Annotated in this window: 53 protein-coding genes and 1 riboswitch (1 of these 54 cut by a window edge); of the genes, 20 read left to right on the top strand and 33 right to left on the bottom strand. The window is 42.5% G+C overall.

The window, feature by feature from the left end; genetic code table 11:
- On the bottom strand, nucleotides 1-681 hold the 5' portion of the coding sequence (locus MHH41_RS01585; protein ID WP_340865452.1) for an aldo/keto reductase. 249 nt of this gene lie to the left of the window's left edge; 681 of the gene's 930 nt are visible here — the first part of the coding sequence; the start codon lies at nucleotides 679-681; the stop codon falls past the left edge of the window.
- Nucleotides 682-1,077: 396 nt separating this feature from the next.
- On the opposite strand from MHH41_RS01585, the gene MHH41_RS01580 reads away from it, so the two are divergent.
- Nucleotides 1,078-2,118, top strand: coding sequence for a DUF4352 domain-containing protein (locus MHH41_RS01580; RefSeq protein ID WP_339161105.1), 1,041 nt, complete (start codon nucleotides 1,078-1,080; stop codon nucleotides 2,116-2,118).
- Between the two features lie 54 nt (nucleotides 2,119-2,172).
- Here MHH41_RS01580 and MHH41_RS01575 read toward each other — a convergent pair whose 3' ends face one another.
- From MHH41_RS01575 to MHH41_RS01565, 3 genes are all read right to left on the bottom strand, one after another.
- Entirely contained in the window at nucleotides 2,173-3,258 is a 1,086-nt protein-coding gene (locus MHH41_RS01575) for an SEC-C metal-binding domain-containing protein (RefSeq protein WP_340865451.1), read from the bottom strand.
- A 191-nt stretch (nucleotides 3,259-3,449) separates the two neighbouring features.
- The gene (locus MHH41_RS01570) at nucleotides 3,450-4,391 is read right to left on the bottom strand and encodes a response regulator (RefSeq protein ID WP_310025879.1); all 942 of its coding nucleotides are present in this window, start codon (nucleotides 4,389-4,391) and stop codon (nucleotides 3,450-3,452) included.
- A 4-nt stretch (nucleotides 4,392-4,395) separates the two neighbouring features.
- Nucleotides 4,396-5,682: an ATP-binding protein gene (locus tag MHH41_RS01565; protein ID WP_277553275.1), complete on the bottom strand. Its 1,287-nt coding sequence runs from the start codon at nucleotides 5,680-5,682 to the stop codon at nucleotides 4,396-4,398.
- Nucleotides 5,683-6,199: 517 nt separating this feature from the next.
- On the opposite strand from MHH41_RS01565, the gene MHH41_RS01560 reads away from it, so the two are divergent.
- Together MHH41_RS01560 and MHH41_RS01555 are read left to right on the top strand one after the other, a co-directional pair.
- A complete protein-coding gene (locus tag MHH41_RS01560) occupies nucleotides 6,200-7,180 on the top strand; it encodes a glutaminase (protein WP_008342152.1) in 981 nt (326 codons plus the stop codon).
- 33 nt (nucleotides 7,181-7,213) lie between these two features.
- Entirely contained in the window at nucleotides 7,214-8,641 is a 1,428-nt protein-coding gene (locus tag MHH41_RS01555) for an alanine/glycine:cation symporter family protein (protein WP_003216901.1), read from the top strand.
- 163 nt (nucleotides 8,642-8,804) lie between these two features.
- Here MHH41_RS01555 and MHH41_RS01550 read toward each other — a convergent pair whose 3' ends face one another.
- From MHH41_RS01550 to MHH41_RS01535, 4 genes are all read right to left on the bottom strand, one after another.
- Nucleotides 8,805-9,665: an alpha/beta fold hydrolase gene (locus tag MHH41_RS01550; RefSeq protein ID WP_106029660.1), complete on the bottom strand. Its 861-nt coding sequence runs from the start codon at nucleotides 9,663-9,665 to the stop codon at nucleotides 8,805-8,807.
- A 309-nt stretch (nucleotides 9,666-9,974) separates the two neighbouring features.
- Nucleotides 9,975-10,340, bottom strand: a complete 366-nt coding sequence (locus MHH41_RS01545; RefSeq protein WP_003217104.1) for a VOC family protein — start codon at nucleotides 10,338-10,340, stop codon at nucleotides 9,975-9,977.
- 100 nt (nucleotides 10,341-10,440) lie between these two features.
- Entirely contained in the window at nucleotides 10,441-11,823 is a 1,383-nt protein-coding gene (locus tag MHH41_RS01540) for an amino acid permease (RefSeq protein WP_339206556.1), read from the bottom strand.
- A gap of 66 nt (nucleotides 11,824-11,889) precedes the next feature.
- The gene (locus MHH41_RS01535) at nucleotides 11,890-13,398 is read right to left on the bottom strand and encodes a class I adenylate-forming enzyme family protein (protein WP_106032908.1); all 1,509 of its coding nucleotides are present in this window, start codon (nucleotides 13,396-13,398) and stop codon (nucleotides 11,890-11,892) included.
- A gap of 261 nt (nucleotides 13,399-13,659) precedes the next feature.
- On the opposite strand from MHH41_RS01535, the gene MHH41_RS01530 reads away from it, so the two are divergent.
- Nucleotides 13,660-14,094, top strand: coding sequence for a MarR family winged helix-turn-helix transcriptional regulator (locus MHH41_RS01530; protein ID WP_050943332.1), 435 nt, complete (start codon nucleotides 13,660-13,662; stop codon nucleotides 14,092-14,094).
- A 165-nt stretch (nucleotides 14,095-14,259) separates the two neighbouring features.
- Here MHH41_RS01530 and MHH41_RS01525 read toward each other — a convergent pair whose 3' ends face one another.
- The 4 genes from MHH41_RS01525 to MHH41_RS01510 all read right to left on the bottom strand — a co-directional run bounded on the left by MHH41_RS01525 (nucleotide 14,260) and on the right by MHH41_RS01510 (nucleotide 18,728).
- Nucleotides 14,260-15,393, bottom strand: coding sequence for a zinc-dependent alcohol dehydrogenase (locus MHH41_RS01525; protein WP_050943334.1), 1,134 nt, complete (start codon nucleotides 15,391-15,393; stop codon nucleotides 14,260-14,262).
- 149 nt (nucleotides 15,394-15,542) lie between these two features.
- Complete coding sequence (locus tag MHH41_RS01520) at nucleotides 15,543-16,565, bottom strand: quercetin 2,3-dioxygenase (RefSeq protein ID WP_137055198.1); 1,023 nt, start codon at nucleotides 16,563-16,565, stop codon at nucleotides 15,543-15,545.
- Nucleotides 16,566-16,645: 80 nt separating this feature from the next.
- Nucleotides 16,646-17,209, bottom strand: coding sequence for a TetR/AcrR family transcriptional regulator (locus MHH41_RS01515; protein WP_268459753.1), 564 nt, complete (start codon nucleotides 17,207-17,209; stop codon nucleotides 16,646-16,648).
- 37 nt (nucleotides 17,210-17,246) lie between these two features.
- Nucleotides 17,247-18,728 (bottom strand): amidase, encoded by a 1,482-nt coding sequence (locus MHH41_RS01510; protein WP_340865446.1) that lies wholly within the window; start codon nucleotides 18,726-18,728, stop codon nucleotides 17,247-17,249.
- 169 nt (nucleotides 18,729-18,897) lie between these two features.
- Between MHH41_RS01510 and MHH41_RS01505 the strand changes: the two genes are divergently transcribed.
- On the top strand, nucleotides 18,898-20,529 hold the full coding sequence (locus MHH41_RS01505; protein ID WP_445661601.1) for a S8 family serine peptidase: 1,632 nt from the start codon (nucleotides 18,898-18,900) through the stop codon (nucleotides 20,527-20,529).
- Between the two features lie 39 nt (nucleotides 20,530-20,568).
- Here MHH41_RS01505 and MHH41_RS01500 read toward each other — a convergent pair whose 3' ends face one another.
- Nucleotides 20,569-21,108: a DUF402 domain-containing protein gene (locus MHH41_RS01500; protein WP_340865445.1), complete on the bottom strand. Its 540-nt coding sequence runs from the start codon at nucleotides 21,106-21,108 to the stop codon at nucleotides 20,569-20,571.
- 115 nt (nucleotides 21,109-21,223) lie between these two features.
- Between MHH41_RS01500 and MHH41_RS01495 the strand changes: the two genes are divergently transcribed.
- Entirely contained in the window at nucleotides 21,224-21,427 is a 204-nt protein-coding gene (locus MHH41_RS01495) for a hypothetical protein (RefSeq protein ID WP_106035979.1), read from the top strand.
- Nucleotides 21,428-21,472: 45 nt separating this feature from the next.
- On the opposite strand, the gene MHH41_RS01490 is transcribed toward MHH41_RS01495, so the two are convergent.
- A complete protein-coding gene (locus MHH41_RS01490; RefSeq protein ID WP_050943341.1) occupies nucleotides 21,473-22,021 on the bottom strand; it encodes a GNAT family N-acetyltransferase in 549 nt (182 codons plus the stop codon).
- Nucleotides 22,022-22,234: 213 nt separating this feature from the next.
- Between MHH41_RS01490 and MHH41_RS01485 the strand changes: the two genes are divergently transcribed.
- Nucleotides 22,235-23,449 carry a multidrug effflux MFS transporter gene (locus tag MHH41_RS01485; RefSeq protein WP_253621894.1) on the top strand — a complete coding sequence of 405 codons (1,215 nt, stop codon included), beginning with the start codon at nucleotides 22,235-22,237 and terminating at the stop codon, nucleotides 23,447-23,449.
- Between the two features lie 209 nt (nucleotides 23,450-23,658).
- On the opposite strand, the gene MHH41_RS01480 is transcribed toward MHH41_RS01485, so the two are convergent.
- From MHH41_RS01480 to MHH41_RS01465, 4 genes are all read right to left on the bottom strand, one after another.
- Nucleotides 23,659-23,829, bottom strand: coding sequence for a hypothetical protein (locus MHH41_RS01480; protein ID WP_170966021.1), 171 nt, complete (start codon nucleotides 23,827-23,829; stop codon nucleotides 23,659-23,661).
- Nucleotides 23,826-24,413, bottom strand: a complete 588-nt coding sequence (locus tag MHH41_RS01475; protein ID WP_050943346.1) for a DUF1700 domain-containing protein — start codon at nucleotides 24,411-24,413, stop codon at nucleotides 23,826-23,828. The genes MHH41_RS01480 and MHH41_RS01475 overlap by 4 nt, the downstream gene beginning before the upstream one ends.
- Nucleotides 24,406-24,723: a PadR family transcriptional regulator gene (locus MHH41_RS01470; protein WP_012008800.1), complete on the bottom strand. Its 318-nt coding sequence runs from the start codon at nucleotides 24,721-24,723 to the stop codon at nucleotides 24,406-24,408. The genes MHH41_RS01475 and MHH41_RS01470 overlap by 8 nt, the downstream gene beginning before the upstream one ends.
- A 97-nt stretch (nucleotides 24,724-24,820) precedes the next feature.
- The gene (locus MHH41_RS01465; protein ID WP_034320763.1) at nucleotides 24,821-25,651 is read right to left on the bottom strand and encodes a YitT family protein; all 831 of its coding nucleotides are present in this window, start codon (nucleotides 25,649-25,651) and stop codon (nucleotides 24,821-24,823) included.
- Nucleotides 25,652-25,983: 332 nt separating this feature from the next.
- On the opposite strand from MHH41_RS01465, the gene mmuM reads away from it, so the two are divergent.
- The 3 genes from mmuM to MHH41_RS01450 all read left to right on the top strand — a co-directional run bounded on the left by mmuM (nucleotide 25,984) and on the right by MHH41_RS01450 (nucleotide 29,116).
- Nucleotides 25,984-26,922, top strand: coding sequence for a homocysteine S-methyltransferase (gene mmuM / locus MHH41_RS01460; RefSeq protein ID WP_322000251.1), 939 nt, complete (start codon nucleotides 25,984-25,986; stop codon nucleotides 26,920-26,922).
- Nucleotides 26,923-26,968: 46 nt separating this feature from the next.
- A complete protein-coding gene (gene mmuP, locus MHH41_RS01455) occupies nucleotides 26,969-28,372 on the top strand; it encodes an S-methylmethionine permease (protein ID WP_050943350.1) in 1,404 nt (467 codons plus the stop codon).
- 123 nt (nucleotides 28,373-28,495) lie between these two features.
- Nucleotides 28,496-29,116, top strand: coding sequence for a hypothetical protein (locus MHH41_RS01450; protein ID WP_003216967.1), 621 nt, complete (start codon nucleotides 28,496-28,498; stop codon nucleotides 29,114-29,116).
- Between the two features lie 344 nt (nucleotides 29,117-29,460).
- Here MHH41_RS01450 and MHH41_RS01445 read toward each other — a convergent pair whose 3' ends face one another.
- Together MHH41_RS01445 and MHH41_RS01440 are read right to left on the bottom strand one after the other, a co-directional pair.
- Nucleotides 29,461-29,943, bottom strand: a complete 483-nt coding sequence (locus MHH41_RS01445) for a hypothetical protein (RefSeq protein WP_003217020.1) — start codon at nucleotides 29,941-29,943, stop codon at nucleotides 29,461-29,463.
- Nucleotides 29,944-30,254: 311 nt separating this feature from the next.
- Nucleotides 30,255-32,924, bottom strand: a complete 2,670-nt coding sequence (locus tag MHH41_RS01440; RefSeq protein WP_340865440.1) for a S8 family peptidase — start codon at nucleotides 32,922-32,924, stop codon at nucleotides 30,255-30,257.
- A gap of 242 nt (nucleotides 32,925-33,166) precedes the next feature.
- Between MHH41_RS01440 and MHH41_RS01435 the strand changes: the two genes are divergently transcribed.
- The 6 genes from MHH41_RS01435 to MHH41_RS01410 are packed head-to-tail and all read left to right on the top strand — an operon-like array spanning nucleotide 33,167 to nucleotide 40,656.
- Complete coding sequence (locus tag MHH41_RS01435; RefSeq protein ID WP_050943353.1) at nucleotides 33,167-33,625, top strand: PTS sugar transporter subunit IIA; 459 nt, start codon at nucleotides 33,167-33,169, stop codon at nucleotides 33,623-33,625.
- Complete coding sequence (locus tag MHH41_RS01430) at nucleotides 33,622-33,951, top strand: PTS fructose transporter subunit IIB (protein WP_034620720.1); 330 nt, start codon at nucleotides 33,622-33,624, stop codon at nucleotides 33,949-33,951. Before MHH41_RS01435 ends, MHH41_RS01430 begins: the two co-directional genes overlap by 4 nt.
- Nucleotides 33,952-33,987: 36 nt before the next feature.
- Nucleotides 33,988-35,106, top strand: coding sequence for a PTS fructose transporter subunit IIC (locus tag MHH41_RS01425; protein ID WP_340865439.1), 1,119 nt, complete (start codon nucleotides 33,988-33,990; stop codon nucleotides 35,104-35,106).
- Nucleotides 35,107-35,134: 28 nt separating this feature from the next.
- Nucleotides 35,135-37,798, top strand: a complete 2,664-nt coding sequence (mngB, locus tag MHH41_RS01420) for a mannosylglycerate hydrolase (protein ID WP_340865438.1) — start codon at nucleotides 35,135-35,137, stop codon at nucleotides 37,796-37,798.
- Nucleotides 37,799-37,855: 57 nt separating this feature from the next.
- Nucleotides 37,856-38,740: an ROK family protein gene (locus tag MHH41_RS01415; protein WP_340865437.1), complete on the top strand. Its 885-nt coding sequence runs from the start codon at nucleotides 37,856-37,858 to the stop codon at nucleotides 38,738-38,740.
- A complete protein-coding gene (locus MHH41_RS01410; RefSeq protein WP_340865434.1) occupies nucleotides 38,737-40,656 on the top strand; it encodes a BglG family transcription antiterminator in 1,920 nt (639 codons plus the stop codon). Before MHH41_RS01415 ends, MHH41_RS01410 begins: the two co-directional genes overlap by 4 nt.
- Before the next feature lie 58 nt (nucleotides 40,657-40,714).
- On the opposite strand, the gene arr is transcribed toward MHH41_RS01410, so the two are convergent.
- A complete protein-coding gene (arr, locus tag MHH41_RS01405; RefSeq protein WP_310427387.1) occupies nucleotides 40,715-41,131 on the bottom strand; it encodes an NAD(+)--rifampin ADP-ribosyltransferase in 417 nt (138 codons plus the stop codon).
- A 438-nt stretch (nucleotides 41,132-41,569) separates the two neighbouring features.
- Between arr and MHH41_RS01400 the strand changes: the two genes are divergently transcribed.
- Nucleotides 41,570-41,890, top strand: coding sequence for a hypothetical protein (locus MHH41_RS01400; protein ID WP_223251399.1), 321 nt, complete (start codon nucleotides 41,570-41,572; stop codon nucleotides 41,888-41,890).
- Between the two features lie 7 nt (nucleotides 41,891-41,897).
- Here MHH41_RS01400 and MHH41_RS01395 read toward each other — a convergent pair whose 3' ends face one another.
- From MHH41_RS01395 to licT, 4 genes are all read right to left on the bottom strand, one after another.
- Complete coding sequence (locus tag MHH41_RS01395; protein WP_050943362.1) at nucleotides 41,898-42,635, bottom strand: hypothetical protein; 738 nt, start codon at nucleotides 42,633-42,635, stop codon at nucleotides 41,898-41,900.
- Between the two features lie 646 nt (nucleotides 42,636-43,281).
- The gene (locus tag MHH41_RS01390; protein ID WP_253621900.1) at nucleotides 43,282-44,703 is read right to left on the bottom strand and encodes a glycoside hydrolase family 1 protein; all 1,422 of its coding nucleotides are present in this window, start codon (nucleotides 44,701-44,703) and stop codon (nucleotides 43,282-43,284) included.
- A gap of 19 nt (nucleotides 44,704-44,722) precedes the next feature.
- A complete protein-coding gene (locus MHH41_RS01385) occupies nucleotides 44,723-46,582 on the bottom strand; it encodes a beta-glucoside-specific PTS transporter subunit IIABC (protein ID WP_253621901.1) in 1,860 nt (619 codons plus the stop codon).
- 235 nt (nucleotides 46,583-46,817) lie between these two features.
- Nucleotides 46,818-47,654, bottom strand: a complete 837-nt coding sequence (licT, locus tag MHH41_RS01380) for a BglG family transcription antiterminator LicT (protein WP_106029677.1) — start codon at nucleotides 47,652-47,654, stop codon at nucleotides 46,818-46,820.
- Nucleotides 47,655-47,839: 185 nt separating this feature from the next.
- Between licT and MHH41_RS01375 the strand changes: the two genes are divergently transcribed.
- Nucleotides 47,840-48,040 (top strand): hypothetical protein, encoded by a 201-nt coding sequence (locus MHH41_RS01375; protein ID WP_050943366.1) that lies wholly within the window; start codon nucleotides 47,840-47,842, stop codon nucleotides 48,038-48,040.
- A gap of 34 nt (nucleotides 48,041-48,074) precedes the next feature.
- On the opposite strand, the gene MHH41_RS01370 is transcribed toward MHH41_RS01375, so the two are convergent.
- Nucleotides 48,075-49,694, bottom strand: coding sequence for an APC family permease (locus MHH41_RS01370; protein ID WP_106032893.1), 1,620 nt, complete (start codon nucleotides 49,692-49,694; stop codon nucleotides 48,075-48,077).
- A gap of 344 nt (nucleotides 49,695-50,038) precedes the next feature.
- A complete protein-coding gene (trhO, locus tag MHH41_RS01365; protein ID WP_003217237.1) occupies nucleotides 50,039-51,007 on the bottom strand; it encodes an oxygen-dependent tRNA uridine(34) hydroxylase TrhO in 969 nt (322 codons plus the stop codon).
- 189 nt (nucleotides 51,008-51,196) lie between these two features.
- On the opposite strand from trhO, the gene MHH41_RS01360 reads away from it, so the two are divergent.
- Nucleotides 51,197-52,270 (top strand): iron-containing alcohol dehydrogenase family protein, encoded by a 1,074-nt coding sequence (locus tag MHH41_RS01360; protein WP_137055281.1) that lies wholly within the window; start codon nucleotides 51,197-51,199, stop codon nucleotides 52,268-52,270.
- A 48-nt stretch (nucleotides 52,271-52,318) separates the two neighbouring features.
- On the opposite strand, the gene MHH41_RS01355 is transcribed toward MHH41_RS01360, so the two are convergent.
- From MHH41_RS01355 to MHH41_RS01335, 5 genes are all read right to left on the bottom strand, one after another.
- Entirely contained in the window at nucleotides 52,319-53,146 is an 828-nt protein-coding gene (locus tag MHH41_RS01355; RefSeq protein ID WP_012008778.1) for an aldo/keto reductase, read from the bottom strand.
- An 81-nt stretch (nucleotides 53,147-53,227) separates the two neighbouring features.
- On the bottom strand, nucleotides 53,228-53,644 hold the full coding sequence (locus tag MHH41_RS01350) for a DUF5301 domain-containing protein (protein ID WP_050943373.1): 417 nt from the start codon (nucleotides 53,642-53,644) through the stop codon (nucleotides 53,228-53,230).
- A 29-nt stretch (nucleotides 53,645-53,673) separates the two neighbouring features.
- Nucleotides 53,674-54,135 (bottom strand): DUF523 domain-containing protein, encoded by a 462-nt coding sequence (locus MHH41_RS01345; protein WP_340865431.1) that lies wholly within the window; start codon nucleotides 54,133-54,135, stop codon nucleotides 53,674-53,676.
- Nucleotides 54,132-54,377, bottom strand: coding sequence for a hypothetical protein (locus MHH41_RS01340; protein WP_113768627.1), 246 nt, complete (start codon nucleotides 54,375-54,377; stop codon nucleotides 54,132-54,134). The genes MHH41_RS01345 and MHH41_RS01340 overlap by 4 nt, the downstream gene beginning before the upstream one ends.
- Nucleotides 54,378-54,488: 111 nt before the next feature.
- Nucleotides 54,489-54,947 carry a MarR family transcriptional regulator gene (locus MHH41_RS01335; RefSeq protein ID WP_050943378.1) on the bottom strand — a complete coding sequence of 153 codons (459 nt, stop codon included), beginning with the start codon at nucleotides 54,945-54,947 and terminating at the stop codon, nucleotides 54,489-54,491.
- 216 nt (nucleotides 54,948-55,163) lie between these two features.
- Between MHH41_RS01335 and MHH41_RS01330 the strand changes: the two genes are divergently transcribed.
- The gene (locus MHH41_RS01330) at nucleotides 55,164-55,931 is read left to right on the top strand and encodes a GNAT family N-acetyltransferase (protein ID WP_268459786.1); all 768 of its coding nucleotides are present in this window, start codon (nucleotides 55,164-55,166) and stop codon (nucleotides 55,929-55,931) included.
- Between the two features lie 239 nt (nucleotides 55,932-56,170).
- Here MHH41_RS01330 and MHH41_RS01325 read toward each other — a convergent pair whose 3' ends face one another.
- Nucleotides 56,171-57,343 carry an MFS transporter gene (locus MHH41_RS01325; RefSeq protein ID WP_003217034.1) on the bottom strand — a complete coding sequence of 391 codons (1,173 nt, stop codon included), beginning with the start codon at nucleotides 57,341-57,343 and terminating at the stop codon, nucleotides 56,171-56,173.
- A gap of 77 nt (nucleotides 57,344-57,420) precedes the next feature.
- Nucleotides 57,421-57,520: riboswitch (purine riboswitch) on the bottom strand.
- Nucleotides 57,521-57,671 lie beyond the last annotated feature (151 nt).

Here is a 57,671-nt window from a genome sequence, read left to right as displayed (position 1 = left end):
TGCTCGAATATCATCAAATGTCACATCCTTCGTAAATTTACCAGTCAACAAACCTGACGCCAACGGGAAATACGGAATAAAGGAAATACGATGCTCGACGCAGTATGGGAGAAGATCCTTCTCTGCCTCACGTTTCAGCAAAGAATACTCTGACTGAAGCACATCTAAGTAGCCATCTCGATTAAAGGCTTGAAGCTGTTCAAAATCAAGGTTAGATGCACCAATGGCCCTGATTTTCCCTTCATCCTTCAATTCCTTTAATGTGCCTGCTACTTCTTCCAGCGGCGTCCGGCCGTCCGGGAAATGCATATAGTATAAATCAATATAATCTGTTTGCAGTCGTTTCAGGCTATGTTCGACCTGCTCTCTTAAAAAGTCCCGGCTGTTATCCAGCTCAATTTGTCCGTTTACTTCTTTATGAGCCCCCTTTGTCGCAAGGACAAGGTTTTCTCTACCGCCTCTTTTGGCAATAATCTCACCGATCAACTCCTCTGAACGGCCCAGCCCATAAATAAAAGCAGAATCTAAGAAATTGACACCTTGATCAAGAGCTGTCTCCACAAGCTCTCGTCCGGCATCTTCACTCAGGTTCGGGAACAAATTATGTCCACCTACCGCATTCGTACCAAGCCCTATCGGATTCACCTGTAAATTAGTTCGTCCAAGCGTTACCTTTTTCAAAAGCTCATCTCCCTTATCTGCTTAATCATCCTTATTTTCCCATGAATCCTTTCCAACATTCAAGTATCCTGCTCTCTGAAGCACCAACACCCTCACTTCAAGATTTTTACGTAAAAAACATTTAAAACCGATAATAAATCTACAAATTAATCCTTATTAACCGGTATATTAGACTTACGCATTTCCTTTTATTATTGGCTTTTGTGTAAATTCCTTTCAAAGATAGGGACTAAAACCTATTCCTCATCATGATTGAATTTCGATAGAATGAAAAGTGCAAATCGTCATAAGGAGATTTTCCCCTGTAACACCCGAATATACCATCCTATCTGTTTCTTTTTTCATAGTCAGATAGCGGGAATGAAATGACGAAAGAAAAGCAAAGGAGCATCAACTGTGAATCTTAAAAAAATAAGTGCACTCCTCATGATTTCGTTCGTGATGATCATCTCTGCAGCTTGCCAGAGCTCAGCAAAATCAAGCAACACTGATCAAAAATCAACAAAAACAGCAGAGGTAAAAGTCGATAGCTACGAATATACGTTACCAGAAGACTCAACAACTACGCTAAGAGACAACGAATTGGTGCTAAAAATCAACCTGACGATTACAAACAAAGGTGACAAAGCTCTATCATTATATAGCTCTGACTTCTCCCTTTATCAGGACGATGCCAAAGTATCTGATTTAAAATTTTACGGCAGTAAAGACCGTCTTGACCTTGGTTCATTGAACAAAGGAAAATCACAATCAGGTGCTCTTTATTTCCTAGTAGACAAAGGGAAAAAATATCAGTTCGTGTACCAAGACAGCATCAAGAAAAACAGTGATTCGATCGAAATCGACCTAGATGGAAACAAAATACTGGATACAGCGAAAAAGCTGGATAACCCTGCAAAAGCGCTATCCGCTTATACGGATATCATTGTATTTGACAAAAAGAACGATCAATTTGCAGATTTAACAGGTGACAACCAATCCGATGTCGTGAATAAATACCACGATATGTTCGTAAAAGACTTCAAAAGAACCGCCGGCATGTACGGCAATGAAGTAAGTGACCGTGATATTCTGTCGATGTACAAACGGATTCAAGACACCATGAAGGATAAAACCAAAGTAGAAACAAGTGTAAAAACCATCTCTAATGACGAGGCGAAGGTTGTCGCTCAAGTAACAGGTATTGATGCCTCTAACTTAAAAGACAAGCTAGACAAGCAAAGAGATGAGTTTTACAACGGCAAGATCCGCTCTAAAGAAGAATTGTATAAGAAAAGCTTAAACTTGTACGCATCTGAATTCGAGAAGCTCCCCCCAGTCTCCAGCCCGGCTGAATACGAAGTGAAAATGAAACGTAATGGGGATGGTCAGTGGAAAATTGACCTTAACGATTATAATACATCACAGTACATGAGCGGTTTTATTAAAACAAGATAATCTTGAACTAAAAAAAGACGCTGGCCCAATGAAGGTGCCGCGTCTTTTCTGATGCTATACCGTCGCCTCTTGTTCTTCTTTCACCGCTTTTTCAATATCTTTAAAACGGCTCGATACAGTAGACGCACTAATGCCATACTTTTTCGCTATTTGTGCTTGAGAAAGCGGGGCATCGCTTGCAAGTGAATGAATGTAATATTCGATTCCCGCAGCAAATGATGCTGCTTTACGGATCACAGGTGATTTCTGATCACAATAGGCTTTCCACACAGTTAAAGCGCCATCAGTCAAGCTTTGGTCCCCGTGTTCCTTCATTCCGTCTTCAATCAGCTTAGCTGTTTCCAGTTGAACGTCACTCGCCCAGTCCATGCGATCTGCTGTTAGACCTGTATCGCCTTCTGTTTGAGCAGATGTTTCTGATTCTTCTACTTCTTGCTTTGCAAACATGCACTTCAACACGTCAGGGAATGATTCTCTCATAAATGTGCTGCGCGTTCCTCCATTTGCCTCATATGCTTCAACAAGCTGACGTACTTGAAGAAGAAGCGTATCTGTAAACTCTTTCGCAAACATCGTATATTGAATGAAAAACTCTGCTTTTTCTTCAAATTGAACAGGGAATCCCAGCACGAGACTTCCCTTTTCAGGCAGCACTGTTTGATCCGGTTTTACATCTACTTCAACCTTTTCAGCTGTCACCATATTCTCAAAGTAAAGAGACTCGTCCGTTTTTTCATTTAATAAAAGCAAAGATGGCTCCATGTCTGTCCATGATTGAACCACTTGTTTTGTTTTCGGACGGGTAATATCCTCCGCTTTCTTTGTCAGGAATTCTTGGAAGATGGTTTCTTTCTGATCCGTTAATGGACGGAAGAAGATGCCCCATACACTCAAATGAAAGACTGAGATTTGTTGCGTTTCTTTATCCATATCTGCAAGAAAAGAAAACTCATTAATGAATTGATTGATGGCTTTCTGATGTTTAGAGAATGCGTAATTCATTAAATCCTTTTGAACTTGTACAGCTTCCTTAAACACAAGCTCAGACGTTTGTTCTCCGCCTGACTTTTGACCACAGCAATGTTTATATTTTTTTCCGCTTCCGCAAGGGCAGAGCGCATTTCGTTTAATTTTTCCCAAAATAAAACCTCCGACATTCTAGTCTAACCTCACTATTTTAACAAACGATTGCACAAGAGAGTTTTATTTTCAAGAAAAAAGAAAAATCAGAATGATCAGTTAAATAATAAAGATACTTGAAGATCACGACAGATCATAGGAATAGCGGTCTTTTTCTGTTTATTTTCTCCAATCATTCCAATAGATTTTCTTCAGCTCATTCCCTCAAATAACTGTTTTGCTTCAAAATAAAAGATTTGAACAAACTTCTTCGTATTGACTCTGCCAGTTGATCCTGCGGATGAAGAGGTCTTCTGCATTTCTTTCATTCTTTGGCTGACATCGGTAAAGTCAAAAAACTTCGACGCATAGTGCTCAAACTTAGGATTCGAGAAATCTGTTAATCCTAGTGAAGCAAAATGATTCAAGGAATGATGAATAGCGCGTCTAATCCGCTGCTCTGCCGCTTTCACTTCCCTCATCACTTCTACATCGGTCGCCCCATGATCCAGCTTCCTCTCCGCTGTTTTGATAAAGAGCTGCTTTAGCGGCGGGAAATTGACCTCATGAGAATTGGCTGACTGTGTTTCATATAAGTAGATCAGGATCTCTAGTAAATCCTTAGATCCGCTCTCTCCAACAATTCCTAGTTCGGATAAGAGAAATTCCCCCGCCTCTTTCATCGTCCTTTTCTTCAACCCAGCACCCGTTGTGCTATGAGAAGTCACTGGCTCTAACGGCAGCACATGGCGAAGGGAAGCTTGAATATCGTAAATCGATTTCTCGAGTTTGATCCGCTCTATGACTTTTCGAATCACACTGACGATCTCAATTCGATTGACAGGTTTATGAATATAATATTCGATCCCTAATTCATAGGCTTCTGCCATCATCTCTTTCGCCTCTACTTGGGAAATCATCATGATTTTACCTTTGAATTCAGGGTGAATATGACGAATCGTTTGAATGCCATCTCTAGCAGGCATTAAAAGGTCTATCAGAAGGATGTCTATTTTTTTTAGGTTCAATGAATGTGCTTCTAATCCCACTCCGTCATCGGCTTCATCCACGACCTCTCCCAAATCTTCATCTTCTATGATTTGACCTAAAATCGAGCGTATTGCACGATCATCATCTGCAATGAAAAATCGCATACACTCACCCTCTCTGTATTAAATTTTGTATAGGAAGGAGTAGCTGAAAAGCCGTTCCCCTTGTTTCTCTTTGTTCGATTTTAATTGTACCGCCAAGCTCTTTAACCAGCTCTTTCACATAGGATAAGCCAATCCCAGTTGATGGTGTTCCATATGCATCAAATTTAGAAGTATAGCCTGGATCAAATACTATTTCTCTCATTTTTTCAGGAATCCCCGGGCCATCATCTTCAATCCGAATCTCTATTTTATCATGACTTCCTTTCAATACGAGTGAGATCATTCCGTCATCCTTTATGGCTTCAACCGCATTTGCCATTAAATTATTAATGAGCGATAAGAAAATGAACACATGATAATCATGCAAATGAATGCCTCTTATATCAGATGTAAAGGAGATGTTTTTCCCTAGAGAGAGCGCATACTTTTCTTGAATGCGAAGGACAATTTGAACGAGCTCTTCCGCCTTCATATAGTCTTGCATATTTTCCTTAGAAATCAGCTTCGAAAGCCCAGCATAAATACGTTGATTGTCCTTTTTCACCTCATGGATTTCTCCTGCGAGCTTCAACAGCTCCTGACTCACTTTCTTCCCTGCTTCGTGTTCATGCAAGAGACGGTAAAGCCTGTATGATTCTTGCGTAATATGCTCTGTATGTTTTAACGTTTTCTTTAAATGAACCGTTTCTTCATATAAATTTGAAATGACCATCATCATATGCTCATTTTGTTTCATGATCTGCTTCTCTCTTGATTGTGCCTCATACAGCTTCATCATATTAAAAAAGCTGATTACGACAAAGCTGTGAGCAAACGCAATGAGAAACATATCACTCAGCTTTGATAGCGTCATCGTCGTATCAAACACTAAAAATTGTACAAACAGCTCAACAAAATCAGCCACTAATTCAATCATGAGACCAATGATCCCAATAAAAATAGAACGCTGTTTAAAACGTCCCGTACGGACGGCAAAGAACAAGAAAGCATATGTAAAATAAAAAAAGAAACTTGGGAATTGCTGATAAAATGATGTAGCGAGATCAGCATGATGCTGCATCAGATCTAAACCTACTCGAAAAAGCACAATGGCTGCGCCTGTTAAAAACCCGGGCAAGAACGGTCTAGATTTCCTTAAGAGTAATAAACAAAAGAAAAACGCAGGTGCCCCAAAGCTGATCCGGAACGTTTCATTCACAGGATAAAACTTCAGTTCTCCTGCAAGCGGCACAATAACCACCATAAAAATTAATATGAATGCGTCTTTTTTAACAAGCTGGTTTAAACTCAAATGACTGACATCCCTTCCCCTTTTTGCATAGCCACAGTATACAAGGAGACTCTTTTCTTCACAACGTACAAAAAAATAATTTTCACGGCTCCTTCTTTCCTCAAAATCCTTTTTTATGACTATTCACCGAGGCGCCATGGTGACCTTTCAGCTATTCAGCATTTTGGTGATTGTCTACAATAATGGGAATTGTTTAGACAATGATCGACAAACCGATTTTTATTTGTAAGTTTTTCTGTAGATTTTCGTCAGATTGTGTAGTTTCCAAGATAAATTGAATGAACAATTTTAGTGAAACTATATGTAAGCGTTTTCTGAATTTTCACTAAAAACCCTTTTTGTTTTTTCGCCGCCAAAGCCTTCATTTCAACATATATTTAGGTGTAAAGGAGTGGTACAAGCAGCGCATGACAAGTTCTTTGAAGATGTGTAACATGTTTTCGTGCCTATTTGGTCGCATTTTTTGTCATCCGCCAATTCAATAGGGTACTTTTTGATTTTTGATTGGAGGAATCGTATGAAAACAGCAATTTCTAATAATACACAACACGCATGCCAGTCTTCTGTTGATCAATGGGCAGAAGAAATACGTCCGTATTACAAAAATGGACAGAATGCTGGCTACATTCCAGCACTCGGAAAAGTGAATTCCTCTCAACTTGGTATCAGCGTGATAGGCCCAGATGGATCATCTGTACGATATGGTGATTGGGACGTTCCCTTTACCCTGCAAAGTATCTCAAAAGTCATCAGCTTTATAGCTGCCTGTTTAGGAAGAGGCGTACCATACGTCTTGGATCGGGTAGATGTAGAGCCAACTGGTGATGCATTTAATTCCATCTACCGTCTTGAGATGCATAAACCAGGGAAGCCCTTTAATCCAATGATTAATGCTGGAGCTATTACCGTATCCTCCATCCTTCCCGGAAAGACTTCTACAGAAAAGCTAGCATATATTTTCGATTTAATCGAAAACTTAATAGGTAAGCGTCCCTCTGTTAATGAAGAGGTTTATCAATCAGAATGGGCAACTGCGCACCGCAACCGTGCTCTTGCTTATTACTTAAAAGAAACCAATTACTTAGAATCAGACGTCGAGGACACATTAGAAGTGTACTTAAAGCAATGTTCCATCGAGGTTACAACAGAGGACATCGCCTTGATTGGGCTGATTATATCAAGTGATGGCTATCATCCCTTTAAACAGGTCCAAGTCATTCCAAAGGATATCGCAAGACTAACAAAGGCATTGATGCTGACATGCGGCATGTATAATGCGTCTGGTAATTTTGCTGCTTTCGTAGGCGTTCCAGCCAAAAGTGGTGTGTCTGGAGGAATTATGGCTTGCGTTCCGCCAAGCGCAAGAAGAGAATTCCCATTTCAGACAGGCTGCGGAATCGGTATTTATGGTCCCGCCATTGACGATTGCGGAAATAGTATTACCGGTGTCATGATGCTGAAAAAGCTCGCAAAAGAGTGGGATCTCAGTATTTTTTAAAATGAACAGTCATGAATTCGAAGAGGTGATGTTATGAACGAAAAAGCTTTGCTATCTTATTTAACACATACAAATGATTTTATTTGGACTTATATTGTCATTGCTCTGTTACTTGGAGTTGGTGTCTACTTCACATATAGAACACGCTTCCTGCAAGTGAGAATGATTAAAGAAATGGTGCGTGTCCTGAAAGAAGGAAGAAAAGAAAAAGAAGGGATATCACCGTTCCAAGCATTTGCCATCAGTATGGCGGCACGTGTAGGAACAGGGAATATCACAGGGATTGCCATCGCCATTGCAATTGGTGGACCTGGCGCAATCTTCTGGATGTGGATCGTAGCCATTATCGGTTCTGCCTCAAGCTTTGTTGAAAGTACATTAGCCCAAGTGTATAAAGTGAAAGATAAAACAGGATTCCGCGGTGGACCTGCTTATTACATGGAAAAAGGGTTAAACAAGCGCTGGATGGGAATTTTATTTGCGATTCTGATTACAATTTCTTTTGGAATCGTCTTTAATGCGGTGCAATCAAATACAATTACTGTCGCTTTTGAAAACTCCTTTGGATTAGACCGTTTAACAGTCGGTATTGTGATGGCTGTTATTTTTGCAGCAATTATTTTCAAGGGAATCCAAGCCATTGCAAAAGCTTCTGAATACATTGTCGTTGTGCTGGCTCTAGCTTATATCGGAATTGCATTCTTTGTTATTGTGACAAATATCACTGAACTTCCTGGTGTCATCAGTACGATTGTGAAACACGCCTTCGGGTTTGAACAGTTTGCTGGTGGAACATTAGGCGGCGCATTATTACAAGGGATTAAACGCGGTCTCTTCTCCAACGAGGCTGGTATGGGTAGTGCACCTAACGCAGCAGCAACAGCTGTGACAAGTCACCCTGTAAAACAAGGATTAATTCAGGCGTTTGGCGTGTTAACAGATACATTAATTATTTGTACAAGCACAGCCTTCCTTGTCCTGTTCTCTGATGCATACAAAACAACGAACCTGCAAGGAATTGAATTAACACAGGCTTCACTCAGTCAGCACATTGGACCATGGGCCTCTGGATTCCTTGCTATCATGATTTTCCTATTCGCCTTTAGTACATTAATCGGTAACTATTACTACGGCGAAACGAACATTGAATTCCTTGGAGCCAACAAAGTTTGGCTTAACATTTATCGAATTGCCGTTATTGGAATGGTTCTTTTCGGTGCAGTTGCTACTGTTCCTCTCGTGTGGGGTCTAGCCGATCTCTTCATGGGACTCATGGTCATCGTCAACCTCATCGCCATCACCATGCTGTCAAAGGTCGCCTTTGCAGCATTGAAGGATTATACGAGACAGAAAAAAGAAGGCAAGGATCCTGTCTTCTATAAAAATGTCGTTCCAAACAATGAGAAAATTGAATGCTGGGACGACGAACCTGCTTCGTTGAAAAAGAATCGAATCGGTTAAATCAAAAAAGCTCTGGTCCTCTTGGGACTGACCCCATAAGATGAGACAAATAAAAAACACCTTCAAGTTTGAAAACGGATCGTTGTGATCCGAAATAAAACATGGAGGTGTTTTTTCTATGGGGACAAGAGTGAGTTTCCCCCTCTGATCAGAGCTTTTTTCTTTAGTTCAAAAATTCGAGTATGAGTTTGTTCACCACTTCTGGTTTTTCATGATTGATCCAATGAGAAGCATCATCGACAAAAATTAGTTGTCCATTTGGGCAAATCTTCATCGTTTCCTTCGCCAGCTTTCTGCTTAAAAACTTGTCCTCCATCCCCCAGATCATGCGAACAGGTACTAAAATGCGCTTTGATATCGGCTTTTCAAAGCCGCCCTTTTTGATGGCGCGGTACCAATTCAGCATTGAGGTCATGGCACCTGGCTGCGTCCAAGCCAGCTTATAGCTTGATACATCTTCCTTCGTGAACAAATGGGGTCTTGCAGTCAGCCCAATGGCTTCATCCAGCTTTTGAAAGTGATTTTCCTGAAGAGCTGCCTCTGGCACATTCGGAAGCTGAAAGAATGCGATATAGGAGCTCTTCTTCCACTGCGGGGGATAAAATGGAAGAACCTTCATCATCACCCGCGGATGCGGCATGTTGACAATGATTAGTTTCTCTACATATTGAGAACGTGTGGATGCCAAATGCCAAGCAACTGCTCCGCCCCAATCATGACCACCCACAATCGCCTTTTGATTCGGACTAAGCGTCTTAATCAGCCCTACGATATCATCTCTCAGTTGATCTAATACATAGGATTCGATTCCTTCTGGCTTATCACTTAGATGGTAGCCCCTTTGATCAGGAACGACGACACGATAACCTGCCTCGGCTAGGGGCATAATTTGATTCTTCCAGCCGTACCAGAACTCAGGAAATCCATGTAGCAGTATAAGCAGCGGGCCATCCTCAGGTCCAGCCATTGCTGTGTGAAGTGTTACACCATTTGTTTGGATTGATTGAAATTCAATTTGCTCCATCCCTTTGCCACCTTTCTCCTTGTTCTTTATTCTTCCAACATAGCATATTTCCCATTTTTCAGAAAATAAAAGCACTCCCAAAAAAACCTTCACGAAGGTGAAGGTCCAGATTGTTGACAAAGGGCTAAAATGATCTTGATTTTAGCCTTTTGTCTTCTTTTCAGCGTGATAGAAAACCTTTGCAGCCCTAGAAAGGACGAGTACTGGCGCGGAGCGAATTTGTCTTTCGTGAGCACCAGCACGCAGGACTGACACCGAATGCGAGGGTTTGTCTACACGCTGAACCTTCACGAAGGTGAAGGTCTTGGTTTATTTCATATAATTCAGCACCCAGATCAACCCATTTTTGCGGTCCTGTACTTGCCCGTGAAGGGCGCCAAAGAACGTATCCTGTAATTCGACCAGTACATCTCCATCAGCTTCTAGCGCTTCATATACAGCCTTTAGTTCTTCTTCATTGTCAAACTGCATAATCAATCTGAGATTCTCGGGCTTTGGTGTGCGGTCAAACGTATCTGAAAAGTGAAGCAGCGATTCTCCAAGGTGCAGTTCTGCATGCAGCACACGGTCTTGATGTTCATTTAAAATATGAATATCACCGCCAAAAATCCCTTGATAATATTGAAGAGATTCCTTCACATCGTCTACCACAATATAAGGACTAACACTAATCATACCCCTCATCCTCCTCTTGTTCCGTCCATCTTCTCTTTTATAGCTTATCCCAAATCGTATGAAAAAAGGCACAAATCGTCAACGGATTTGCACCTTTTTCTCATGAAGATTTCGCTAATTCACTATGTTTGTTTGAATACGCTGCGTACATGACAACACCGATTAACAGCCAAACACCAAAGTAAAGCCACGTCCGGCCTGGTAAGTTGAACATAAGGAACAAGCAGCAGCCCATTGAAATAATCGGCAAGACCGGCACAAATGGAACCCGGAATCCCCTCTCAAGCTGCTGATGTGTCTTTCTCAAAATGAGGACAGATAAACTCACCATTGCAAACGTCAATAAAGCACCGATATTCGCTAAATTGGACAAGTCCTTTAAATCAATAAACCCTGAAATAACAGCTGTCATGCCGCCAATCATCCATATGCTTGCAACAGGCGTATCGCTTTTGTTTGTTTTCGAAAACACTTTCGGCAAAAGACCATCTCGTCCCATCGCATAGGCAATTCGAGTTGCTGCATAATTATTGGCGAAAATCACAGCCATCAATCCAATGACCGCACCGACAGAAATAATACCGGCTACACTATTTTGATGTACACTTTGCAAGACATAGGACATCGCCTCTGTGACATTCAGTTTTGTATAGTGCACCATACCTGTCATAATCAAACAAACGACAATGTAAATGATCGTGCAAATGAGTAATGAGCCAATAATGCCAATTGGCAGGTTCCGCTGCGGATTTTTCACCTCTTCTGCAGAAGCAGAAATCGCATCAAATCCTAAGAAGGCAAAAAACACAGCAGCAGCACCAGCAATGACGCCTTCTGCACCAAACGGCATGAACGGCTGCCAATTGGATGGCTGTACATAAAACCCGCCTACTACAATGAAAAGAACAATAATACCGAGTTTCACAAACACCATGATATTATTGAATTTTTTACTTTCCTTCGTTCCTCTAGATAAGATCCACGCAATCAGTAAGGCAATGATAATGGCTGGCAGATTCATATATCCGCCTTGTTCAGGTCCCGCTAAAAATTGATGGGGAATCGAAATTCCAAACCCGTCAAGCAAGCTGTTGAAATAGCTCGACCAGCCACTGGCGACAGCTGAAGCAGTCAGCATATAAACGGACAATAACGTCCATCCCATTAGATGCCCGACAAGCTCACCCATCGTTGTATATGAATAAATGTACGCACTGCCGAATACAGGCAGTGCTGAAGCCATTTCTGCATAGCAAAGTGCTGCCAAACTGCACACAATCGCTGCGATGGCAAAGGAAAAAATGACAGCCGGCCCTGCATCCTTAGCCGCTGTAATTCCGGTTAACACCATGACCCCCGTGCCAATCACTGCCCCTATACCAAGGAGCGTGAGATCGAGCCCGCCCAGCGTTTTCTTTACCTTTTGCTGCCTGCTCTGTTCTAACAAATCGTGAATGTGTTTCTTACGTAGAATATGTCGCAAACCCTTTCCCTCCAAAACGTTAGAAAAACAAAAAATCATTCAAATTTCATTATAGCAGAATAGGTACTACGCATTCACAACCAATTCACGTAAATCTTTCTTCATGATTTTACCAAGCTTGTTTTTTGGCAGCTCCTGTGTGAAATGAATGGAGGGCACTTTGTAATCTGCCAAACGTTCCTGGCAATAGTTCACCACATCTTCTTCGCAAAAATCGACAGAATCGTCTTTTACTATATACGCACTTGGCACTTCACCATATAATTCGTCTGGTACCCCAATGACAGCTGATTCAATCACACCTGGAATTTGATCAATGACCTCTTCTACTTGGTCAGGGTAGATATTATCCCCACCGTACAGAATCACATCTTTGTATCTCCCTGTGATGAAAAGAAAACCGTCTTCATCTAGATAGCCTGCATCTCCCATATGGAACCAGCCATCTTTCAGCACCTTCTCTGTAGCGTCAGGCTGATGATAGTAGCCTAGAAAATAGAATGGGCTTCTCATAACGACTTCGCCAATTTCTCCAGCTGGCAATGTCTCCTCTGTCTCAGGGTGCATGATTTTCACTTCTACATCCGGATCCACTTTACCTGCAGAGCCCATTTTATCCTCGCCCATCGCTGGATGCCACGCACTCACAACCCATGCTTCGGTACTTCCATAGCCATGCATCATCTGAATGCCTACTTCTTTGTAATCTTTAATTAAGCGTACCGGCACCTTCGTACCGCCAGAAATCGCAATTTCAAAAGATGAGAGATCGTACGAACCGCGTTTCATTTCTTCTAGCATGTACGTGTAAGCTGATGGGAAAGCCATCATGAACGTAATTCTTTCTTTCTCAATCGTTTCTAAAATGCGCTTCGGTGTTGCATCATGTAAGAAGACAAGCGTATATCCTTCAATCGCAGCTGCGATCAGGTGATTAATCGAACTCATATGATACAGAGGGTGACTCGCCAAGTACCGTTTTCCTTTCAGATCGAATCCTCGATTCCCATGTCTTGTTAAAAATTGATAGATTCGTCCATGTCCGACCATACAGCCCTTTGGATTTCCCGTTGTCCCAGAGGTGAATAAAATCATCGCTAGATCCTCTTCTGATACCTCTTCAGCAAGGTTACTTCCATCATTTGAAGCCAACATGTCTTCAAACAGCTGTGTTGTATTCGCATTGGCACCGGATTCCACCATCAGACAATCTTCTAAAGACACATTCACTGCCGCAATGATGTCACGGAATTCACGGTCAAAAAATAAAGCCTTTGGCTCTGCTTTTTTCAAAATACCTTCCAGCTCAAAAGAAGTAAGCTGCCAGCTAAGCGGAACTGCGACTGCACCTGCTTTAATGGCTGCCAGCATAATCGTTGAAAAGTGATGATGGTTTTGACAAATAAAGCAAACACGGTCCCCTTTTCGAATCCCCTTTTGATGTAAGTAATGAGCGAGCTGGTCAATACGCTTTGCATATTCTTCAAATGTATAAGACACACCCCCGCCAGTTACCGCTTCAATTTGTGAAGAGCGTTCCATTCTGTCGTTAAGTAATGCCTGTAATGTATTCAATATCTTCATCTCCAAACGTTTGATTTACAATAGCCAATTTCCAGTGAATGGGTTGGCAGATTTTATCTCATTCACATTCTAAAATAAAACCAGCTGAAAGTAAAATCATTTCAATTTGGAATTGTTCTTTATATTAATTGATAATATAGGTAATTTTATAGCCGTCTTCCATTTTGGTTTAAATGATGATAACTATTATGATAAGATAGACCTAGTAATTGATCGGAAAATGCGAATGCAATAGGAAAAGAGGTATGGAGAATGCAACATTTCGAGCTAGAGGCAAGTTTATTAGACCATGCGCTGACAAAGTATTTAAAGGCGACGAAACAAATAGATGAAGAGAACATTCCGAAAAACGTCACGAATGTGAAAGGGTTTATTTTACGCATCATTTATCGTCATCAATCATGTACTGTGAAAAATATTCTGCAGGAAGTTTCATTATCTCCCTCTGCAACAACAACCGCTCTCAATCACTTAGAAGATGAAGGGATGATTATCCGCTCTCGAAATAATAATGACCGCCGCACTGTATGGATTGAACTCTCTGAATCAGGTGAACAAATTGCAAAACAAATGATTGACAACCGCCAGCTGCTTGTCAATCAGCTGTTCAACCACCTTTCAGAAGAAGATAAAAAAACATTTTTTGAATTAATCGAAAAAATGATGGACGAGCCATTAAAGGCTTAGGAAGATTCCTAAGCCTTTGTCCTCTTTTCAACCTTTGCAGTCTAGGAAGGACGAGTACCGGAGCGGAGCGAATTTAGATTCGTGAGCACCGGAACGCAGACCTGACACCGAATGCGAGGGTTTGTCTACACGCTGAGGCTTAGGAGAATTCCTAAGCCTTCTTTTTTATGGCTTTAAGATGACCTTTATACAATCATCCTTCTTATCATTAAATATGTGATATGCATGAGCGGCATCATCTAACGGCAATTGGTGTGTGATGATCGCTTTAGGATCAATTTCACCGGTTGTCACTTTTTGATAGAGCTTTGACATGTAGCCTCTCGCCGGGGCCTGCCCCATTTTCAGGGTGACGTTTCTTGCGAAAAAGGCACCTAATGGGAACATATTATATAGGCCGCCGTACACACCCGTCATCTGCACCGTTCCACATTTACGGACGGCTTTTGTGGCAATTTGAATCGGTCCGATCGTTCCACCTTGTAGCTTAAGTTTCTGCTCAATTTTTTCAAGCGGCGACTTCTTCCCGTCCATTCCCACACAATCGATCACAACATCGGCTCCACCTTTGGTCAGCTCCTTTAACGTTTCTCCCATGTCGGGATCTTCTGTAAAATCAAATACTTCTACGCCGCTCATCCGTTTTGCATGTCGCAGACGGTAATCAATGTAATCGACCGCAATCACACGGTCTGCCCCTTTTTGCCATGCAAATTGCTGTGCCATTAACCCAACAGGTCCACAGCCTAACACAATGACCGTATCACCTTTTTTCACACCGGCGTGCTCCACGCTCCAATAAGCAGTTGGAAGAACATCCGATAAGAACAGCAATTGTTCATCCTCCAGCTCACAATCATCTGGGATCTTAAACGGAGTGTAGTTCCCAAAAGGCACGCGTAAATATTCTGCCTGTCCTCCAGGGTAGTTCCCATATTTCTCACTATATCCAAAAAGTCCACCCGAATCGTAGTGCGGGTTTGAGTTGTCGCATTGGCTTTCTAAGTGATGATGACAATATTGGCATTGACCACATGCAACGGTAAATGGAATAACGACACGGTCTCCCTTTTTTACTGCCGTGACATCCGGGCCAACTTCCTCCACAATCCCCATTGGCTCATGCCCAATCACATAGCCGATTGGAAGCGGGAAATTCCCCTGATACAAATGTAAATCAGATCCACAAATTGCTGTTGATGTGATTCGGATGATCACATCTTCCCGATCTTGAATAGATGGCGCATCTACTTTCTTCACTGCAATGCTATTTTTCCCCTGATAAGTAACAGCTCTCACATGCATTTCCTCCTTTAGCGAAAATCATCTGTACATAGCTTCACCTTGAATGGATGGTTCATGCATCAGATCAGGATTATTAAAAAACAAAAAAGCCCGTCGATCGGTTCGACAGGCACTTATACAATCATGTGTAACGCGTTACCTATTTATCCTTTTTCAATAAAGACCAAATCATATTGAGAGGAAGTCTCTCGATCAATCATCAAGTTCCCTTCTTGAATAAAATAAGGACATATACTCGGGCTTTGTGATTCTTCAAACTGCTCATACAACTGCTCAATCTTTCCAGGAAGCAGCAATAGCAAAAATTTATTAGAATGGGACACGAGTTCAGAAGAGTGAATTGTATCCGGCGGTATATAGGCAAAGTCACCCGGCATCAGGCATATATCTTCTCCGTTCAATTGCAGATTCATTTTTCCCTCAACGCAATAGAGTGCTTCTGTATGTACTTGATGATAATGCGGAGGAAAATACTTTCCCTTCGCGCCTTCAATCACAAAATGACTGAACCCGCCTCCAGTTGTTTCTGTTGTTGCGATCAGCTCATGAAGCTGACCATCAATAATGTATTGCTTCCCTTCACCAGCCTCTAATACGTAGGGCTGCACCGCCTGAGGGAGCTGACTATGAAATAAAACGGAGGGCTTAGTTGTATTTGACAGCTGCCGGATACCATGCATCAATATGATATCGCTTTCTTTTTCAGCTTGTTCAAAGCTGTCTGCATCGAAAGCATGATCGGTCATCGGCCATTCGTTCCGCTGAAGCCTTTTCCCAATTTGCTGATAGACATCTGTCATTTGTCCGCCCAATGTATATGAAATAAATCTTGTTTTGTGACTATGCATTCTGTAGCCATGGATCGTTTTGGGTGGGATATGAATATAATCGAAGGCTGTGACCATATATTTTTTACCGTCCAAGATCACTTCAAGCTTTCCTTCCAGCACAAAAATGGTTTCAAATAAGTGCTCATGACAGTGAAGTGGAAAATAAGCTCCTTTCCCACCTGTGATTAAGACAAGCTCAAACAGCTCATTCGTTTGATTTACTTCTGCCAGCACATGAACAAGCTGATTTTCCAGCCCATACAGTTTCCCTGAACCAGACACGGTATAAAAAGAGGTACCTTCGGATTGCTTGATCGATTGCGGTTGCTCCGACATCCCATCACTCCTCATGACTAATTGACTATCTTTATTATATAGACCAATTGATATAATAGATAGACAATATGCGAGAGATTTTACTCTTCTCGCATAAATAAGTGTCTAAGGTAACATTTCACATGTTCTAACGGAGTCGTTTGTTTGAGTGCGGTGGTCATCGATAGACCCCCAATCACCATTGAATGAAGGAGAGAAGCCAGCTCATCCGCTTTGTTTTCTTCATATCCGCTGCTCATGAGCTTTTCTTTCACAAGCTTTTGCCAGCGGATCATTTCTTGCTTACATGCAGTATGAAGCTGCGTATGTTCTGGCTTGGATTCTGCCGCCAGCAAGACAATCGGAATGCCTCTTTCATTTTCTTGCTCCGTAAATCCCCGGATGATGTTTGTCATAAAGCGGTCGATGGCGATATAAGGATCATCCGAATAGGCAAAGCTTTCTTCAATTCGATTGATGACCTTTTGACTAATATATTCAACGGCTGCTATGGCTAGCTCTTCTTTTCCGTTTGGAAAATAATAATAAAGAGATCCTTTAGGCGTGCCGCTCTCTCTAATGATTTGATTCAATCCTGTCGCATGATACCCCTGTTTGCGTAAAAGAAGTGCGGCCGTTTGAATAATTCTATCCTTCGTACTCACGTGTGACACTCCTTTCCCTCCATAGACAAATGTCGTTTCAACGTATGAGTTGATTTGTTCCTTTCCAAATCGAGGATGTCTCCATCTCTGCTGCAAGCCGAAGCAGCCAATCCTCTTTCCCCTTAGGTGCTGTGACCTGTACCCCTAAAGGCATGCCCGCCTTAGTGAGATGAACAGGAACGCTCATAGAAGGCTGACCCGTTAAGTTGGCAAGCTGTGTAAATGGTGTGTAGGTCAGACTCTTTAAGAACATGTCATAAATGAGATCCTGCTGCGCTTGCATTGAGAGAGATGACACACGTAAAAGTTCTGTGATTTCTTCTTTCGAATGCATCAACTCACCAACCTTAGGAGCTGAATAGGCAGTCGCTGGTGTCACAAAGAGATCATAGGTTTGATGAAATGACGCCATTTGTGCAGCCGCCATATCCCATGCATCAAGACTTTCTGTGTAAGCAGCAGCGGTTACATTCTTGCCAGCCTCTGCCAACACCCATGCCACGATGTCTGTTTCCTCCGGATTGACTGGACGTCCTAATGAACGATTCAAGGACGTGAATAGTGCAGACATTTCTCCGCTGTTCATGACGTAGTATTGCTGCATCAGATGAATTCCATCGATTGCAGGCCCTGCTTCTTCTACTTGGTGCCCTTGATCACTCAGCCATTTCACTGTTTGCTGCACCGCCTGCTTCGCTTCCTCACTGACCTTCGTACCAACTGGAGATTCTACACTGTAAGCAATTCGCATAGAAGATGTACGTTTCTCTAGATCTTCTTGATAGCTGCCGTCGTATAATGGCGTTTGGAAAGCCGCTTCAGGCTGAATGACTTGAAGTAGATCAAGAAGGGCTGCACTGTCCCGCACTGTTTTTGTAAGTGTAAAGTCAATGGATGCCCCTTGCCACTGCCTTCCTACGCCTGGCCCTACCGGTGTTCTTCCTCTTGTTGGTTTGAGACCGAACAAACCTGTAAAGGATGCTGGAATCCGAATGGACCCTCCACCATCACTTGCTCCACCAGCAGGTACGATGCCGCTCGCAACAGCTGCTGCCGTCCCGCCGCTTGAACCGCCAGGAGAATAGTCAGGATGCCAAGGGTTCCTCGTTGGACCATGTAAAGCAGGTTCTGTTACATTTCTTAATCCGAATTCTGGTGTGTTTGTATGTCCCATCATGAGAAATCCAGCCTGCTTCAATCGCTGGACAAAGTGGGAGTCCGTTTTTGCCTTTACATCCTTTAATAATGCAGCTCCTGCTGTCAGCGGTTCATTTTCCAGCCCTTGCGATATATTTTTCAGTACAAATGGAACGCCCGCAAACGGCTGATTCGTATGTAATGTCTTGATTTCTTTTAATACTTGATCTTGTCTTGTCTGAATCAACGCATTTAGTTCAGGATTGACCTCATTCAGTCTAGCAAATGCAGCTTGTACAAGCTCGTCTGGCGTTACCTGATTATTCCGTACAAGTGCCGCCAAGCCAATCGCATCATACGTCATATACTCTTTTACGTTCATCAGCATATCCTACTTTCTCTTATTATGTTCTCTCTATTGTCTACTAGATTTGTATGAATTTCAATTTCAGGTTACTTGTAAAAAAAACTTTCTGACAAACAATATGATTCTTCTAACCATCCTTCTCATTTCTCCGATATAATAGAGAAAAAAAGACGGAGGTCATCGTATGCAAGGGGCTATCGCCTTGAAAAAGAAAATATTCGTAGTCATCGCGTTTCTTCTTGCGTTGACAACTGCCTTGCCTTACCATTCGCAGGCAGCTGCACCGCCAAAAGAAACAGATGTCATCATCGTCTATAAAAACCAAAAAGGAAAGCAAACAGCGATTGAAGAAAGTGAAAAAGTGAACGCACAGTACATACATCTTCCCGCTGTCGCTGTGACAGCAGATGAACAAGCGGTCACGTCACTCAAAAAAGACCCTAACATCGCGTATGTCTCAAAAAACATAAAGGTCAAACTCGCTTCTTCTACGATGAAAAAAACCGCTGCCTCTACGAATCAGGATGCATTGGTTCAAAAATCTTACAACCTGCAAAAGCTGAATGTAAAGCAAGCGATAAAAGAAGGCGTCACGGGGAAAAATGTGAAGGTAGCCGTTTTGGATACTGGTATTTCTCCCCATGAGGATTTAAAGATATCCGGCGGTAAATCATTCGTGAACTACACTTCCTCCTATAAAGATGATGAAGGACACGGCACACATGTCGCAGGAACGATTGGTGCCCTCAATAACGATTACGGCACAGTCGGCGTCGCTTCTGGCGCGAAGCTGTATGCTGTGAAAGTGTTAGATAAAAAGGGAGAAGGCGACTTGTACAGTCTGCTTCGAGGAATCGATTGGGCCATTAGCAACAAGATGGATATTATGAATTTAAGTCTAGGTTTTGAAGACAATATCCCTATTTTGCGTTCAGCAGTGGATGAAGCATACAAAAGAGGACTGCTTGTGGTCGCTGCAAGCGGGAATGATGGGAAGAAGAATCATATCAGCTATCCTGCCGCCTACAATAGCGTCATTGCCGTTTCTGCAACGACGGACAAAGACAAACTCGCTTCTATCTCAAATACAGGGAAAGGTATTGAATTTTCTGCCCCTGGTCAGAACGTCATCAGCACTTATTTAAAAAATGAATATTGGTATGCAACAGGTACATCACAAGCCGCACCGCATGTCACAGGCATGCTGGCACTGTTGAAGCAGCTTCATCCGAAGAAAACAAATGTTCAGCTTCGCACCTTATTGCGCAGCTATACAGTGGATCTTGGCGCAAAAGGAAAGGATCCACAATTCGGCTATGGCCGCGTGCAATATATAGCACAATCAAGCTTTTTGAAGGCTGCGACTAGCGCTGTCAAAACAGCCGAAACTTCTAAAAAGCAGGCAGATGTCAATCAAGCCAAAACGAGAATTGGCCGACTCACTGCAAGTAAGCAAAAAACAGCACTCACTGAACGGGTGAAAAAGGTACAAGGAACCATTGATATCCGCTTGGCACGTGCAAAGGTTCAAACAGCCGAAAAAAGCAAAACACAAGGCGCCATTAAAAGCGCACAAGCGGCCATCAAAAAGTTAAACAAAGGCAAAGAAAAAACAAGCCTGCAAAATCGGCTCGACAAAGTCAAAAAACAGGTCGCCTATCAAAAGAAAGTGACAGACGCCAAACAAAAGGTCAAAAAAGCGGAAACCAAACGAACGAAGAAAACAAAAGCAGCGGCGCAATCCGCTGTCAAACAGCTAAAAGCTTCTAAAACGAAAACCAGTTTACAAAAACGATTAAACCGTATCAAGGTGTAACAGAAAAAACGATTCCTCGCTGAAAGGAATCGTTTTTTTCTATTTTAACAGCGGTGCAAACAAGCTGTGATGATATTTTCCATCAACATCTGCCCTCACTTGATCAAGTATGTTTTCTAACGAAGCCATCACACTCTCTAATGCTCGGTGCACTGAACCTTGTTCAAAATCCGCTAAACTCTCTGGCAACTCATCTTCATCCAATACAAAAAAATCACCATTCGGAAGAACGAGAAGATCAACAATGAGGTCTTCAAACATGACCAGCTGGCCGTTGAACGATGTATTCCCCACAATATTAAAATAAGAACCTAGTTCCTTCCCTTGATCATCTCTCCAGAAATACATATTGTAAGGACGATCCTTCCAATAATAAGCGGTCGTATAGCTCCCTTTTGGAATCGTCAGAGCACCATCACCTGCCCTCATCGTAAACGTGTCTTCAATCTTGTGAAACAGCACAGCCTGCTGTCCCTGTGCGTCTAACAGCTGACAAGTATGTTCCACAATCTTCTGATCGTATTTGATTTTTCTCTCGATTACTTCATCCCACCGATCCGCATGTAGCGAAAACACCATGTCACAACTCCCTCTTGCATCTAGATTCTCTCTTTCCAGTATACACCGATTTTTTTTGAAAAAATAAAGGGTTGCTACATTCACATATGGAAGACCTATTGATGAGGTGAAATAAATGAACGGAATCACGATTCTTGAAAACCTTACACAGCTTGGACAAATCATCCTCATTTTTTGCGGCTATGCCCTTTATTGGCGGCTGGTGAAAACGAAGAGAGAACGAAAGCTTTCTCCTTATGAGCACATGTTAAAATTCTTTGTTATGTTCGGTTTAATCTCGTGGGGAATATCATATTGGGCGCTTGTACTGTGGGCGTAAATAAAAAAAGAAGAGCTGTCCATCGAGGACGTGCTCTTCCTTTTATTATGCGTGATGTGATGAACCAGCTGGTTGTTCTTTCTGGATGACATATTGATAGCTTTTAACATGCGTCCCATTTTGATTCACAAATTCTTTATCTAGTGCACGCTCAAAGCCCATTCTTTCATAAAGACGAATGGCAGCCTGCATTTTATCAGAGGTATGAAGGTACAGAACATTTTCGCCCCATGATTGCGTGAGCTCAATACTTTTACGTAACAATGACTCTGCAATTCCTTTTCCTCTGACATCGGGATCTACTCCTAAAAACCGGACGATGGCTGATGTAATGCCCATTTCGGGTTTGTCATACGCTTGCTCTGATGATCGGAACATTTGAAGCGTCCCTACGACCTGACCTTCAAGCTCCGCCACAAGCATCAGCTCCATGTTTGGATTATCTACAGCTGCTGCAAGCGCAGCAGAATAATTTTGCCAGCCTTCCTCTGTAAATTGAGGCTCATACTGTGAATAGGATTTGATTAGTACGTGTCTAATGGCCTCATGATCTTCTTTGACTGCTTGACGAATGATCAGCTCTTGCTGCTCCATGTCAGCACCTCCTGTTGTTTAATTGCCAGATATACGTATCATGCAAATACTGCATGTCGATGACCTTGTTCTTTTCTCTACTCATTCAATGTAAAGAGTCTCCTTCGAAAGATCAATTATTTTGCACGGAATCCTCTTTGAAAATTTCCATTGAAAAGGGACGCTCGATTCATTATGCTGTTTTGAGGAAGTATACGAGGAGTGTAATGTCATATGAGTTCTTTATCTTATCCCCAAGAATCGAAAAAAAACCGATTTCTCCTTGCTGCATTGCTTGGTTCTTTAACCGCCCTTGCACCGCTTGCAATGGATATGTATTTACCTGCATTGCCTCATATTGCACGAGATTTTGAAGCAAGCACTGCTTTGTCCCAATTAAGTCTGATGGCTTGTCTGATTGGACTCGCGCTTGGACAACTGATTGCAGGTCCTATTAGTGATACGATCGGCAGAAGAAAACCGCTGATGATCGGCTTAATCATTTTTATCGCCGCCTCTCTTTTATGCACGGTGGTCTCGTCAATTTGGATGTTCATCCTCTTAAGATTGATTCAAGGACTCGCTGGTTCAGCAGGCATTGTCATTGCACGAGCCATTGTGCGAGATCATTATGAAGGCTCAGAAATGACGAAATTCTTTGCATTGCTCATGTTGGTCAACGGGGTTGCTCCGGCAGCGGCACCTATTGTGGGCGGACAGATGTTACGCTTCACCACATGGCAGGGTGTATTTGTTCTATTAGGCATCCTCGGGGCCTTGATGCTGCTGAGATCTATTTTTTCACTTCAAGAAAGTTTACCTGCGGAGCGCAGACAGACAGGAGGCTTTCAACAGATTGTAAGTGCCATGAAAATTTTAGCGAGTGATCGTCTCTTTGTTGGGTATGCCCTCTCGCAAGGTCTTGTATTCGCAGCGATGTTTGCTTATATTTCTGGCTCACCGTTTGTGCTTCAGGAGCTTTTTCACCTTTCTCCACAAGGATTCAGTGCTGCCTTTGCAGTGAATAGTCTTGGGATCATCACAGCTGGACAAGTATTTGCCCGCGTCGCTGCTAAAATCGGCGAAGAGAAGGTTCTTCGCATTGGATTGCTGACAGCTGCCTTAGGCGGCATCACCTTATTTTTGATGATCTCCATTGATGCTGGATTATACGGCATTCTCATTCCGCTCTTTTTTGTGGTCTCAAGCGTTGGAATTGTCGGCACCTCTGCCCCGTCTCTTGCGATGCAGCATCACGGCGCACATGCAGGAAGTGCGGCTGCCCTGATCGGTGTGGCACAAATGCTGCTAGGCGCCTGCATGACACCTCTTGTCGGACTAGCCGGAAGCCAAACAGCCTTTCCAATGGGCCTGATCATTATGCTTTGTGAACTAGGTGCACTTTGCTGTTATTTCTTCTTTGTAGCCAGAGCAAAAAAACCCGCATAAGCGGGTTTTTCAGATTGTTGACAAAGGGCTAAAATGATCTTTATTTTAGCCCTTTGTCTTCTTTTCAGCGTGATAGAAAACCTTTGAAGTCTAGGAAGGACGAGTACTGGCGCGAAGCGAATTTGACATTCGTGAGCACCAGCACGCAGGACTGACACCGAATGCGAGGGTTTGTCTACATGCTGAACCCGCATAAGCGGGTTTTTCATTTATGGCTTGCTCCAATTGATAGTGCGGAACACATTGTTCTGGTCATTGTTGTGATATGCATCTAGGTCAAAGCCCGATAGTCCAAAACCAATTGCCATGATCATTCCTCCGGCAACGGTGAAGATGATCCCCCATTTGATGCATTGCTTTTTTAAATCATTCACATTCATATTCTCACGACCTTCTTTTTAAACATTCCCATGAATGCCTTAGTGGTTTGAACAGTCATTTGAACAAATAGCTTTGTCAAATACACCGTGGCCATGCCGCATAATAATCCGACACCTAATAGAAGAATACCAACGCCAATTTGCGTCACCACCACATGCAAACCGTCCTGAAAGATAAATGGAGAACCAATGATGCTCCAAAAACCGCCGAGCAGACCAACTAGCGTCACTGTACCTGTCACGAGCGGAATGCACCAAATCACCATATACACAGAAAGAATCAGTAGGAAGACTGTTGCTAGAATACTGCCCCATAATGGAAAGCCTAAAATGAGGATGGAGAGCCTTGTGGCTTTTTCTCCAAACGTCGGCACCTGAACGGTTTTAATTCCTTGTTCCTTCAAAATCCCTTCAGCGATGATAGCAGGCTGCCCGACTTGATCGACCGCTTCCTGTTCACTGTATCCATCTTCTTGATAATCCTCGATCATTTCATCGTAATACTCGATGAACCGGTCACTTTCTTTTTCGCCTAGACGATGCAGGTGCTTCTCTAAGCTGGCTAAAAATTCTTTTTTATTCATTGCCCTGTCCTCCAGAAATAAAGTCGTAAATCGCCATCACTTGATCCCATTCCGCTAAAAACTGCGCCATATGCTCACGGCCGCTTTGTGTCATCCGGTAGTATTTTCTTAATCGACTATTATGTTCCTGGGAATAGGTCTCCACATAATTGTTTTGCTCTAATCGCTTTAATATCGGATATAATGTCGATTCTGAAATCTCAATACAATGGGACATATCTTTAATCATTTGATAACCATAGGAATCGCCTTTCTTTAATACCGCCAGTACACAGAATTCCAGTAAACCTTTTTTTAATTGTGCATTCATGATTACAACTCCTAACCATTTATACTATACATTACATAGTATCATGTGACAAGAGGTATAAATATAAAAAAAAGACCCTTTTGGGGTCCTTTCGTTTTTATATATTCACAAATCCTTCTCCGAACACATCACGCACGTCATGGACAACAACGAATGCGTCTCGATCAATTTTCTTAATGATTTTCTTTAGACGCATAAGCTCTTGTTTTTGAATGACTGCATAGAGAATTTCCTTCGATTCCTTTGAATAATGACCGCGTCCGTTTAAAATCGTCACGCCTCGATCCAAGGTGTGATTGATTTCTTCGGCAATATCATCTTTGCATGAAGAAATGATCGTCACTGCCTTTTTCGTGTTAAGCCCTTCTATCACGAAGTCCATCACCTTTGTCGCCACGTACAGCATCACAATCGTGAACATTAATTTTTCCGCACCAATAATAAAGTAGGAAGCAAATACGACGATCAGATCAAAGAACAAGATGGCATAGCTCACGTTCCAGTCTAAATACTTGTTGGCAATTCTTCCGAGTATGGCAGAACCCGCCGTTGTACCGCCTGCTCTTAGCACAAGACCAATCCCAATTCCTATAATGATTCCTGCGAAAATGGCCCCAATGATCAATTCGTGAACATTCACGACCCATGTTGTGGTCAGGTGTAAAAATAGGGAGTTACTTGCGACGGCAACCACAGTATAAATCGTCGTCTTCTTGTCCAAATATTTATACCCCACAAGCAGCAGAATGGCATTAAACACTAGGTTCGTCAGCCATGGTGCAATTTCAAACAAATAATAGAAAATGATGGACAGCCCCGTTACACCGCCTTCACCAAATTCAAGCGGAATGACAAACATGTTCACTGCGGCGGCAAATAAAAAAGAACCAATTAGAATCATTGCGATATCTTTTACACATTTTTTCAATTTCTTCTTTCCTCCTTTTTTAAGCATATAAAAAACCCTCTTTCTGCACGAAAGAAGACAGTCGTTGAACAAAAAAAATCAAAAGACAGCGCCTTTTGACGAAGCTTTCTGAAATGAACCTTTCCATAATATATATCTCTTTTTAGAGGCTGTCAATGACTTGGTTTTCTATTATTTTGACTGCATGTTTATGCATGGAAACCCGCATGTTTTCAGGGTTTTTCCGCGGTCACATGCTTTTTCCTCTCCTTGACAAAAACACTTTAGTCATTTAAACTACTGCCTCATATCATATCCATCATTTCCGACTAAAAAGGAGGGTGTTCCATTCGATGAATCCTATTCAAAGCCGTTTACAGGCTCACGCACCTTTAATTTTAGACGGTGCACTTGCAACAGAGCTTGAACGAAAGGGCTGCAATTTAAACGACAGTTTATGGTCAGCCAAAATACTGATTGAACAGCCAGAATTGATTCAGCAAGTACACTTGGATTACTTCCAAGCCGGAGCTGACTGTGCCACAACAGCGAGCTACCAAACAACGATTGATGGCTTCGCTGAAAAAGGCTATTCAAAAGAAGAAGCCATTGAACTAATGAAACGATCTGTCACTTTAGCAAAAGAGGCACGCGATCTTTTTTGGCAGGATGAAGCGCGTCGTAAAGGGCGGACAAAACCATTTGTCGCAGGATCTGTGGGGCCATTCGGCGCTTATTTGTCTGATGGTTCAGAATATAAAGGAAATTACGGACTCACAGAGCAGGCACTCATTGATTTTCATAGACCAAGGATTCAGGCATTAGTAGAAGCTGGTGCAGATATTCTTGCGTGTGAAACGATCCCTTGTCTCATTGAAGCAACGGCCATTGCAAAGCTGCTGCAAGATGAATTCAGTGGTGTATCTGCTTGGATTACATTCAGCGCGAAGGACGACCTTCATATTAGTGAAGGAGATTTGCTCAGAGAATGTGTACAAGCACTGGAACCTTATGAACAGATCGCTGCTGTGGGTGTAAACTGTACGCCGCCGCAATTTATCTCGTCTCTCATTCAAGAGATGAAAAAGGGGACGAGCAAACCGATTGTCGTGTATCCAAACTCAGGGGAATTATATGATCCTGAAGAAAAGGTATGGAGCGGAGATACGCCTCAGCATACATTTGGTGAATGTGCGCATCAATGGTATCAAGACGGCGCGCATATCATCGGCGGCTGCTGCCGGACGACCCCAGAAGATATCACGGACATCTTAAAACTTACCACAGCATAGCACCATGAATCATCACACATACTTCTAAGCAAAAGGGCGGGAAGACATGGAACAAGCAAAAGATCAGTCACAACAATATCAACGAAAAATGACGAGCCGCCACCTGTTCATGCTTTCTCTAGGCGGCGTCATTGGAACAGGGCTCTTTTTAAGCTCTGGGTATACCATCAATCAAGCAGGACCCGCGGGAACGATCCTTGCCTATCTTGTCGGGGCATTAATTGTGTACCTCGTGATGCTCTGTTTAGGTGAGCTGTCTGTGGCAATGCCGGTTACAGGGGCCTTTCATACGTATGCAACAAAATATATTGGACCCGGCACAGGCTATACAGTCGCTTGGCTCTACTGGCTGACATGGACAGTCGCGCTCGGATCGGAATTTACAGCGGCAGGGCTTTTAATGCAGCGCTGGTTCCCGGACACATCGGTTTGGATGTGGAGCGGTGTCTTTGCTCTTCTTATCTTTTTACTCAATGCGTTTACAGTGAAATTTTTTGCAGAATCAGAGTTTTGGTTTTCCAGCATTAAAGTAATGGCTATTATTCTCTTTATTATTCTTGGCGGAGCTGCGATGTTTGGCTTGATTCCATTAAAGGGCGGTGAGGCCGCTCCGTTCCTTTCTAACTTCACCGGGGAAGGCGGTCTTTTCCCAAACGGCTTTTTACCGATTTTAATGACGATGCTTGCCGTCAATTTTGCTTTTTCAGGTACGGAGTTAATTGGGATTGCTGCGGGTGAAAGCGTCAATCCTGACGAGACCATTCCAAGAGCGATTCGCACAACCGTACTGCGTCTTGTCTTGTTTTTCGTTGGAACGATCGTGGTCTTAGCCGGCTTGATCCCAGTGGAAGAAGCTGGGGTGATCAAAAGTCCATTTGTTGTGGTGTTTGATCGCATCGGGATTCCATATGCCGCAGATTTCATGAATTTTGTCATTTTGACAGCGATCTTATCTGCCGCAAACTCTGGACTATACGCGTCATCCCGTATGCTCTGGTCACTTTCTGAGGAACGGACACTGCCTAAGAAACTGGCGAAGCTGACATCTAAAGGAATTCCTTTGAACGCACTGATTTTAAGTATGATCGGTGGGATTCTTTCTTTGTTCTCAAGTGTCATCGCACCAGAAACGGTATACCTTGTCCTTGTTTCGATCTCTGGACTGGCCGTTGTGATCGTGTGGATGGGGATTGCTGCCTCACAATTTATGTTTCGGAAACGTTTTTTACAGGAAGGCGGACAGCTCCATGATCTTTCCTTTCGAACCCCGCTCTATCCAGTGGTTCCGATTGCTGCCTTCTTCCTGTGTCTTGCCTCTGTGATTGGCATTGCCTTTGATCCAAATCAGCGGATTGCCCTTATCTGCGGCATTCCTTTCATCGCGCTCTGCTATGCTGCCTATTATGTGACAGCTTGGATTCAGAAAAAACGTGAAGAACCTGGTGTATAACGCCAGGTTTTTTTCTATCGTAAACAATTTGACAAAAAAGGATATCGCTAGTAAAAGAAGCGCACTTTGGTATATGATAGGAATCTATGATTTTCAGGATGAATCAAGGGAGTTGTCACTAATATGGAAATGACCATTACAAGAGCATTAAGTGAACTGAAAATGTTAGATAAGAGAATCAACCGAACCGTTGATGAAGCCGTACTTGGTGGATTGATGATCGGGAAACATATACAGCACGGGTTTCAACATCAAGAAGACATCGAAAAGAAGGCGAAGGCTGATGACCAATCGATTCAAGCATTAATCAAGCGCCGGAATGCCATCAAATCAGCCATCGTTGTGTCGAATGCGACGACAACGATTGATGTTGCGGGTGTCAGCATGACGGTGGCAGAAGCGATTGAACGGAAGACGTCGATAGAATACGATATTCGTTATTTACGGAAATTGAAAAAGGTGTACACAGAGCTAGTAGACAAAGCAGAACAAACCAATGAAGATGTGAAGAAGAGGCTCGACCAGCATTTAGAAACCTTGTTTGGAAAAGACGGAAAAACACAAGCGGCTGCCAACCAAGAGATCGTCAAGTCGTTCCTCGCTGAAAACGAGGCGACGATCATCGATCCGCTTCGTCTTCGAGTGAAGATTGAAAAGCTTTCGACCGAGATTGAGGATTTTCAAATGGAAGTTGATTTTTCCTTGTCAGAAAGCAATACACTAACGAAAATACAGATCGATTAATCAATTTTGTTAGTGAGCCGAAAATCGATAGAACTAAACACCTCCGAGGGAAAGGTCATTCCCTCCTCATCTGATCATCTCTGGATGATCCTTGATAAAAGCTCAAAGCTGAACGTTCAAGGATCAATGTTCAAGTGTAAAAGTTCTTATCCATCAAAGCTCAGAATTAAAAGGTAAACGCTCGATCGAATCTGGGAGTCACGGCTCATGAGTGTTTGTTTATCGACTCTTTCGGTTGCCGCCCAGCAGGTTTGATAACAAAAAGAAAAGGATGTCACATGAAGACATCCTTTTTTCTATGAAAAAAACGACAAGGCTTTCGCCAAGTCGCTTCTTCCAGCAGATTAGTAACGGGATGTATATGCCAAATGGTACACACTTGTGACATTTGAAGATAGCTTGATGTCGTTTGAAGTGAACGTCACTGGAACGATATCGTAGTAATGTGTAGACCAGCCTGCATTATTGTATGTTTGGTAGCCTGCACCTGCAGGAACTTGAAACGTCAGTGAAAATTGTCCATTTACGTCTGTTGTGCCTGTCGCTGTTTGAGCATATGATTTAATTGCTGCTTCAAAATAAAGCTGAATCGGCTGATTAGGCATGAGATTTCCACTTGTATCTTTTAGTGTTCCTTTAAACGTAGCTGGATAATAAGAACCCACGCGATATTTACTGCCATAGCCGTAATTCACTAATCCACTATCGGCTGCAGTGACACTTGTTACTTGAACGGAAGCTGGTACTGCCCCTGTTTCCTCTGCATGTGCAAAGGTTGGGAATACGAGAAGCAATGATAGAAAGAAAGCAAACATGATTTTTTTCATCGATAAATCCTCCTTTTTTTTCCTGCTATATTACCATCGACATTAATTGGTATTTTTCCAGTAACAAGCAAAAAAACTTCCCTTTTTTAGAAAGGGAAGTTCCAGATTGTTGACAAAGGGCTAAAATGATCTTCATTTTAGCCCTTTGTCTTCTTTTCAGCGTGATAGAAAACCTTTGAAGTCTAGGAAGGGCGAGCACTGGAGCGGAGCGAATTTGACATTCGTGAGCACCGGAGCACAGTCTTGACAAAGAATGCGAGGGTTTGTCTACACGCTGAAACTTCCCTTCTTTAGAGAGGGAAGCTCTCCTCTTACTTTTTCACAACAACAACCTTCACCGCTTTGCTTTCTCTTTTTCTCACATCAGAAGCGGTCACATACAAGACTGTTTTGGCTTTTTGCGGTTTTATTTGGGCAGTAAATGCGCCCTTGTTATTTGTTTTTACCGTTTTGATGACTTTCTTTGATTTATTTTTCACTTTAATGGTCAATCCTGCACCCGCAGTCCCTTTGACCGTTTTACTTTTAACCGTTACTTTGCCCACTTTCGGCTTAGCTGGTGCTTTGCCTTTTTTGACGACTGTTTTGAGCGTTGTAGCGGCCTTTCCTTTTGAAATCTTAATGTGAAGGACTTTGTTTTTGTTCTGATGCTTGATCTTCACGCTAAAGGTTCCATTTTTGCCTGCTGTGCCTTTTCCAAGCAGTGTTTTGCCTCTATACACAGAAATAGCAGCGCCAGCCTTTGCTTTACCTGTCACCTTTTGATGCTGATCCTCCACTTTGCTCACAGATGCGTTCAGTTCGACAGCACTTAAAGCAGCAAATGCATTCAGTCTGCCATGTCCTGTCATCCAATCGATCCCTGAAATTTTCGGATCGACAATTGGCTCATCGTTTTCATCATAGAAAACGTCATCTGTTCCATCAACAGAAGTAAAGGAGATATTATCGGCTGTTCTTTGCAAGATATTCCTTACTTGATTCGGCTTCAAGGTTGGATTTTTAGAAAGAAGTAATCCTGCTGCCGCGGCCACATATGGTGTCGCCATTGATGTCCCGCTCAGGTATGAGACATTCCCATCTGGCATTAAGCTTGGAATATCAGATCCTGGTGCAGACATGCTCAGTCCTTTACCAAAGCTTGAGAATTCAGCGGCAATATCCATACGGTTGCTTGCGCCAATGGCCATTGCGTATTTTGATGTCGCAGGATAGCCCATTTCTGGAACGCCATCATTTCCACTCGCCACAACCACTAGTACATTTCTTTGAGCCGCGTAGTTCATTGCATATTCAATTACCCGGCTGTAGTAGCCGCCAAGGCTCATGTTGATGACCTTTGCGCCTTTATCTACTGCATGCTTAATTCCAAGTGCAATATGCTCTGTATCGCCAAAGCCATAGGCATCCAGTACCTTCACTGGAATGATGCCCGTATGTTGGTTAAGGCCTGCCATTGAGTAATGATTATCGGATTTTGCGGCAATGATGCCTGCCACATGCGTACCGTGTCCATTATCATCAATCGCATCTTTGTTTCGTCCAATGAGATTCGCACCTAAGTCTGTACGAACAGTCCCGCTTAAATCAGTCAAACGGCTGTCTACACCTGTATCCACAACAGCAATTAATGTTTGCTTTATTTTGCTTGTGCCAATCAGTGTATTCATTTGTTCAAATTTGACGTCAGCGCCTTTTTTCCCGCTGTTTTGCGCACTGTTTTTCAGCGGCCACTGGTAACCATACTGCACGTCATTGCTCAGTGCACGATAGGTTTGAACAGGCTCCGCAAATTCAACATTCGGCATGCTGGACAGCTTTCTTGCAGTGCTTTTGATGACAGCTTTGCCTGCTTTTAAAGTCTTTCCAGCTGATTCTTGCCCTGCTGGCACATCATAGACATACATTCCTTTAAACAAAGGACTTACTGACTGCGATGTCACGCGGTTTTCTTGGATTCCATAGCTTTTCATCTTCTTTTTCGCAGATTGAAGCGTGTGGCCATCCTTTAATTTAAAAATGATCTTATTCGTCTTCACTTTCTCTTCTTTTACAAGCTTTTGCTTTTCTAATACATAACCGATCGATTTTCCTTCAAGCTGATCGATTCCAATGTTTTGACTCACTGTTTCTAATTCCTTCTTTAAATAGGCAGGACTTGCTTCTTTGAGCATATTTAAAAGGGAACGGATCGCCTGTTGTTCTTTCTCTGTCACAATATGACCGCTAAATGCACCATTTTTCTCTACGTCATTTAGCAGTGACTTTAATGTCAGCAGATGATTGTATACCTTTTGCTGCTCATTTTTTTGTTTGATGAGTTTCGATTTGAGAAATGGCTTTGTTTTTTGGAGCACACGGCTCAGCTTCTGACCATTTGGTGTTTCATTAAAACGTTTATCTTCGATTGTACGAATCGATTGGAGAATTTCTCGCCCGTACTTTTTCTCAATAATAATGATACCAGGCTCATCGTCTTCAGGGAAAACGGGTTCAGAGGGCGGAAGGTTAGCTCCTTTATACCCGATTGTATAAGCCGAATCCTCTTCCTCATCACGGCTGTCTTCCTCCGACCCTAAATAGAGCACTTTGACAAAGTAAGGACCTGACCATGCATGAGGGAAGTCGATCTCTGTCTCTCCACTTGCAGTGTCCACACGATATCTCGAATAAGTGTCATCCTTCATCGCTCTGTCTTTACTTGGATAGACCGATACGGATAATACTTGTTTACTTTTTACAGAAATTTTCATATGTGTATGTTTTGCCACCTCTTGTGCTGATGGCGTGATTTGGTACCATGACTCTTCCATTTCATTCTGTAATGTCCCTGAGATGACTTCACCATTTTTTAACCCAATGGCTTCATTGACATTTGTTCCTTTACTGGCAGCTGCTGCCTCGTATCCAGGTAATGCCGCCATACAGAGAATGATGGCCATGAGTACGATCACACAGGATTTGACCTGCTTTTTGAACATGAAAAGACCCCCTTATCTTTTGTAATACCTTGGAAGAATATCACAGAAATGCATTTAGTAGAATCTGTTTTTTACATAATTAAACTCGTTTTAAGCTAGGATTTGAGATATACAGACAGCAAGACGAATAGCTTCATAAACTTTTTGCCATTTCAAACGGAAAATGATGCTATTTAACCATGTCGAAAAGTACATTACAATCAACTTGTAAGCGCTTAATAAACAAGAGAGAAGGGATCAGCTTGTTCCAAAAAGATCATGTTTTCACACAAGTAGACGGACGATCAAAGAATGAGATTTTACAATACATTGCCGAGAAAGCTGAAGACCTTCAGATTACAAACGATCAGGCGGGGTTATTATCAGATTTGTTGACTCGCGAAGACGAAGTCTCAACAGGACTTCAGCAAGGCTTCGCCATTCCTCATACAAAAAGCTCCGCTGTTCAAACGGCTTCACTTCTTTTTTTAGAGTTAGAACAACCGATTGAATGGGGAAGCTTTGACGATTTACCCACAAGTTATTTATTTACACTGCTCGTTCCATTAGAAGAAGCAAACATCACACACCTGAAATTACTGTCAGGCATTGCGACAAGCCTCATGGAACCTGCTTTCATCGAAAAGATTCAACCAGGTCAAACCGCTGACTATTATTACGAAGTCATTGAACAACAATTGAAAGAGGGGATTACACAATGAAAATTGTCGGTGTCACTTCATGTCCAGCAGGGTTAGCTCATACACCAATGGCAGCAAAGGCGTTAGAGAATGCGGGTAAACAGCTCGGACACGAGATCAAAATCGAGCAGCAAGGAATTATGGGACAGGTGAATGGCATTACACCAGAGGAAGCAAGACAGGCAGACCTTTGTATCATTGCCTCCAATCAGCATATCAACGATGCGGAACGTTTTTCAGGCATTCCCACAGTACGTGTCGAGATCGGACGCGCCTTAAAAAATGCCGAGCAAATCATCACAAAAGCTGTAGCACTTGTTGAAAAGAAAAAATCTGAATCTCAATAAACGTGAGCAATGCCATATAGAAAGGAGCAAAGCAAAATGAAAGCAAAATTAAAAGTCATTGAAGGCCATCTCATGACCGGTATTTCTTATATTCTTCCTGTAATCATCGGTGCCTCCCTTATCGTTGGTTTAGCAAAACTAGTCGGATTAGGATTTGGTGTTTCAGATTTAAACGCCTATAAGGATGCTGGTGGCATACTGCACGGCGCCTATTTAATGGAGCAGGTTGGTTGGACAGGGATTGGCTTAATGAACGTCCTGCTCGCTGGATTTATCGCCTATTCGATTGCGGATAAATCAGGGCTTTCGGCCGGTTTCATCGGTGGTGCCCTTGCCAGCTCAACGAATGCTGGATTTATCGGTGCCGTTATTGCAGGCTTCTTCGCAGGATATGTCGCTCTTTTTGTGAAACGAAAAATTCAAATTAAAGGCTCCGCAGCCGGACTTGTTCCTCTGCTCATCTTACCGCTCATTACCGTTGGCTTAACTGGACTTCTCATGTCCGTTCTGCTGGGCGGGCCATTAGGTGCTTTGAACACAGCATTAATTGAATGGATCAAAGGCATGGTCGCTGACGGGACAAGCACACTCGCACTCGCTCTCATTTTAGGTGCGATGATTGGCTTTGACCTTGGCGGACCAGTGAATAAATCTGCTTGGATGGCAGGTAACGCGCTCTTCCTATCAGGCGTCTACCTCCCTGCCATTCTCGTCAATATTGCGATTGTCATTCCGCCGCTTGGATACGGGCTTGCGACATTGATTCGAAAACGCAATTTCTCTCCAACCTTTAGAGAAGCAGGACGTGGCGGCCTTGTCATGGGCATTATCGGTATTACGGAAGGGGCGATCCCTTTTACTCTCGTCAATCCATTGAAATTGATTCCGCTCAATGTTGTCGCATGTGCTGCTGGAAGCGGGGTTGCTGCATTATTAGGTGTCCATGACATCATGCCGCCAATTGGCGGGCTATACGGCTTCTTCTCAGTCGGAAACTGGTGGGCTTATTTAATTGGAGCTCTCACTGGCGCACTCGTCATCGGTATTGGCGCCAACCTGCTTGTCAATTTCTCTGAGAAAAAAGAACCAAAAAAACCAGAACATGACCAGAAGCAGAAAGAAGAAGACGATTTTGACCTTGTGCTAGAAGGATAATTTGAACAAAGAAAGGTGTCGTTACTCAATGACTGTCAATGTACATGTGATTCCACATACTCACTGGGACCGGGAATGGTATTTCACCACCTCCCGCTCCCGTATCTACTTAATGAAAAGCGTAATGGACATTTTAGACACTCTTGAAACAGATGAAAGGTTCCATTACTTCATGCTCGATGCCCAAGCATCCTTACTGGATGATTACCTCAAATGGCGTCCAGAGGATGAGAATCGAATCAAAAAGCTCGTCACAGCCAAACGTCTCATCATCGGCCCGTGGTATACCCAAACCGACCAGCTCGTCATTTCAGGTGAATCCATTGTACGGAACCTGCAATATGGAATTGAACGCTGTCAGCAGTTCGGTCATGTGATGAAAGTCGGTTATGTCCCTGATTCCTTCGGTCAATCCGCACAAATGCCTCAAATTTACCGCGGCTTCGGCATTGTGGATACAGCTTTTTGGCGCGGCGTTTCAGACCATATGACGAATCACACTGAATTCAATTGGCAAGGGGCTGACGGCAGTGAAGTCTTTGCGGTGAACCTGCCATTTGGCTACTACTACGGTGGAAATATTCCCGAAAAAGATGAGGACTTACAAGCCTTTTTATCTGAAAAAATCGGTGCGCTGCAAGCAAAGGCAACCACAAAGAATGTCTATTTCCCAAATGGCTTTGACCAGGCACCGATCCGCAAAAACCTGCCTGACTTATTAGAAAAAGCCAATGAACTGAACGAGCACCACTATCAAATCAGCAGTTTAGAAGATTACATTGCAGCAGTGAAAAAAGAGCGGACGTCTTTTGAAACTTTAAAAGGAGAGCTCATTCATGCGAAGCATATGCGGATTCACAAATCTATTTTTTCAACACGAGCTGATTTAAAAATCTTAAACAATCAAATTGAAAACTATCTCGTCAATGTGATGGAGCCTATCCTCACGATTAGCTATTCACTCGGACACGACTTTCCGCATGATACGGTTCGTGATATTTGGTACCTCATGTTTGAAAATGCAGCGCATGACAGCATTGGCGGCTGTAATAGTGATACGACGAATCAAGATGTCTTCTTCCGCTACAAGCAGGCAAAGGAAATCGCAGAGAACCTTGTGGACTTACACATGCGTCTCATCGCCATTCGACTGCAAACAGAGCAAGAAATCACGTTTACTTTATTTAATACACTGCCTTCAAAGCGTTCTGAAGTTATTGAAGTTGAAACCTTTATCACAGAACGTCCTTTTACACTAAAAGATGCCAATGGAAAAACGCTTCACTACACAGTAAAAAGCAAAACTGATGTCACAGATTATGTGCTGGCACAGCAAATTTCTCTTAACCCAAGTAAAGATGTGTACATGCCAAAACAAGTATGGAAAGCCGTTTTACTGATCGAAGCCACCAGCTTACCATCCGTTGGTTATACACAAGTCAGCATGGTTTTCGATGAATCAAGCGAATCTGCATGGGAACAAACAGAAGGACACGCGATTGAAAATACGTATTACCGCATTGCGGCAAATGACAACGGATCGCTGGAGATCACAGATAAACAAACAGGCCGGACATTCTCTGAGCAAATGATCTTTGAAGACAACGGAGACGATGGGGATTCTTACAACTATTCACCGCCGCGTGAGGATCTGTATGTGTCATCCAAGGATCTTTCTTCGGCAGACATCACAGTGTCTAAAAGCGGCTTGCAAGAAGAGCTCACCGTCCTGCTTACTCTTACTGTCCCTTATGACTTAGAAGAGCGCTCTCAGCAATCAGTCACGACTTCACTCCCGATTACAGCGAAGGTAGCATTAAATAAAGATGAGCCTGTCATCCGTTTTCATGTCGATGTCGACAATCATGCGTTAGACCATCGTCTGCGTGTCCTCTTTGATACAGGCATCGCATCAAAGGTATCACTGAGCGATCAGCAGTTTGGAACCATCGAACGCCCGACAGAGCTCACGCAAGAGCTTGAATGGTGGAGCAATGAGCATTGGGAAGAAAAACCGATCACCATTGAACCGATGCAATCCTTTACTGCACTTCGTGATGAAGCATATGGTGTCGCTCTATTGACGGACTGCGTGAGAGAATATCAGATCACAGGAGAAGGCTACACAACAATTGCGTATACGCTTTTCCGCTGTTTCGGAAAAATGGGGAAAGAAAATCTTCTTTACCGTCCAGGACGCGCATCTGGTGAAAAAATTGTTGAGACACCTGACGCTCAGCTACAAGGTGCACTGTCGTTCTCATTTGGCATGCACTATAGCAAGGATGCTGTCAGCGAGGGGCACTTAGCGCAGCTTGCCAAGCGGTATACAACCCCAGTTCAATGCTACGAACGGGCAGACTTTTTAAACGGTCGTTTAATTTTCTCTTTCCGAGATGAAAAAGAAGACTTACAATCTACTTATAGCCTGCTTGACATTGAGACAGACGGAGCCATTCTAAGCGCTCTGAAAAAAGAAGAGCATGGAACAGGCATTGTCATCCGTCTCTTCAATCCATTTTTAACGCGTCAAACAGCCGCTTCAATCAATAGTTCATCTCTACAGCACGGAGAAACAGCGAATTTAGGCGAAACACCTGAAGGACATATACTCAAAGCACAACATGGATCATTACACATTGAACCGCTCACACCTTGTCAGGTACAAACCTACATTGTAAAGAAAAAATGAACATGTAGGGGCGGGGTCCATTTGGATTCCGCCCCTCTTTAATGGAGGGCATTGATCATGCGAATTGGAGGCATTGAAGCAGGCGGAACAAAATTTGTCTGCGGCTACGGAACAACAGATGGAACGATTGAACACACGACTTCCTTTGCAACAGGTAATCCAGATGAAACATGCCGGCAAGTAATCGATTACTTTACAAAGCATCCTGTCGATGCCATTGGCATTGGGGCATTCGGGCCTGTCGATGTAAAAGAACAAAGCCCAAGCTATGGGACGATTTTAGAGACACCCAAAACAGCCTGGCGCCAATTCCCTTTCCTTTCTACTTTAAAACAAGCCCTTGGACTCCCGATGAAGCTTGATACAGACGTGAACTGTGCAGCACTCGGGGAAGCCCGCTTTTCGGTTGAAGCAGAAAAGCCTGCTTCTTTGGTCTATATCACTGTTGGAACCGGAATAGGCGGCGGTGCCTATATTGAACACCGCCTCATTCACGGGTTGCTGCATCCAGAAATGGGTCATATCACAGTGCAGCGGCACCCTCATGATTCCTACGGTGGCTGCTGCCCTATACACCATGACTGTTTAGAGGGACTGGCATCAGGACCTGCCATAGAAGGGCGCTATCATACACTGGCACAAATACTACCAGAGGATCATCCTGCCTGGTCACTTCATGCCTACTATCTCGGACAGATGACCGCCAATTTATTACTCACCCTTTCGCCAGAGCGCATCATTTTCGGTGGAGGTGTGATGAAACAGCCCGCTATGCTGCCGCTCATTCTTGATGAAACAGAAAAGCGGCTTCATGGGTATTTACAACTGCCAAAGCCTTTAAATGAAATTATCACCAAGCCATCCTTTGATGGATTATCAGGTTTAATGGGCGCCATCGCTCTTGGTACTGATGCCTTACAGGCGCAAGGAGCCGCGCAATGATGATGACGGCAGATCCTCGAACCTATCAGCTGATTCAGCAGCTATTTGAAACGAAGGGGTTCGTGAAGCTGGAGGAGCTCACTGCCTCTTTTCGCTTATCTGACCGCTCCATCCGTCATTTAATCAAAGAAGCAAATGAGCAATTAAAGGAAGCTGGAGCCAAGATTAAAACGATCCGCGGAAAGGGATACACCCTATTAACGAGTGACCAAGATGCCTTCCTGCTTTGGCTTCATCAACAAAAGCTTCCTGCCCGCTCTCTCGTCCCCGTCATGCCAGAAGAGCGTGTACGATTTATCATGAGGAAGCTATTGCTTCAACAGGATTACTTAAAAATTGACCAGCTGGCTGAAGAACTGTTCATCAGCCGCATGACGGTCAGCAGTGATTTGAAAAAAGGACGAGAGCTGTTAGCCCGTTACGGTATGACCCTTGTGTCAAAGCCTGGATTTGGCTTAAAAATTGAGGGAGACGAATTGCAAAAAAGAACATGCTATGCAGACTTACTCCTTGAAGAAGAGCCTGCACTTTCTCATATCACCGAGCGGGAGCAGCTCCATTTTCCCGATATTTCTCTTGAAACCATTCGATCTATTGTCCTGACGAACCTGCATCAAGAGTCATTGCTCATTAAAGACATTGCCTTAAAAAACTTAGTCATTCACTTAGCAATTGCGATTCAGCAAACACGAAAAAACCAGCGGATACCCGCCAGTACCACTCGTACACAACGATCACCCGTCTTGATGAGAATTGCCCAAAAGATCATACAGCAGGTGAGTGACACCTTTCATGTCACCTTATCAGAGGATGAAACAGATTACTTAGTCATGCATCTATTGGCAAATCAAACGTGGAAAGAAGCCGCCCAGCATCAGACGACAGTGGAAGTTCAGCAGGCGGTTGCGGTCTTTCTACAGCACATTGAGAAAATGAGCGGCCACCACTTTGCAGATGACAACATCCTGCAGCAAGACTTGATGCTTCATATGAAGCCATTATTAAATCGAATCCAATATGGCGTATCCTTACAAAATCCGCTGTTGCATGAAATCAAAGCGTCCTATCCATACCCGTTTGATTTAGCTGTCAGCGGACTGAATGCCTTACAGCTGGTGCGGACGCCAAATGAAGATGAGGCGGCATATGTTGCCCTGCATATCGCTGCTTCTTTTGAAAGAAGTCAGCTCGATACATCGCAAAAAAAGAAAGCCATTATCGTGTGCGGTTCTGGACTAGGGACGGCAAGACTGCTTGAAATTAAATTGAAGGCAGCCTTTCAGCACGAACTGGACATCGTCGAGCTTTATTCCTATCAGGATTATCTCATGAGCACCACCCTTCCCTGTGACGTCATCATTACAACCGTCCCGCTCGCATCAAAGGGAAAACCAGTGATACAGGTTAGCGCCTTTTTTGAACAACATGATGTACAGCGGGTGAATGAGGTCATTCATTTATTAAATGGACACGGGACTCCCTCGCAAGAACTGATGGCGTTTTTTCAAGAACGATTAACCTTATTGAACGCTGACCTATCCAGTAAGGACGAGGTATTAGACACACTATGCAGCCATTTAGAAACGTATCAGCTAGTATCGTCATCTTTTCGGTCCTCGGTGCTTGAGCGGGAGCAAATGTCGTCTACCTACCTTGGAAAAGGGATTGCCATGCCGCACCCGCTCATCACAAATGAAGGCACATCCTGCGTAGCCATCGCACACTTAAAACAGCCGATTGACTGGCAGGGAAACCAAGTATCACTTGTCTTTTTATTAGCCATTCATAAAGATGACGCAGCCTGCATGAATCAATTCTTTGAACAAGCCGTTGATTTACTGGATAATCCAAACCGCATTCACGCTCTGAATCAATCAAAAACATTCGATGAGCTGATGAATGCGTTGTTTCAATAAGATCAAACAAAAGGCCGCCCAGCTGTTGATGAGGCGGCCTTCGTGTGATTGAGAATCATCAATCGTATATGACATTTTTCCCTTCTTCACTTAATTTCTTTAAAGAGCTCAGCATATGATCGATTTCTTCATCGGAATGTCTTTCCCATGAACCTAATTCTGCGACGATTTTCAAAGGGGATTTCGACCGATAAGAACGTGTTGGGTTACCCGGAAATTTTTTGTCAGTCAAATTCGGATCATTTTCAAACTCGCCTAACGGTTCTACAACATAAATTCTCTCTTTCGCATCAGATCTTGCTAACTCAGCACCCCACTTGGCTGCGTTTAATGTTCCGGTGAAATAGATATGGTTTGATTTTTGATCCTGATAATTCGATAAATACTGCGGTTCAAGCAGATCTCCAATCTTCAATTCCGCTTTCATCCCATGAAAAAATGGTCCAGGGTCTAAAACCTGCTCATTGTCATTCATACAGCCGCACCCCTTATCGTTTTTGGACTTGCGTATAACAGTATACGGCCTGATCTAGGCGGAAAACAGTCTATAAATGAGATTGAATTCGGGGTATGATGATAGTAGAGAGTAAGATGTGATTTGTAAACTCCAGCAAGTTGAAAAAGCAGCAAGAATACATACAAAGCAGTCTTCTTGAAAGAGATAAAAAGCTGTTAGAGGCCATAAAGAGAAACTCAAGAAACTAAAAAATTAATTGCGGCAATTGAGCAGGTGGAAAAGAAGGACAAAAAAATGTTGGTGGCAGTTTTGGAAATAGCGTATTGATGCCTAGGAAGGAGATCTGATCAGGATTGAAGAAGATGAGGATAAAGTAGCCAATGAGACGTTTGATGTTATAGCTGGTTGGCGTGTTGGCACATAATCAATTAAATTTTTCAGGAAGGGTGTAATGAGATGATGAAAGATAGAGATAAGATTTGTCATATATATGCTCAAAAAAGTTGGCATATGGATTCTTATATTATTGGTAATCGTGAGGGTTTAATAGAATTAAAGAGTGCTATTGACCAAGCATTGAAAAGTAATGTTGGTCAAGCTGAATTGTTTCCATCAGATTTAGAGGATTATACAACTTACGTTGCTTTAGTTGATGATAAAGAAGAGTTGGATTCACTTATTATGCCTTACATTGATGAGGATAATGATGATGAAAACTTGATACATCCAGTTGATATAGTTACAAGTCTTGAAGAGAAAAAAACCCCTGAAAATTAGGGGTTTTTTAGTGTAATATTGTTTCTCCTGGACTTGCTTTGTATTTCTTTGGTACTGATGCTCTGAGAGCATGGTGTATTTTATCTTTTGGAGCTACATGGAAATGCCAATACCAAGTTGAGGTTTTTGGTATTAAAGGGATTTTTCCATTGTCTACAGCAAATACTCTTGTTGTTTTTTTCTTTCCTTTGTGTAGGACGACAACTAAACTTCTAAGTTGTCCTTTATCATTTCTTACATCCCATTTAATTTTGTAATTTTTACCGAATCCTTTTATTCGATTTTTTAGATATTTAAGTGCAGTTCTTGCGCCTTTTGATCTGATAGCCATTAAAGCAACTCTTCCTACGGTCATTGCGATAGGTATGAAGAATACTGGTAGTGCTTGTGTTGTTATTTCACTCTGATTACTTTTGGAGTCAAGTTGTTTCATTCGGTTTTCTATAGCTAAAAATTCTTCATTGTTGAAATATTGATCTATCACTTTATTTTGTTCTGTCTCTGACATGTTTTCGAATTCTTTTTCTGTAAATGGAAGGTTTTCTATGTATTCCCCCATTTTCATTTCAAGTTCGTCTAATTCTTTGGTAGTTTGTTCATTTTGTAGAACTGTTGGTGTTACTAACGCTTCTAATTCTTGTGAATTGATAGAGTGTGTTTTTGCTGATGCTTCTGATGAAAATGGAGTCCATATCGATATGACAAGAGCTAGGGTAATTAGGGTTAAAAGTGTTTTTTTGAACATTTTGTTTATATTCCTCCTTTTGTATTAAATTCCAAAATCAAGGTTATCAAATCAAAATGAGTGTATCAATGGATTTAAGTTAGATTTAAGAGAATTACTTTTTGGTTGCGGTGTCCGCAATCATTTTTTTATTTTTTAAGACTTCGTTTTGATGAAAATTTCTGTAGTAGAATTCGTTCACTGTGGAGGTGAACATGATGACCATTGAAATTCATGTGATGGATGGACAAATGACACAAGCCGAAATGCATATGTTCCTAAACAATGGTGCACGATATTCCCACCACAATCTAAAGAAGCCCAAACTAAAAATATCGTCACTACAATAGCAAAAAACTTGCTGTTCAGGCTCTTCACAAGTCAGGCACATATTTAGAAAAACCCTTTATTGAAAGTAATAGACAAGAAATATGCAAAGAAAGCTAAATCAGGTTTTTACAAAGTAGCGCAATTTTTATACAGGCAGGCCTTCCACCTGATGTAGCATTCGAAACAGCAAAATTTCTTTGGATTATAAAAGAAAGTAGTTTATTAGGCTGTTAAAATCAGGCTATCTTTTTAAAACAACTCGAACGTTATAATCTTGCCAATAGAGTGAACGAAAAAAAGCCAACCACCCGCATAAGGTGATTGGCTTTTTTATTTGTTACCCCCCGATCTTCTCTCCATTTTGCTGAATTAATGTTTCATACCAGTAAGAGCTCTTTTTACGAATTCTCTTCAGGTCTTTTAGGTCAAATTCATCGCGATTCACGTAAATGAATCCGTAGCGCTTGGAGCATCCTTGGTGTGTGCTGATTAAGTCGATAGCGGACCACGGGCAGTATCCGAAGACCTCGACGCCGTCTGTGATCGCCCATTTGATTTGTTCGATATGCTTTTCTAAATAGTCAATTCGATAATCATCTTGAATCGATCCATCTTCTTCTAATTTGTCGAAAGCACCCAATCCGTTTTCCGTGATAATAAGAGGCAGCTGATAACGGTCGTAAATCTCACGCATCGTTGATCGGAAGCCGACAGGGTCAATCTCCCAGCCAAACGCATTTTTACTTAGGAACGGGTTGTTGCCGCCTTTGTATACGCCATCTTCACCAGATTTCAAATGCTGGTCTCCGCCGCGCGCAAATTCATCCTTGCCATCTCCTTTACTCGCTTCAACCGTTTGAGATGTGTAGTAGTTAAAGGCAATGAAGTCCGGCTTCGCACTTTTCAAAATATCCATATCTCCCTCTTCAATCACAGGAAGAATGTCTTTTTCTTTCATATACGCCCAAGCAAGGTTGTTATAACGGCCGAAGACTGCCATATCAAGATACAGCCAGTTGCGGATCGCATTGTAATTCGCCGCAGCAAGCACATCCTCAGGCTTTGGAGATGCCGGATAAATGAGCGCAATGTTTGGCGCTGGTCCAATTTTCGCTTCAGGCAACATTTGATGACAAAGCGTCATGGCTTTCGCCTGAGCGACGAGCATATGATGGTTCTGCTGATACAGTTCTTTTTTCGGATTTTCTAAATTTGGATCAAGTGTACCGAGCGCTGATCCATGTAAGATCATCATGTTTTGTTCATTAATGGTCAGCCAATAGTTTACCTTCTCGCCATACTCCTGAAATAGAACCTTTGCATACCGTTCAAACGCATCTACTGTCGCACGATTTGACCAACCGCCTTTTACTTGAAGTGCATGAGGCAGATCAAAATGATACATCGTCACGATTGGTTCAATATCATAGCGGCGCAATTCATCGATGAGAGAATGATAGAATTCAATCCCCTTTTGATTGATCTCCCCATCTCCATTTGGAATGATCCGTGTCCATGCAATAGAGAAGCGATAAGCCTTCAAACCCATTTCTGCAAACATCTTCACATCCTCTTTATAGCGGTGATAGTGATCGCTTGCGACTTTAAAATCTGTTGTTCCTTCAGGATAACTTGCTCTCATATCAATGACAGATGGCCCTTTGCCATCTTCGTTCCACGCACCTTCTACTTGGTAGGCGGATGTAGATCCGCCCCAAAAAAAGTCCTTTGGAAATGGTGCTAGTGTTGAATATCTCATGATTTCTTCCTCCTCTTGATTAAACGAGATGTAAAAATGATTGTCCTGGTGTGATTTGTTTTTCTTCTGTTTCTATGATATCGCTAAACTCACCTGAATTGGTAATAATCACTGGTGTTGTGACGGACAGACCGGAAGCTTGGATGGCTTCAATATCAAACTCCGCAAGCAATTCGCCCTCAGTGATGGTTTGCCCCTGTACGACCTTCGGGGTAAAATGCTGACCGCCTAATTGTACGGTATCAAGTCCAATGTGAATGAGCACTTCTGCTCCGCTTTCAGAAGTAAGACCGTACGCATGACCTGTTGGGAACACCGTTGTCACGACTCCTGATACTGGTGCAAACAGCTTGCCTTCTGATGGAATGATGGCTGCGCCCTTTCCTAGTGCACCAGATGAGAATGCCTTATCCTGTACTTCCTCCAGCTTGATTACCTCACCCTTTAAAGGACTTTTCACATGAGCTGCTTTGACCCCATGTTCGTTTTCCATTGTTGGTGCGGCAACCGGTGCTGGGGTTTCATCTTCATCTACTGGATCCTTAAATCCAATCAAATAAGTCAAGACGATGGATAGAACAAATGAGACCGAGATTCCGATGATGAACCCTGTAAACCCTTGTCCGTAGAAAATCGGAAGTGTCAGTAAACTTGGAAGCCCTGACGCAATCGCAATACTTTGTGAATAACCGATGATCGCACCGCCGACTCCGGCAGAGATAACGGCTGCAATAAATGGTTTTTTCAAACGAAGCGTGACCCCGTATACAGCTGGCTCTGTGATCCCAAACACGGCAGAAACCGCTGTCGATCCAGCCAATGATTTCAGCTTTTTATTCTTTGTTTTCAGCATAACCCCGATGGAAGCACCAGCTTGTGAAAATACAGCTGGCGCAGTCGCCGGCTTGATATGATCTTTTCCATGGACGGCAATATTATTTAAAATCACTGGCACTAGACCCCAGTGGATACCGAAGATCACAAGAACCTGCCATGCCATCGCAATTAAAGCACCTGCAAGTGTAGGACTAAAGGAGAATACTTTCAGCAAGACAGCGGCAATGCCGTTCCCTGCATACACACCAAATGGTCCGAATACAATGAGTGTCAGCGGAACAACCGTGACAAGTAAAATCAGTGGAGTAATAAAGTTTTTGACACTTTCATGAATGACTTTGTTAAAGAAACGTTCGATATATCCCATGACAAACACTGCCAAAATGATTGGAATAACCGTTGATGTATAAGACATTAAGACGACTGGAATACCGAAGAAGGTCACATCTCCGCCGCCTTTTGACAATTCTTGAATGGTTGGGTAAATGAGTGCACCAGCAATCGTCACAGCCACAAACGGATTTGCTTTAAACTTCCTCGCCGAAGTGAATGCGAGCAGTAATGGCAGGAAGTAGAACAAGCTGTCCGACGCAGCAAATAAAATTTGATACGACGTATCTTCAGGTGATAACCATTTTGCATTGATACAGATACCTAATAGACCTTTTAAAATACCAGCACCTGCCATGACACCGAGAAGTGGTGTAAAAATACCAGAGACAATGTCGACAAATTTTCCGAAAAGGCTCGTGCTCTCTCCACCTGATTTTTCAGATGAAGAAGTGGAATCCTCTAATAGATTTGTAAACTCCCCAATCTCTCGATAAACCTCTGGTACAGTATTTCCAATGACTACTTGAAATTGGCCGCCGCTTTCCATAACGGTCACAACGCCATTTAATTTTTCAATGGCTGCTTTGTCTGCTTTTGATCGGTCATTTAATGTGAAGCGAAGTCTTGTAGCGCAATGGACCAGTGAATGAACGTTTTTCTCTGTGCCAATGTGTTTGATAATGTCTTCTGCTAATTGACGATAACTCATACAAAAACCCCCTTTTTTTCAAAAAAATACGTTTTTGGGCAAAATAAAAACCTAAACGGGCACCAAAAATAGTCGCAACTTGCTATTGCGCTTTTTCAGTGAACGTTTAGGTTTTGCCTGCCGAACAGTCACAATCCTCTAAGACGATCATTGTGAAACCGTATTCTTTTATGTTTATGAGCAAATAGTACCACTCAGCTTTTCTCATGTCAACGCTTTCTTTTGAAAACTACCTTTATTTTTCTCGTTTGATCAATCGATTCAAATGAATGGATAGATACAGCATCTCCTCTGATGTGAGATCTCGGTGATAGGTTTGATAGACGTATTCTGCGATTTTCTTTGCACATTCGTATGCCTTCGGATATTTTACCTTGATCAGCTGATACAAATCCTGATCTTCGCTGACAAGCATTGTTTCGTTTATCAGACGCTGGACGAAAAAGCGTAAATGTGTGAGAAAACGATAAAAGTTGAGTGAGTCTTCATCAAATTCCATATTGAGATGATATTTCACAATGGTGAGGATGGCGTTTACTTCTTTTGTAATATTGACCGTTGTATTCATGTCCTCATTGAGCTCTGCATTAATGATATGCATGGCAATAAAGCCTGCTTCATCCTCAGGCAGTTCAATATGAAGACGCTCTCTAATCATCTCAAGACAGTCCTTTGCCACAAGAAATTCATCTTTGTATAAGCGTTTAATCTCCCAAATGAGCGAATTCTCAATGAGATGATTTTTCTTCAGTCGTTCGATGGCGTAATGAATATGGTCTGCGAGCGATACATGCAGACTTTCGTTTAATCTTCGGTTCAGCTTTGTATGTGCATATTGAATCATTTCTTCGGTTACCTTGACCACATCATATGGAACCTCCAGAAGCAGCATTTTCATTCGCTCATGAACGGAATGATCCTCCAGGCGGAAAACTTTATCGATTAACGATTCGTCTACCGAATCCCCGGGCCGCCGCTGGAAGGCGATACCTCTTCCCATGACGACGATTTCTTTTCCTTGTTCATCTATCACACTAATGACATTATTGTTTAGAACTTTTTGTATCTGCAACCCCAAACACCTCCGTCTATGAACCACAATCTTCACTCAAAATATGCTCTCATCTTAACATAACTGTCAAATCACTTGGTGTTTTTATCTGACTTTTGCAATAGATTTCACCATAATTCTACCCCGTCATAGCTGGTCTGATCCTTCAATTGCCTGCATACAATACTCCAAGGAGGTGACCTTCAGTGAAGGCTTTTTTCTGGTCTGCATCATTTTTATTCGTGCTTTTATTCACACTCGTCTTTCTAGGAATCGTGTTTTTGCTTAGTGGACAAGGTATGAATCTGCTTTGGAAGTATGTGCTCATCTCATTTGTCACAGCAGCCGTTTTGCGCGGTGTCACCACTTGGCTGAGGCAGCACGTGATGCATCATTTATCAAAATAAAACGGCTGCCCATGATATTCAGGCAGCCGTTCCTTTATTCTTTGGATGATGCGGCTTCTTGCGAAGAAGTACGCAGCTCATCATTGATTTTTTTCGCATCCTCTAGAAATTCTGTTTCAAATCCACTTTTGAGTGCCCACATATAAAATAGCAAGGAAACCACTGTAATAAGAGCCATATCCCAGCCATAATGAATGACGTTATAGCCGCCGAATTTGTCACTGCCCAGGCAGGAAATCGTCATCATCACAAGCAAGTACACGACCATCCAAGCACCCGCCTTGAAGTTGCGGCCGAAGCCTTTCCATTTCGCTTTTGCTTGATAGTAAAAATAGATCGGAAGACCGATGAGAATAATGAACAGCACCTGACCTGTTAACGGCCATCTCGCCCAATACAGCGTCAATGACGCAAAGACAAAGCCGAGAGGAGCAATGATGCTAAGTCCTTTTATTCGCAGCGGACGATATAAATCTGTCCCTGTCTTTCTCAGTGTCATGACAGTTACTGGGCCTGTCAGATAAGAAATAAGTGTCGCAACAGAAATGATTTCCGCAAGTACACCCCAGCCTCTAAATAAAAACAGAAAGATAAACGATACGGCTAAGTTAAAAAACATCGCTGGACGAGGCACGCCATAAATAGGGTGCAGACGACCAAGTACACTTGGCATGTATTTGTTTTTTTCCATTCCATAAATCATACGGGATGTCGTCGCCGTATACGTAATCCCTGTACCAGAAGGTGATACAAACGCATCTGCATATAAAATCAGAACCAGCCAGTTAATCCCAAGCGCAATGGCAAGGTCGGCAAATGGCGAATTAAAATTCAAATGACCCCATCCATTCACAATCATGGACGGATCGACAGCACCGATAAAGGCGATTTGTAAAAGCACATAAATCACAGTCGCAATCAAAATAGATCCAACAATAGCAATCGGAATGGATCTGCCTGGATTTTTCGCCTCACCCGCCATATTAATCGGGCTTTGGAAGCCATTGAAGGCAAACACAATTCCTGATGTCGCAACAGCTGTCAGCACACTCGCCCAGCCGTTAGGAGCAATACTTGTTCCAGAAGTAAAATTCTCACTATGAAAACCTACGAATAAGAGCGCACCAATTGTTAATCCTGGAATGACAATTTTAAACACGGTAATGAATGTATTCGCTTTTGAAAATAACCCAACGGTCCAATAATTGAGCAGAAAGTAAATCACAAGAAGCACACTGGCCACCATGAGTCCTTCTGTCGTCAACACCCCTTTTGTGACCAAATGGGTTGTCCACTTTGCCCATTCCCAAGGCCATGAGCTCATATACTGGACAGAAGCCACCGCCTCAACCGGAATGACGGAGACAATGGCGATCCAGTTTGCCCAAGCGGCAATAAACCCGATAAAAGAGCCGTGTGAATATTGCGTATATTTCACCATTCCGCCTGCCTCTGGAAACATCGATCCGAGTTCACTATAAGACAAAGCGATAAATAAAATCACGACCATCCCAATCAACCAGGATAAAATAGCAGCAGGGCCGGCAATTTGAGCGGCACGCCAAGCACCGAATAGCCAACCTGAACCAATGATTGAGCCAAGACCTACCATCATTAAAGCGAAAGTTCCCATTCTACGATGTAAATGATTCATGTTCATAACACCTTTCGATTAAATTACAAAGCATGTGCCTAAGTAAGCACCTTTCTTTCATTGCAGCTCACTTTTCATTCAATTAACAAATATTTCTTCAACTAAATCTTTACCCTTGTTCATTTTTTCGCCTGTTTTATTATCTCTCAATTCTCCATTTTCTGAAATAGTCGAACATGCTTATTTCTTAAGAAAGCGCTTTTTCAATGATTCAATCTATTAGACTGAATAACTACCTTTACCCTTATTTTGAAAAAAACAAAACAAAAAAGAAAGAGGAAATGAATCCCTCTTCCTTCTGAGCCCTATCATGAATAGAAAAAAAGGATAAAGGGTGGTTCCCTCTATCCTTGTGAGATCGCTTGTTCTTGTTCAATCACAGCTAGTCTTTCTTGCACTTCTTCTTCAGACAGGTTGTGCTGTTTCACATAAAGGTTACGTTCACTTGTACGACATTCATGGCTGCAGCTACGCATATATTTATGCTCGCTTTCTTCTGTTGCAATCATTTTGCGGTTACATGCAGGATTTGCACAGTTCACATAACGCTCGCAAGGCTCACCAGTGAAGAAATCTTTTCCGACAACCACATGCTCTGTTTGATTCACGGGCACTGTTAAACGAGTATCAAACACATAGCATTGACCATCCCAAAGCTTCCCTTGAACTTCTGGATCTTTTCCGTACGTGACTATTCCGCCGTCAAGCTGAGAGACATCTTCAAAGCCTTCACGCTTTAACCAGCCTGAGAATTTCTCACAGCGTACGCCGCCTGTGCAATACGTCAGGATTTTTTTCCCTTCAAGAATCTCTTTATTGTCACGAATCCACTCCGGTAATTCGCGGAATGTCTCAATATCAGGACGAACTGCCCCTCTAAAGTGGCCGACATCAAACTCGTAATCATTACGTGCATCTATCACAACGGTATCAGGTGATTGCATTTGCTCGTAAAATTCAACCGGGCTAAGATGCTTACCTGTTAATTCTAACGGGTTCACATCATCTTCAAGGCTCAGATTCACTAGTTCATTTCGATGGCGGACGTGCATTTTTTTAAAAGCATGACCGTCTGCTTCGTCAATTTTGATCGGCATAGACGCAAAGCGCGGATCTTCCTTTAATGCTTGCATGTACTTGTCCGTTTGCTCAATGGTACCAGAAACAGTTCCGTTTATGCCTTCTGCTGAGATAAGGATACGGCCTAACAAACCAAGCTCCTTACAGAATGCTAGATGCTCTGCTGTAAACGTCTCTGGGTCCTCGATGGGGACATATTGATAGTAAAGTAAGACACGATATTGTTTTTCCATATATATAAACACCTCTTAAATTTAATCAAAACATACCGTTCTTTATCATACAGGAAATACATACCTAAAGGCAATGACAGCGGCTTAATTCCATAAAACGGAAGGGTCTTTCTTCTCATATTTGACAGAACTTTCTGTAAAATGAGATGATTTATCAAATATGATGTTGTAAAGGAGCAGAACGCAATGATACAGCCAGAAGATATCGTCAGAAGCGGTCCAAACCAATTTATTTCTCAAAAAGGCATTTATCATGAACTCGATTCACTTGTTTCTCCATCCTTCCGGTCACCCGCTGTCGTGACAGGATATGATTCATTTCATGCTTTTTCACAGTATACAAAGCTTCCGTCTCATTGGTCTGTTGTCCAGCACAAAGGATACAGTTCACCCAATGCAATCACTCGAATTGCAGAAGAACTGAAAGAGGCAGATGTGGTGATTGGGATTGGAGGCGGCACGATTTTAGACACTGCCAAGTCAGTAGCAGAGGCTCTTCAAATTGAAGTGATCATGGTTCCAACCATCCCGGGGACATGTGCTGCATCTACACCGCTTAGCGTCATTTATGATGACAAGGGGAATTTCATGAGAGTCGATTACCATAAACGGTCCAGCTACCTCACGCTCATTGATCATACATTTTTGCTCTCTTCTCCTCTTTCCTACCTTCAAAGTGGGATTGGAGATACGCTGGCCAAATGGTATGAAGCGGAAGCCATTATTCGAAATGCAAAGGATTCCTTGCCGCTCATGGTGCATGCAGCACTAAAACAGGCGGTATACGTGAGGGATATTCTTGTTTCCCATAGCGAAGAAGCTGTCCACAGCTTGCAAACGGGTCAGCTTTCGCAAGCATTTGCAGATGTAACGGATACCATTATTACATTAGCTGGCACGGTCGGCGGCTACGGAGGACGCTACGGAAGAATGGCAGGAGCCCACGCCATCCATAACGGATTGACGTTTATTGAGGAAACGCACCATATGTTACATGGTCAAAAAGTGGCATACGGCATTCTTGTTCAGCTTGCCACAGAAAATCGAATGGGTGAAGTAGAAGAATTACTTGAGCTTTATGAAACACTCGGATTACCTAGAAATATGCGTGAGCTTGGCATCACAGCTCAGCTAGAAGAAGCCGCAAAAACAGTGGCAAGCCATGCTGCACGTATAGATGAAACTTTTTGCTTGATTGGAGACTATTCCAAAGAGCAAATGGTCGACGCCATTCAAGTCATTGAAACCGTATCAGCCTCGTAAAATCGTTCAATAAAAAGCACAGGCATGCCACCTGTGCTTTTCTTTCGATTAAAAATCAAAGTTATCTGGATCTGGACCTGTGCGCTCATCTTCATTGAGTTGATCGATGACACCCATCTCATGTGCGGACAGCTCGAAATCGAAGACTTGTGTGTTTTCGATGATTCGGCTCTTCGTCACAGATTTTGGAATGGTGATAATGCCATGCTGCAAGTCCCAGCGAAGAATGACTTGAGCCACGGATTTGTCATGTTTTTTCGCAATATCCTGAAGAACAGGATGGTTCAGCAGCTTCCCGCTGCCTAATGGTGACCACGCTTCTACATGAATCCCTTTCTCCTTGCAGTAGTCTCGTAAAGGCTCCTGCGTCAGCTTTGGATGCAGCTCGATTTGATTGACCATTGGCACAACTTCTGCTTCTTCTAATAGATCATCTAGATGGTGCTGATGGAAGTTACACACACCGATGGCTCGAACGCGTCCATCCTTATACAGCTTCTCTAGTGCTTTCCAAGTTTCTTTATATTTGCCTTCAACTGGCCAATGAATTAAATAAAGGTCTAATACATCTAGCCCTAGCTTGTTCATACTTGTTTCAAAGGCTTCAAGTGTTGATTCATAGCCTTGATCACGATTCCACACCTTTGTCGTAATAAACAGATCATCGCGAGAGATGCCTGATTGCTGAATGGCTTTGCCTACCCCTTCTTCATTTTGATAGGCTGCTGCTGTATCGATGCTGCGGTAGCCCGCTTCAAGAGCGTCTGTGACTGCATTTACAGCCTCATCCCCATCTTTTACTTGCCATACACCGAAGCCTAGCTTCGGCATTTTTACTCCGTTTGCTAATGTGACTGTATCTGTTAATCCACTCATCAAACAAACCTCCGCTTCATTTTTGCTTACCAAGCACTATACCCGAATTTTCTATTGATCATGCATGAATTTTCGCTTGTGTTATTTGATATATTGTCCTATATCGACTTGATTGGCGTCAACGATTTGGTATTCGCTTGTTTGATCTTTCTTTTTAGAAAAATCATATGTCTCTAAAAAGCTTTGGTCATAAAAAGTCAGACCATAAGTTTCCTGTTCATTCTCGTACACTCTGATCCAATAAGATTCTTTTGAAGCTTTTTTGGCTTCGTTCATTTTCTTTAATTTCACATCTGAAAGTTCCTTCAACAGCTTTTGAATGTCTTCTTTTTTCTTCAAAACAGCACGTTCATTATCATGCTCAATTTGTATGGATGTCACTTTGTTTCGATCAATCGAGACCACATCATCAAAAGAGTATGTTTTGGCATGGATCATAAAATAAATACCCATTCCGATTAAAATAACGACAACTACACCAATGATCCACTTTTTCAACCTAACTCCTCCTTCTATTCACGCCACGCCTATTGAAACACCGAAGTCCAATCATCCTCCTCAGAGAACACTTGAATCCCGTGCTGTTTTAGCAAAGCGGACGTCACACCATCTCCCGCTTTTGTCTTACCGTTAAACTCTCCCTGGTAAATCATCCGGCTCCCGCAAGAAGGGCTGTACTCTTTTAGCACAACCGCTGTTGCTTTCAGAGACTGAACCTGTTCCAGTGTGGCTTTTGCACCTTTTACATACATCTCTGTTACATCAGTTCCATGAACATCGACAACAGAAGCTTGCCCTCGTAATACATCATGTCCATCTCCGCCAATGATTTCTGCCGGAGATCTTGGCGTAGAAAAGCCGCCAAGCAGTTCAGGACAAACTGTCACAGCCTTTCCTTCCTGCACAAGCTCTTCGATTCGCTGATCTAATCGATGGCTACCATTATACCGGACCTTCAACCCAGCAAGACAAGCGCTGACCACAATCACGTCTGTTCCTCATTTTTATGGATTGAACGTTTTTTACTGACTTTAAAATAAATACATACAGGCAGATAGAAGATCGTGTACCCTAAAAAGGGCAGAGCACAATATAAAGCAGCAGCCCAAATCGACCCTTCAACTCCTGTGATACCAAAAAAGTAAACAAATAATAGCAAGCTGACAAACAATCCCACGAACGGCATGATGGTTGCGGACTTTTTAAAATTTTCCATCATTTCTTTCCCCAAAGAAGCTCCCTCCCTTTTAACATGATCACGAATAACGTCAATATATGTTAATTTTACCATATAAAAAACCGAAATCATCTCATTTTCTACGATGGTTTCGGTTTTTTTAATCTATATTTTTTCTTTCCATGCCTTCAAAAAGCGCTCAATCACTTGTAATTCATCTTCATGAAACTGCTGGAGAAATTCTAAGTAGGACGCGACAGCTTTCTCATGTAATTCATCATGCAGTGCCGCCAATTGCGTGCCTTTCTCTGTCAATGAATAGTAGACAGATTTTTTATCCCCTTGCCGGTGGCAATAGCCCACCATGCCTTTATCAATTAGTTTTTTCACAGCCTTTGTAATAGCGGGCTTTGATAGTTTCAGTTGTTGAGAAAGAAATGTATTATTTGATTCGTTTGGATTGGCTTGAATCATCGATAAAATGTGAAGCTGTGTGAGTGTCCAATCTTGCTTGAGTGTATCAGTCGTGGTAATCAGTGGATCTGTTGGATCATTCCTTCTCTTTTCTCTATGAATAATCAGATCTTGAATCGCTTTTAATACAATCTGCTCTTTAGTCTCCATCTGAACCTCCACTCTTAACTGGTTAATAAAATGGTACTAATAATTAAGATAGGAGTCAAAAGAAATGTCAGTGTGATAAAAATAATAGGCCATCAGACCTGAAAATGGTATATGTACTTTTCTACTAGATGATCTATGATGTCACAGCTCCTCTTTCTTTTATTTGCTATAATTCATAGGGGATGACATCCAATTTTTGATGAAAAAGGTGAGCTAATGAAAACCGAACAACACATCGCCATTCGCCAATTAGAAGAAAAGATCCACCTGTTTTCTTCAGCTGTGGACGGAACCTTCCTCGCAACGGACGATTTCGTACTATCCAATACTCACATATCGACAGACACATTCAATTTGCTATTACCGACATCAGCGCAAATTAAAGATCCGCAAAAAGTGAAAGCAACCATCGAATACTTGCAGTCACAGAAACTATTATTTAGCACATGGGTGGATCACCGCTTGCTTCATCCTGATTGGACTGATTTACTAAAGGAATATCAGCTTGAAGAGGTTGAACGCAATACCATCATGATGCTTGAACAGACAGAAGGCATTGACCCAGCTACATCTTCACCACTTACAATCAAAGAAGTACTTGATGACCAGACACTGCTTGATTACAAAAATATCTTTATCGAGCTATTCAAAGAGTCACCGGAGGCTATCGCCTTAGAGGACTATTTCCAGCGTTTTTCGCTTGAAGCTATACAATCACGCGCTCGCATGTTCGTCGGATATGTAGACCACAAACCGGTCACAACAGGCTTATTACTCGAAGCAACCGATAGCTACGGTATTTATGATGTCATCACAAAGGCAGATCACCGCGGAAAGGGACTTGGCAGTGACATGTTTCATTACCTTCTGACCCAGACAGACAACAAACAGAAGCGCGTCCTGTTACAAGCATCGGCGGACGGCAAAAATATTTACCAACGTGCCGGCTTTCAACCAATCGGCGAAATGGTTGTTTTTGAATAGAGTAAAATAGAACATAAAAAAAAGCTGCCTATCATAGGCAGCTACAGATTGTTGACAAAGGGCTAAAATGATTTTTATTTTAGCCCTTTGTCTTCTTTTCAGCGTGATAGAAAACCTTTGAAGTCTAGGAAGGACGAGTACTGGCGCGGAGCGAATTTGACATTCGTGAGCACCAGCACGCAGGACTGACAACGAATGCGAGGGTTTGTCTACACGCTGAAGCTGCCTATCATAGGCAGCTATTCAGCACGATGCTGACGATCCATATAAAGTGGTGGTCTCTTCAACGAAATCACCGCACAGCTAAAGGCAATCAGTACAAACACTGCACCGAACTTCGCCAGATCAACAGATGAACCGGTCATCGTAAATAGGACACCGCCAACCGCTGATCCAATTGAGATACCAATTTGCAAGGCCGATGTATTTAAGCTTTGCTGAATATCAGACGTCACAGGATCTGTTTGAATCAAATAGCTCTGCAAGGCAGGCGTTAATGCCCAGCTAAGAGCTCCCCATAGGACAACCATGATCATAAAGAGGACAAACACACCCGCTGTATAAGGAATGATAAACAACACAACCGCAAACGCAATTGTCACCAGCAAAATGGCTTTCCCTGAACCCAGCTTGTCACTAAGCCAACCGCCTAACCCATTCCCGCCAATAGATGCAAGCCCGAAGACCAAATAACAAATACTAATCCAGAACGGGGTCATATGCAGAACTTCCATTAAAAACGGAGTGAAATAAGAATAAAGCATATAATGACCTGCAAGCATAAACAAACTGATCAAGTGTGCACTAAAAATTTTCGGATGCCCTAAAGCACGAATTTGCTCTCTAAGAGGTGTCACTTTTTCAACAGGCATTTTCTCTAATAGGAAATAAATTAGCACCATCGATATCGCTGATAAAATACTGATTCCTAAAAACATCACTCTCCAGCCAAAGCTCTCTGTAATAAAAATACCGATCGGTACACCGAGAACAAGTGAAGAACTAATCCCAATAAAAATCAGACCTAATGCCTTCGCACGATGCGCTGGCTCCACCAACTTAGCAGTGATCGTTAATGATAACACCACCACTAGCGCTGTACTCATTGCGATCAATACCCTAGAGATCATGACAAGGGCAAAGGTCGAACTAAAATATGTGAATACATTCCCTATTGTAAACACCAATAACGCGATTAAATAAAGACGCTTTCGTTCAATTTTAGCTGTGGCAGTCAGCAGCACAGGTGCTGAAATGGCATACACAATGGCAAATACGGTGATAAGCTGCCCAGCTGTCGCAAGAGATACATTCAAATCCTCTGCAAGGCTTGGCAAAATGCCCCCGACCACAAGCTCAACTAATCCAACCGCAAAAGTAGAAACGGCTAATAAATATACTCTCCAGTTCATGTCTAACATCCCTTCTCTATATCATCGCTTTCACTTTTGATACAGGGTGAAGACAAACAAAAAAACCCTGATTACAAAAAAGGAAAGCACGCTTTTGTAATCAGGATTTATCGGATCCTGGTAGAAACCCTCAAACCATATTATTGAGGTTATACAAGTCTATTTTTTTCTTCAAATATAGTAGCATATGCTTACATAACTGGCAAGCTATAAAAATAGGAAATGACTGCAAATTCACGATCAAACAAAGCACTCAGAACAGCATGAAAAGAAACCCCAGTACAACTTGCTTTCTCCTGCATTTACAGGTAAACTGATGAAAAATCAA

It is taken from the genome of Bacillus sp. FSL K6-1145, from assembly GCF_038003425.1.
Lineage (GTDB): Bacteria > Bacillota > Bacilli > Bacillales > Bacillaceae > Bacillus > Bacillus pumilus.
This window is presented reverse-complemented; position numbering and strand designations above follow the sequence as displayed.

Bases quoted from the DNA above. Each gene is read 5' to 3' on its own strand.
- MHH41_RS01570 (WP_310025879.1), bottom strand. From the start codon at position 4,391: ATGCGATTTTTCATTGCAGATGATGATCGTGCAATACGCTCGATTTTA.
- MHH41_RS01560 (WP_008342152.1), top strand. From the start codon at position 6,200: ATGAAAACAGCAATTTCTAATAATACACAACACGCATGCCAGTCTTCT.
- MHH41_RS01555 (WP_003216901.1), top strand. From the start codon at position 7,214: ATGAACGAAAAAGCTTTGCTATCTTATTTAACACATACAAATGATTTT.
- MHH41_RS01550 (WP_106029660.1), bottom strand. From the start codon at position 9,665: ATGGAGCAAATTGAATTTCAATCAATCCAAACAAATGGTGTAACACTT.
- MHH41_RS01545 (WP_003217104.1), bottom strand. From the start codon at position 10,340: ATGATTAGTGTTAGTCCTTATATTGTGGTAGACGATGTGAAGGAATCT.
- MHH41_RS01530 (WP_050943332.1), top strand. From the start codon at position 13,660: ATGCAACATTTCGAGCTAGAGGCAAGTTTATTAGACCATGCGCTGACA.
- MHH41_RS01520 (WP_137055198.1), bottom strand. From the start codon at position 16,565: ATGTCGGAGCAACCGCAATCGATCAAGCAATCCGAAGGTACCTCTTTT.
- MHH41_RS01510 (WP_340865446.1), bottom strand. From the start codon at position 18,728: ATGAACGTAAAAGAGTATATGACGTATGATGCGATTGGCTTGGCGGCA.
- MHH41_RS01505 (WP_445661601.1), top strand. From the start codon at position 18,898: ATGCAAGGGGCTATCGCCTTGAAAAAGAAAATATTCGTAGTCATCGCG.
- MHH41_RS01500 (WP_340865445.1), bottom strand. From the start codon at position 21,108: ATGGTGTTTTCGCTACATGCGGATCGGTGGGATGAAGTAATCGAGAGA.
- MHH41_RS01495 (WP_106035979.1), top strand. From the start codon at position 21,224: ATGAACGGAATCACGATTCTTGAAAACCTTACACAGCTTGGACAAATC.
- MHH41_RS01490 (WP_050943341.1), bottom strand. From the start codon at position 22,021: ATGGAGCAGCAAGAGCTGATCATTCGTCAAGCAGTCAAAGAAGATCAT.
- MHH41_RS01485 (WP_253621894.1), top strand. From the start codon at position 22,235: ATGAGTTCTTTATCTTATCCCCAAGAATCGAAAAAAAACCGATTTCTC.
- MHH41_RS01480 (WP_170966021.1), bottom strand. From the start codon at position 23,829: ATGAATGTGAATGATTTAAAAAAGCAATGCATCAAATGGGGGATCATC.
- MHH41_RS01475 (WP_050943346.1), bottom strand. From the start codon at position 24,413: ATGAATAAAAAAGAATTTTTAGCCAGCTTAGAGAAGCACCTGCATCGT.
- MHH41_RS01470 (WP_012008800.1), bottom strand. From the start codon at position 24,723: ATGAATGCACAATTAAAAAAAGGTTTACTGGAATTCTGTGTACTGGCG.
- mmuM (WP_322000251.1), top strand. From the start codon at position 25,984: ATGAATCCTATTCAAAGCCGTTTACAGGCTCACGCACCTTTAATTTTA.
- mmuP (WP_050943350.1), top strand. From the start codon at position 26,969: ATGGAACAAGCAAAAGATCAGTCACAACAATATCAACGAAAAATGACG.
- MHH41_RS01450 (WP_003216967.1), top strand. From the start codon at position 28,496: ATGGAAATGACCATTACAAGAGCATTAAGTGAACTGAAAATGTTAGAT.
- MHH41_RS01445 (WP_003217020.1), bottom strand. From the start codon at position 29,943: ATGAAAAAAATCATGTTTGCTTTCTTTCTATCATTGCTTCTCGTATTC.
- MHH41_RS01440 (WP_340865440.1), bottom strand. From the start codon at position 32,924: ATGTTCAAAAAGCAGGTCAAATCCTGTGTGATCGTACTCATGGCCATC.
- MHH41_RS01430 (WP_034620720.1), top strand. From the start codon at position 33,622: ATGAAAATTGTCGGTGTCACTTCATGTCCAGCAGGGTTAGCTCATACA.
- MHH41_RS01425 (WP_340865439.1), top strand. From the start codon at position 33,988: ATGAAAGCAAAATTAAAAGTCATTGAAGGCCATCTCATGACCGGTATT.
- mngB (WP_340865438.1), top strand. From the start codon at position 35,135: ATGACTGTCAATGTACATGTGATTCCACATACTCACTGGGACCGGGAA.
- MHH41_RS01415 (WP_340865437.1), top strand. From the start codon at position 37,856: ATGCGAATTGGAGGCATTGAAGCAGGCGGAACAAAATTTGTCTGCGGC.
- MHH41_RS01410 (WP_340865434.1), top strand. From the start codon at position 38,737: ATGATGATGACGGCAGATCCTCGAACCTATCAGCTGATTCAGCAGCTA.
- arr (WP_310427387.1), bottom strand. From the start codon at position 41,131: ATGAATGACAATGAGCAGGTTTTAGACCCTGGACCATTTTTTCATGGG.
- MHH41_RS01400 (WP_223251399.1), top strand. From the start codon at position 41,570: ATGATGAAAGATAGAGATAAGATTTGTCATATATATGCTCAAAAAAGT.
- MHH41_RS01395 (WP_050943362.1), bottom strand. From the start codon at position 42,635: ATGTTCAAAAAAACACTTTTAACCCTAATTACCCTAGCTCTTGTCATA.
- MHH41_RS01390 (WP_253621900.1), bottom strand. From the start codon at position 44,703: ATGAGATATTCAACACTAGCACCATTTCCAAAGGACTTTTTTTGGGGC.
- MHH41_RS01385 (WP_253621901.1), bottom strand. From the start codon at position 46,582: ATGAGTTATCGTCAATTAGCAGAAGACATTATCAAACACATTGGCACA.
- MHH41_RS01370 (WP_106032893.1), bottom strand. From the start codon at position 49,694: ATGAATCATTTACATCGTAGAATGGGAACTTTCGCTTTAATGATGGTA.
- trhO (WP_003217237.1), bottom strand. From the start codon at position 51,007: ATGGAAAAACAATATCGTGTCTTACTTTACTATCAATATGTCCCCATC.
- MHH41_RS01355 (WP_012008778.1), bottom strand. From the start codon at position 53,146: ATGAGTGGATTAACAGATACAGTCACATTAGCAAACGGAGTAAAAATG.
- MHH41_RS01335 (WP_050943378.1), bottom strand. From the start codon at position 54,947: ATGGAGACTAAAGAGCAGATTGTATTAAAAGCGATTCAAGATCTGATT.
- MHH41_RS01330 (WP_268459786.1), top strand. From the start codon at position 55,164: ATGAAAACCGAACAACACATCGCCATTCGCCAATTAGAAGAAAAGATC.
- MHH41_RS01325 (WP_003217034.1), bottom strand. From the start codon at position 57,343: ATGAACTGGAGAGTATATTTATTAGCCGTTTCTACTTTTGCGGTTGGA.